This window comes from Cohnella sp. OV330, from assembly GCF_900112065.1.
Lineage (GTDB): Bacteria > Bacillota > Bacilli > Paenibacillales > Paenibacillaceae > Cohnella.
Window position 1 is genome coordinate 1 of sequence record NZ_FOKE01000018.1, and the last position, 54,953, is coordinate 54,953.

At 57.8% G+C, this 54,953-nt stretch carries 70 protein-coding genes and 1 other annotated feature (1 of these 71 running past the window's edge); of the genes, 2 read left to right on the forward strand and 68 right to left on the reverse strand.

Annotation, left to right across the window (positions count from 1 at the left end; all coding sequences use genetic code 11):
* Positions 1-288: 288 nt before the first annotated feature.
* Positions 289-513 carry a hypothetical protein gene (locus BM235_RS29640; RefSeq protein WP_090117878.1) on the reverse strand — a complete coding sequence of 75 codons (225 nt, stop codon included), beginning with the start codon at positions 511-513 and terminating at the stop codon, positions 289-291.
* Between the two features lie 113 nt (positions 514-626).
* A complete protein-coding gene (locus BM235_RS29645; protein ID WP_158544146.1) occupies positions 627-1,235 on the reverse strand; it encodes a stage II sporulation protein M in 609 nt (202 codons plus the stop codon).
* 120 nt (positions 1,236-1,355) lie between these two features.
* Here BM235_RS29645 and pdaB point away from each other — a divergent pair, with 120 nt between their 5' ends.
* Positions 1,356-2,141, forward strand: coding sequence for a polysaccharide deacetylase family sporulation protein PdaB (pdaB, locus tag BM235_RS29650; RefSeq protein ID WP_090117880.1), 786 nt, complete (start codon positions 1,356-1,358; stop codon positions 2,139-2,141).
* A 14-nt stretch (positions 2,142-2,155) separates the two neighbouring features.
* Here the strand turns inward: pdaB and BM235_RS29655 are convergent, their stop codons facing one another.
* On the reverse strand, positions 2,156-2,779 hold the full coding sequence (locus tag BM235_RS29655; protein WP_158544145.1) for a KinB-signaling pathway activation protein: 624 nt from the start codon (positions 2,777-2,779) through the stop codon (positions 2,156-2,158).
* 132 nt (positions 2,780-2,911) lie between these two features.
* On the opposite strand from BM235_RS29655, the gene gerD reads away from it, so the two are divergent.
* Positions 2,912-3,598, forward strand: coding sequence for a spore germination lipoprotein GerD (gene gerD / locus BM235_RS29660; RefSeq protein ID WP_090117882.1), 687 nt, complete (start codon positions 2,912-2,914; stop codon positions 3,596-3,598).
* Positions 3,599-3,674: 76 nt separating this feature from the next.
* On the opposite strand, the gene BM235_RS29665 is transcribed toward gerD, so the two are convergent.
* The 65 genes from BM235_RS29665 to cysS all read right to left on the reverse strand — a co-directional run.
* On the reverse strand, positions 3,675-4,802 hold the full coding sequence (locus BM235_RS29665; protein WP_090117883.1) for a P-loop NTPase: 1,128 nt from the start codon (positions 4,800-4,802) through the stop codon (positions 3,675-3,677).
* 106 nt (positions 4,803-4,908) lie between these two features.
* Complete coding sequence (cwlD, locus tag BM235_RS29670) at positions 4,909-5,715, reverse strand: N-acetylmuramoyl-L-alanine amidase CwlD (RefSeq protein ID WP_255374660.1); 807 nt, start codon at positions 5,713-5,715, stop codon at positions 4,909-4,911.
* 70 nt (positions 5,716-5,785) lie between these two features.
* Positions 5,786-6,964, reverse strand: coding sequence for a sulfate adenylyltransferase (gene sat / locus BM235_RS29675; protein WP_090117884.1), 1,179 nt, complete (start codon positions 6,962-6,964; stop codon positions 5,786-5,788).
* A gap of 30 nt (positions 6,965-6,994) precedes the next feature.
* On the reverse strand, positions 6,995-7,687 hold the full coding sequence (locus BM235_RS29680) for a phosphoadenylyl-sulfate reductase (protein WP_090117885.1): 693 nt from the start codon (positions 7,685-7,687) through the stop codon (positions 6,995-6,997).
* Between the two features lie 153 nt (positions 7,688-7,840).
* Entirely contained in the window at positions 7,841-8,233 is a 393-nt protein-coding gene (rpsI, locus tag BM235_RS29685; RefSeq protein ID WP_090117886.1) for a 30S ribosomal protein S9, read from the reverse strand.
* A gap of 20 nt (positions 8,234-8,253) precedes the next feature.
* Positions 8,254-8,691 (reverse strand): 50S ribosomal protein L13, encoded by a 438-nt coding sequence (gene rplM / locus BM235_RS29690; protein WP_090117887.1) that lies wholly within the window; start codon positions 8,689-8,691, stop codon positions 8,254-8,256.
* A gap of 253 nt (positions 8,692-8,944) precedes the next feature.
* Positions 8,945-9,748 carry a tRNA pseudouridine(38-40) synthase TruA gene (gene truA / locus BM235_RS29695; protein WP_090117888.1) on the reverse strand — a complete coding sequence of 268 codons (804 nt, stop codon included), beginning with the start codon at positions 9,746-9,748 and terminating at the stop codon, positions 8,945-8,947.
* A 226-nt stretch (positions 9,749-9,974) separates the two neighbouring features.
* Positions 9,975-10,340: a 50S ribosomal protein L17 gene (rplQ, locus tag BM235_RS29700; protein ID WP_090117889.1), complete on the reverse strand. Its 366-nt coding sequence runs from the start codon at positions 10,338-10,340 to the stop codon at positions 9,975-9,977.
* Positions 10,341-10,384: 44 nt separating this feature from the next.
* Complete coding sequence (locus BM235_RS29705; RefSeq protein WP_090117890.1) at positions 10,385-11,329, reverse strand: DNA-directed RNA polymerase subunit alpha; 945 nt, start codon at positions 11,327-11,329, stop codon at positions 10,385-10,387.
* A gap of 187 nt (positions 11,330-11,516) precedes the next feature.
* Positions 11,517-11,915 (reverse strand): 30S ribosomal protein S11, encoded by a 399-nt coding sequence (gene rpsK, locus BM235_RS29710; RefSeq protein WP_090117891.1) that lies wholly within the window; start codon positions 11,913-11,915, stop codon positions 11,517-11,519.
* Between the two features lie 19 nt (positions 11,916-11,934).
* Positions 11,935-12,303 carry a 30S ribosomal protein S13 gene (gene rpsM, locus BM235_RS29715; RefSeq protein ID WP_090117892.1) on the reverse strand — a complete coding sequence of 123 codons (369 nt, stop codon included), beginning with the start codon at positions 12,301-12,303 and terminating at the stop codon, positions 11,935-11,937.
* A 19-nt stretch (positions 12,304-12,322) separates the two neighbouring features.
* Entirely contained in the window at positions 12,323-12,436 is a 114-nt protein-coding gene (gene rpmJ / locus BM235_RS29720) for a 50S ribosomal protein L36 (protein WP_003333770.1), read from the reverse strand.
* A gap of 84 nt (positions 12,437-12,520) precedes the next feature.
* Positions 12,521-12,736: a translation initiation factor IF-1 gene (gene infA, locus BM235_RS29725; RefSeq protein WP_090117962.1), complete on the reverse strand. Its 216-nt coding sequence runs from the start codon at positions 12,734-12,736 to the stop codon at positions 12,521-12,523.
* A 2-nt stretch (positions 12,737-12,738) separates the two neighbouring features.
* Positions 12,739-13,047, reverse strand: coding sequence for a KOW domain-containing RNA-binding protein (locus BM235_RS29730; RefSeq protein WP_090117893.1), 309 nt, complete (start codon positions 13,045-13,047; stop codon positions 12,739-12,741).
* A gap of 9 nt (positions 13,048-13,056) precedes the next feature.
* Positions 13,057-13,809: a type I methionyl aminopeptidase gene (gene map, locus BM235_RS29735; RefSeq protein ID WP_090117894.1), complete on the reverse strand. Its 753-nt coding sequence runs from the start codon at positions 13,807-13,809 to the stop codon at positions 13,057-13,059.
* Between the two features lie 6 nt (positions 13,810-13,815).
* Positions 13,816-14,460, reverse strand: a complete 645-nt coding sequence (locus BM235_RS29740) for an adenylate kinase (RefSeq protein ID WP_090117895.1) — start codon at positions 14,458-14,460, stop codon at positions 13,816-13,818.
* A 37-nt stretch (positions 14,461-14,497) separates the two neighbouring features.
* The gene (gene secY / locus BM235_RS29745) at positions 14,498-15,796 is read right to left on the reverse strand and encodes a preprotein translocase subunit SecY (RefSeq protein ID WP_090117896.1); all 1,299 of its coding nucleotides are present in this window, start codon (positions 15,794-15,796) and stop codon (positions 14,498-14,500) included.
* Positions 15,796-16,239 (reverse strand): 50S ribosomal protein L15, encoded by a 444-nt coding sequence (gene rplO, locus BM235_RS29750; RefSeq protein ID WP_090117897.1) that lies wholly within the window; start codon positions 16,237-16,239, stop codon positions 15,796-15,798. The genes secY and rplO overlap by 1 nt, the downstream gene beginning before the upstream one ends.
* A 50-nt stretch (positions 16,240-16,289) precedes the next feature.
* Positions 16,290-16,469 carry a 50S ribosomal protein L30 gene (gene rpmD, locus BM235_RS29755; RefSeq protein ID WP_090117898.1) on the reverse strand — a complete coding sequence of 60 codons (180 nt, stop codon included), beginning with the start codon at positions 16,467-16,469 and terminating at the stop codon, positions 16,290-16,292.
* 12 nt (positions 16,470-16,481) lie between these two features.
* Entirely contained in the window at positions 16,482-16,979 is a 498-nt protein-coding gene (gene rpsE, locus BM235_RS29760) for a 30S ribosomal protein S5 (protein ID WP_090117899.1), read from the reverse strand.
* A 27-nt stretch (positions 16,980-17,006) separates the two neighbouring features.
* Entirely contained in the window at positions 17,007-17,372 is a 366-nt protein-coding gene (gene rplR / locus BM235_RS29765; RefSeq protein WP_090117900.1) for a 50S ribosomal protein L18, read from the reverse strand.
* Between the two features lie 106 nt (positions 17,373-17,478).
* On the reverse strand, positions 17,479-18,021 hold the full coding sequence (rplF, locus tag BM235_RS29770) for a 50S ribosomal protein L6 (protein WP_090117901.1): 543 nt from the start codon (positions 18,019-18,021) through the stop codon (positions 17,479-17,481).
* A 29-nt stretch (positions 18,022-18,050) separates the two neighbouring features.
* Positions 18,051-18,449, reverse strand: a complete 399-nt coding sequence (gene rpsH / locus BM235_RS29775) for a 30S ribosomal protein S8 (protein WP_090117902.1) — start codon at positions 18,447-18,449, stop codon at positions 18,051-18,053.
* 30 nt (positions 18,450-18,479) lie between these two features.
* Positions 18,480-18,665 (reverse strand): type Z 30S ribosomal protein S14, encoded by a 186-nt coding sequence (locus BM235_RS29780; RefSeq protein ID WP_090117903.1) that lies wholly within the window; start codon positions 18,663-18,665, stop codon positions 18,480-18,482.
* A gap of 55 nt (positions 18,666-18,720) precedes the next feature.
* A complete protein-coding gene (gene rplE, locus BM235_RS29785; protein WP_090117904.1) occupies positions 18,721-19,263 on the reverse strand; it encodes a 50S ribosomal protein L5 in 543 nt (180 codons plus the stop codon).
* Positions 19,264-19,298: 35 nt separating this feature from the next.
* A complete protein-coding gene (rplX, locus tag BM235_RS29790; protein ID WP_090117905.1) occupies positions 19,299-19,652 on the reverse strand; it encodes a 50S ribosomal protein L24 in 354 nt (117 codons plus the stop codon).
* Positions 19,653-19,694: 42 nt separating this feature from the next.
* Complete coding sequence (gene rplN / locus BM235_RS29795; protein WP_090117906.1) at positions 19,695-20,063, reverse strand: 50S ribosomal protein L14; 369 nt, start codon at positions 20,061-20,063, stop codon at positions 19,695-19,697.
* A gap of 36 nt (positions 20,064-20,099) precedes the next feature.
* A complete protein-coding gene (rpsQ, locus tag BM235_RS29800; protein ID WP_090117907.1) occupies positions 20,100-20,363 on the reverse strand; it encodes a 30S ribosomal protein S17 in 264 nt (87 codons plus the stop codon).
* A gap of 43 nt (positions 20,364-20,406) precedes the next feature.
* Positions 20,407-20,607: a 50S ribosomal protein L29 gene (gene rpmC / locus BM235_RS29805; protein WP_090117908.1), complete on the reverse strand. Its 201-nt coding sequence runs from the start codon at positions 20,605-20,607 to the stop codon at positions 20,407-20,409.
* Complete coding sequence (rplP, locus tag BM235_RS29810) at positions 20,594-21,031, reverse strand: 50S ribosomal protein L16 (RefSeq protein ID WP_090117909.1); 438 nt, start codon at positions 21,029-21,031, stop codon at positions 20,594-20,596. Before rplP ends, rpmC begins: the two co-directional genes overlap by 14 nt.
* A gap of 2 nt (positions 21,032-21,033) precedes the next feature.
* Positions 21,034-21,702 (reverse strand): 30S ribosomal protein S3, encoded by a 669-nt coding sequence (rpsC, locus tag BM235_RS29815; RefSeq protein WP_090117910.1) that lies wholly within the window; start codon positions 21,700-21,702, stop codon positions 21,034-21,036.
* A 13-nt stretch (positions 21,703-21,715) separates the two neighbouring features.
* Positions 21,716-22,054, reverse strand: a complete 339-nt coding sequence (gene rplV, locus BM235_RS29820; protein WP_090117911.1) for a 50S ribosomal protein L22 — start codon at positions 22,052-22,054, stop codon at positions 21,716-21,718.
* Positions 22,055-22,106: 52 nt separating this feature from the next.
* On the reverse strand, positions 22,107-22,388 hold the full coding sequence (rpsS, locus tag BM235_RS29825; RefSeq protein ID WP_090117912.1) for a 30S ribosomal protein S19: 282 nt from the start codon (positions 22,386-22,388) through the stop codon (positions 22,107-22,109).
* 37 nt (positions 22,389-22,425) lie between these two features.
* The gene (gene rplB, locus BM235_RS29830; RefSeq protein WP_090117913.1) at positions 22,426-23,253 is read right to left on the reverse strand and encodes a 50S ribosomal protein L2; all 828 of its coding nucleotides are present in this window, start codon (positions 23,251-23,253) and stop codon (positions 22,426-22,428) included.
* Positions 23,254-23,282: 29 nt separating this feature from the next.
* Complete coding sequence (rplW, locus tag BM235_RS29835) at positions 23,283-23,576, reverse strand: 50S ribosomal protein L23 (protein WP_090117914.1); 294 nt, start codon at positions 23,574-23,576, stop codon at positions 23,283-23,285.
* Positions 23,576-24,199, reverse strand: a complete 624-nt coding sequence (rplD, locus tag BM235_RS29840) for a 50S ribosomal protein L4 (protein ID WP_090117915.1) — start codon at positions 24,197-24,199, stop codon at positions 23,576-23,578. The genes rplW and rplD overlap by 1 nt, the downstream gene beginning before the upstream one ends.
* A 30-nt stretch (positions 24,200-24,229) precedes the next feature.
* On the reverse strand, positions 24,230-24,850 hold the full coding sequence (gene rplC, locus BM235_RS29845; protein WP_090117916.1) for a 50S ribosomal protein L3: 621 nt from the start codon (positions 24,848-24,850) through the stop codon (positions 24,230-24,232).
* A 56-nt stretch (positions 24,851-24,906) separates the two neighbouring features.
* Entirely contained in the window at positions 24,907-25,215 is a 309-nt protein-coding gene (gene rpsJ, locus BM235_RS29850; RefSeq protein ID WP_027087350.1) for a 30S ribosomal protein S10, read from the reverse strand.
* Positions 25,216-25,572: 357 nt separating this feature from the next.
* On the reverse strand, positions 25,573-27,186 hold the full coding sequence (locus tag BM235_RS29855; RefSeq protein ID WP_158544143.1) for a methyl-accepting chemotaxis protein: 1,614 nt from the start codon (positions 27,184-27,186) through the stop codon (positions 25,573-25,575).
* Between the two features lie 317 nt (positions 27,187-27,503).
* Positions 27,504-28,694, reverse strand: a complete 1,191-nt coding sequence (tuf, locus tag BM235_RS29860; RefSeq protein WP_090117918.1) for an elongation factor Tu — start codon at positions 28,692-28,694, stop codon at positions 27,504-27,506.
* Between the two features lie 93 nt (positions 28,695-28,787).
* Positions 28,788-30,863: an elongation factor G gene (gene fusA / locus BM235_RS29865; protein ID WP_090117919.1), complete on the reverse strand. Its 2,076-nt coding sequence runs from the start codon at positions 30,861-30,863 to the stop codon at positions 28,788-28,790.
* Between the two features lie 36 nt (positions 30,864-30,899).
* Complete coding sequence (rpsG, locus tag BM235_RS29870) at positions 30,900-31,370, reverse strand: 30S ribosomal protein S7 (protein WP_090117920.1); 471 nt, start codon at positions 31,368-31,370, stop codon at positions 30,900-30,902.
* 57 nt (positions 31,371-31,427) lie between these two features.
* Complete coding sequence (gene rpsL, locus BM235_RS29875; RefSeq protein ID WP_090117921.1) at positions 31,428-31,847, reverse strand: 30S ribosomal protein S12; 420 nt, start codon at positions 31,845-31,847, stop codon at positions 31,428-31,430.
* 153 nt (positions 31,848-32,000) lie between these two features.
* On the reverse strand, positions 32,001-32,255 hold the full coding sequence (locus BM235_RS29880; RefSeq protein WP_090117922.1) for a L7Ae/L30e/S12e/Gadd45 family ribosomal protein: 255 nt from the start codon (positions 32,253-32,255) through the stop codon (positions 32,001-32,003).
* Positions 32,256-32,440: 185 nt separating this feature from the next.
* Positions 32,441-33,451 carry a FecCD family ABC transporter permease gene (locus BM235_RS29885; RefSeq protein ID WP_090117923.1) on the reverse strand — a complete coding sequence of 337 codons (1,011 nt, stop codon included), beginning with the start codon at positions 33,449-33,451 and terminating at the stop codon, positions 32,441-32,443.
* The gene (locus tag BM235_RS29890; protein ID WP_090117924.1) at positions 33,448-34,452 is read right to left on the reverse strand and encodes a FecCD family ABC transporter permease; all 1,005 of its coding nucleotides are present in this window, start codon (positions 34,450-34,452) and stop codon (positions 33,448-33,450) included. The genes BM235_RS29885 and BM235_RS29890 overlap by 4 nt, the downstream gene beginning before the upstream one ends.
* 78 nt (positions 34,453-34,530) lie before the next feature.
* Positions 34,531-35,511, reverse strand: coding sequence for an iron-hydroxamate ABC transporter substrate-binding protein (locus BM235_RS29895; RefSeq protein WP_255374661.1), 981 nt, complete (start codon positions 35,509-35,511; stop codon positions 34,531-34,533).
* 170 nt (positions 35,512-35,681) lie between these two features.
* Positions 35,682-36,386, reverse strand: coding sequence for a hypothetical protein (locus BM235_RS29900; RefSeq protein ID WP_090117925.1), 705 nt, complete (start codon positions 36,384-36,386; stop codon positions 35,682-35,684).
* A 3-nt stretch (positions 36,387-36,389) separates the two neighbouring features.
* Positions 36,390-37,268, reverse strand: a complete 879-nt coding sequence (locus BM235_RS29905) for an ATP-binding cassette domain-containing protein (protein ID WP_090117926.1) — start codon at positions 37,266-37,268, stop codon at positions 36,390-36,392.
* 341 nt (positions 37,269-37,609) lie between these two features.
* Positions 37,610-37,921: a hypothetical protein gene (locus BM235_RS29910; protein WP_090117927.1), complete on the reverse strand. Its 312-nt coding sequence runs from the start codon at positions 37,919-37,921 to the stop codon at positions 37,610-37,612.
* A 245-nt stretch (positions 37,922-38,166) separates the two neighbouring features.
* Positions 38,167-41,784: a DNA-directed RNA polymerase subunit beta' gene (gene rpoC / locus BM235_RS29915; RefSeq protein WP_090117928.1), complete on the reverse strand. Its 3,618-nt coding sequence runs from the start codon at positions 41,782-41,784 to the stop codon at positions 38,167-38,169.
* 140 nt (positions 41,785-41,924) lie between these two features.
* On the reverse strand, positions 41,925-45,467 hold the full coding sequence (rpoB, locus tag BM235_RS29920) for a DNA-directed RNA polymerase subunit beta (protein ID WP_090117929.1): 3,543 nt from the start codon (positions 45,465-45,467) through the stop codon (positions 41,925-41,927).
* 472 nt (positions 45,468-45,939) lie between these two features.
* Positions 45,940-46,545, reverse strand: a complete 606-nt coding sequence (locus BM235_RS29925) for a class I SAM-dependent methyltransferase (RefSeq protein ID WP_090117930.1) — start codon at positions 46,543-46,545, stop codon at positions 45,940-45,942.
* An 85-nt stretch (positions 46,546-46,630) separates the two neighbouring features.
* Complete coding sequence (gene rplL, locus BM235_RS29930; RefSeq protein ID WP_090117931.1) at positions 46,631-46,990, reverse strand: 50S ribosomal protein L7/L12; 360 nt, start codon at positions 46,988-46,990, stop codon at positions 46,631-46,633.
* A gap of 76 nt (positions 46,991-47,066) precedes the next feature.
* Positions 47,067-47,570 (reverse strand): 50S ribosomal protein L10, encoded by a 504-nt coding sequence (gene rplJ, locus BM235_RS29935; protein WP_090117932.1) that lies wholly within the window; start codon positions 47,568-47,570, stop codon positions 47,067-47,069.
* Positions 47,571-47,634: 64 nt separating this feature from the next.
* Positions 47,635-47,795 (reverse strand) — a sequence feature (ribosomal protein L10 leader region).
* A gap of 49 nt (positions 47,796-47,844) precedes the next feature.
* Positions 47,845-48,540, reverse strand: a complete 696-nt coding sequence (gene rplA, locus BM235_RS29940; protein WP_090117933.1) for a 50S ribosomal protein L1 — start codon at positions 48,538-48,540, stop codon at positions 47,845-47,847.
* A 108-nt stretch (positions 48,541-48,648) separates the two neighbouring features.
* Positions 48,649-49,074: a 50S ribosomal protein L11 gene (gene rplK / locus BM235_RS29945; RefSeq protein ID WP_090117934.1), complete on the reverse strand. Its 426-nt coding sequence runs from the start codon at positions 49,072-49,074 to the stop codon at positions 48,649-48,651.
* A 109-nt stretch (positions 49,075-49,183) separates the two neighbouring features.
* A complete protein-coding gene (gene nusG / locus BM235_RS29950; protein ID WP_090117935.1) occupies positions 49,184-49,717 on the reverse strand; it encodes a transcription termination/antitermination protein NusG in 534 nt (177 codons plus the stop codon).
* 26 nt (positions 49,718-49,743) lie between these two features.
* The gene (gene secE, locus BM235_RS29955; RefSeq protein WP_090117936.1) at positions 49,744-49,953 is read right to left on the reverse strand and encodes a preprotein translocase subunit SecE; all 210 of its coding nucleotides are present in this window, start codon (positions 49,951-49,953) and stop codon (positions 49,744-49,746) included.
* A gap of 20 nt (positions 49,954-49,973) precedes the next feature.
* Complete coding sequence (gene rpmG / locus BM235_RS29960; protein ID WP_090117937.1) at positions 49,974-50,123, reverse strand: 50S ribosomal protein L33; 150 nt, start codon at positions 50,121-50,123, stop codon at positions 49,974-49,976.
* A gap of 382 nt (positions 50,124-50,505) precedes the next feature.
* On the reverse strand, positions 50,506-51,156 hold the full coding sequence (gene sigH, locus BM235_RS29965; RefSeq protein WP_090117938.1) for an RNA polymerase sporulation sigma factor SigH: 651 nt from the start codon (positions 51,154-51,156) through the stop codon (positions 50,506-50,508).
* 233 nt (positions 51,157-51,389) lie between these two features.
* Positions 51,390-51,941 carry an NYN domain-containing protein gene (locus tag BM235_RS29970; protein ID WP_090117939.1) on the reverse strand — a complete coding sequence of 184 codons (552 nt, stop codon included), beginning with the start codon at positions 51,939-51,941 and terminating at the stop codon, positions 51,390-51,392.
* Entirely contained in the window at positions 51,928-52,731 is an 804-nt protein-coding gene (gene rlmB, locus BM235_RS29975) for a 23S rRNA (guanosine(2251)-2'-O)-methyltransferase RlmB (protein ID WP_090117964.1), read from the reverse strand. Before rlmB ends, BM235_RS29970 begins: the two co-directional genes overlap by 14 nt.
* 383 nt (positions 52,732-53,114) lie before the next feature.
* Positions 53,115-53,573, reverse strand: coding sequence for a Mini-ribonuclease 3 (locus tag BM235_RS29980; RefSeq protein ID WP_090117940.1), 459 nt, complete (start codon positions 53,571-53,573; stop codon positions 53,115-53,117).
* Positions 53,570-54,953: the 3' portion of a cysteine--tRNA ligase gene (cysS, locus tag BM235_RS29985; protein ID WP_090117941.1), read on the reverse strand. The gene runs 20 nt beyond the window's last position; only the last 1,384 of its 1,404 coding nucleotides appear in the window; the start codon falls outside the window, past its right edge; it ends in the stop codon at positions 53,570-53,572. Before cysS ends, BM235_RS29980 begins: the two co-directional genes overlap by 4 nt.

A 54,953-nucleotide genomic window follows, 5' to 3' on the forward strand; every position in this document is an offset into this window, starting at 1 on the left:
CGAAAGGCTTCAGCGTCCGTTTGTTTTAACGCTCGATGTTCAGTTTTCAAGGAGCAATCTCGTTCGTCGCTCGCGACATTGCCTCGCAACGGCGACTTTTATAATATATCACAGCGGGCCCAGACCTTGCAACTTGTAAGATATGTAAATCATCTTATTCTTTGCCGCAAGCGCTTGTCCGCTCTCCCCTTCAGGAGGGGCGTTAGATAATTTATCACATTCCGTCGTAAATCGTCAACCCTTAATTTCGCTATCTTTTAATCTTTATTTCGCCGCGTTGATGGCCCTTCAAGAGCGTTGATTGCGAAGCCCCGACGCATACCTGGACAGCTCCCTCGGCGCCGCGATCCTCGCATACATTCTAAAGATCGTCTTGTACCTCTTAAAGATCGCTTCCTTCACGGGACCTTCCATTCTCCGGTCTCCCAGATCAAGCAGCATCTCGTCGAGTTCCTTGCGAAGCATATAGTCAAGCTCTCTGCATTCCTTGTCGTTGAACATCATTCCCAGCATACTACCGTAGGCCTCCTGTGCAATCCCAGCATCGCGTGCGGCGGTCCGCCTTTAAGCGTTTTACTGTTATGCACCAATTCAGCCTGATTTATGACAGAGAACTACGCAAAAAATCAGGACTTCACCAGATAAAGCGTCAGCGTGCTCTCGATCGCCGCCGCCGCAAGCAGCAAAAGCGCCACCACGACATAGATCGCTACCGAGCCTTTCATCGCTTCGGCGAATCTTGCCCAAGGCGTTGGCTTGCCCGTCAAGGAACGTCCGATGCCCTGCAGCAGCCGAACGCCAAGCAAAATGCCGTATGCACCCGCGAGAAATACGGCCGGCAGCTCCAGTATGCCGTGCGGCAATATTCCTTTCACGATCAACGACCAAAGGTCGGCACCTTCATTCGCCAACTGTCCGAACAGATAGCCCATGACCAATCCGTTTAACGCCAGCGTAAACAACGGCATGATGCATACCGCAATCCCGAGGTACATCGCGAATGCCGTAGCAACGAGATTGTTGACAAGAATCAGCCAGAACATCGAAAGGCTCACATTGTCGGATTCATTAGCCTGCTTGGCGATTTTGCTTATGCCTTCGAGCTGTCTATCCAGCCAGCCGATGTCTCCGTTCGACATGGCGCCGACGAACAGGCCGGCCAAAAAGATGACGGCTGCCGCCCAGAAGTAAGGCTTGACGTCGGTCCACGCTTGCAGAAGCGTTTTTTTGATCAAATTGAATCTCCCCTTCGCGACCGTATCATAACTTGCCATGGGTCAAGCATACATTGCAATTAGAACAAGCTGTAGCGTCCAAGCCTTATTCTAACTTCTAATCGAGAGGGGATCGGAATCATGAACTACTTTTTCGTATGGAGCGGCCGCCGCATCAAGCGGTACTTTTTCCTCACGCTCGCCGTATTGCTGTCCGCGGGGGTGATCTGGACCGAAAGGGACAATATCAGCGTATTCGCCCCGCATCCGCCGGCTGCCGTATACAGCGTGCCGACGGACCGCAAAATCGTCGCGCTGACGTTCGATATTAGCTGGGGCGATAAAAGAGCGCAGCCGATTTTGGACATCCTTAAAGAGAAGAACGTGAAAAACGTGACGTTTTTCCTCTCTTCGCCTTGGAGCAAGACGCATCCGGACATCGTCCAGAACATCGTGGACGGCGGCTATGAGATCGGCAGTCACGGCCATAAGCACGTGAATTACAGCCAACTGAGCGACGATGAGATCCGCAAGCAGATCCAAACCGCGCACGGCATGCTTTCCGACCAAACCGGCAAAAGCCCGAATCTGATCCGGATGCCGAACGGCGACTTCGACAAGCGGGTATTAAGAATCGCGGAGGACATGAATTACAAAGTCATTCAATGGGATACGGATTCGCTGGACTGGAAAAACCCCGGCGTCAACACGATCGTGCAGCGCGTCGTGACCAAAGCCCACCCCGGGGACATCATTCTGCTGCATGCCAGCGATTCCTGCCTCCAAACGCATGAAGCGCTGCCGCAAATCATCGATCAATTGCGAGCCAAAGGGTATGAATTCGTCACGGTCTCCCAGTTGATGAGCCAGACGGACACCAAAGGACACACGGTTCAAGACAAGCAGACGTGGAACCAAGTCGCCTAATTGCCGATGAGCCGCTAGTGGCTTCCCGCTTCGGTCTTGACCTTCTGCGCCGTGCCCGGCACGGTCAATATATGGTGCAGACGCAGAATCTGATACGCGTTGCAGACGAAGATCGGTACCAACGTAAACGTCAGCTGCGTCCACAGTCCCCCTGACCTGAAGCCGGGCAAGCCCTCGATCGTCGTGACGGCGATCATGAAAAACAGGGTCGGGATCCAAGCGCCCGCCGTCGTCTCCTTCGCCTTGCGCCAGGCGACCGCGAGCGCCCCGGCCGACAGCAGAAGCGGCACGATCCAAAACGCATGGGGCGGAAACTCGCTGTCATGCGTCCAGTATACGATCTCCGCCAGCACGAATAACGCCACGAAGCCTTGAAGCGCCACCCACAGATACGGACGCTTGATAATACTTCGGGCAATGTAGTTAAGCATTAGGTACGCAAAAAAGCCCATATGCGCGAAAGCGCCGAACGAAAGGCCCGCCAGCGCCATCATAATCAAATTAAACGCCCAGCCTCGCGCGCCGCCGATTTGAAAATCCGGGTCGCATACCATCATCACGACGCCGGTAATCAAAGCGGCTCCGCCGCCGATGAGGATCGTCGTGCCGAACAAGGTCATCCATTTACGCAAATTCAATTGTATTCCTCCCCCGTCAGTACACAAACATTTTACCATGTCCGCCCCAAAAAGCCATGAAGTCTTCCTTATAATCGGCCTCCGGAAGTCGCATACTACGATCAAATTACCGGAAAGGGTGATGATCGCATTATGCGGCTTCGCTTGTGGTGGACCGGCCTCGCCCTCACGGCCGTCATCCTGCTCTCTTCCTGCGGTCCGGAATCCAGCGCCAGCAGCGAGCAGATGAGCTATAAAGACGTCAAATCGATGGTGATCGACATCCTGGGCTCCCAGGAAGCGCAAGAAGCACTGGATAAAGCATCGACGGAAAAGTACGGAACCAGCTCCCTGCACGCGCAATCCTTGACGCCTTCCGACCAGGAACAGATCCGGACGGCCGTGAAGGACGTGCTGACCTCTTCCAATTATTCGAAGGTGCTACGCGAGATCATGACCGACACGAAGTTCGCGGGCGAATTCGCCAAGGCCGTCAGTAAGGACAACAAGCAGATCCACAAAGAACTGCTCAAGGATCCGACATATCAACAGGAGCTCGTGAGCGTATTTAAAACGGGCGACATGAAAACCGTGCTGTTCGAGACGACCAAGACGGCCGAATACCGCAAGCAAATGATGAGCGCGGTCGGCGAAGCGATTCAAAATCCGGTGTTCAAGCTTGAGCTCATGAAGATCCTGCAGGACGTCGTCAAGGAAGAACTGACGCCGAAGCCTGAAGATTCTAAAGGCGGATCGTCATCAGGCGGCGGGGAAAGCGGCGGCCAAAGCGGCGGCGGCGAAGGCGGCGACCAACAGTCCGAAAGCGGCGGCGGCCAATAACTTGTACGCATGAAGAACGAGGAACGCTGCAAAAAAACAACCGTCGGCGCAAGATGCGCCGGCGGTTGTTCTTGTTTTATTTGCCGCAGCGGGCAATGACTTCGTCCGCGAGGGCTAAATATTCACGGCCAGTCGGATGGTCGGCTTTGTATACGGACGGCGAGTAATCCGGCTCAGAAGGATGATTGTCCGGCGCGCCCAGCGGAAATTGCGCAAGCAGCGACGTATGCAGCGTATCGGCCAGCATGCCGCCGCCGCCTCTTCCGAACACATAATCGCGCTCGCCGTTTTTCTCGTACCAAGCCATGTTTTCGACGACGCCGATGATTTCGTGCTCGGTCTTGATCGCCATCGCGCCGGCTCGCGCAGCGACGAAGGCCGCGGTCGCATGTGGCGTCGTCACGATGATCTCCTTGCTCTTCGGCAGCATCTGATGCACATCCAGCGCGATATCGCCCGTCCCCGGCGGCAGATCGAGCAGCAGGTAATCGAGCTCGCCCCAGTCGATATCGGCAAAGAAGTTGCGAAGCATCTTCCCGAGCATCGGTCCGCGCCAGACGATCGGGCTGTTGTCCTCGACAAAAAAGCCCATCGACATAATCTTGACGCCGAACCGTTCGATCGGCTTGATCTTGTCGCCGACCTGCTCCGGCCGCTCTTCGATGCCCATCATGTCCGGCACGCTGAAGCCGTAAATATCGCCGTCGATCAATCCGACGCGCTTGCCGCGGCGTGATAGCGCGACGGCCAGGTTCACCGTCACCGTAGACTTGCCTACGCCGCCCTTGCCGCTCGCAATGGCGATGGAGACGACATCGCTGTCCGGTCTCAGCAGCGGATTGTGCTCCAGTCCCGCGCTGTGTCCCTTGACCGGCGCCGCCGCCTCTTTCTTCGCCCCGGCCGCTGCCGCAGCCTCTGCTTGTCCGCCCTCGCGGCGCGAATGCGCCTCGCTCTGCTCATGCTCCGTCATCGTCCGAATCCGCACATGAGGCTTGCCCGCATGGATGGCGGCTAATGCCGCCGCGATCTCGGACTCGAGACGCGCCGCCTCCGCGATGCTGTCCGGATGGAGCACGGCCGTCAGCGAGATGCCGGTGTCGCGGACGACGATATCCCTGAGCAAGCCCAACCGGGCAAGAGGCTGCTTCAAGGATGGATCTTCTAGCCCCTTTAGCGCCTCGATTACTTCTTCTCTCGTTGCCATTCGCGTTTCCAACCTCCAACCGTTGCGCGTTATCTTGAGTGTCCATTATAGCACAATCGCGCGCGGCGAATGTGTGTCCGAGCGCTGCGTCTTCGTATCGAAATTTCTAATCGACGGCCTTAGACGGTGCCGACTTGCCCTCTCCCTCGGCGTATCTGAGAATGCCTCTATAGAGGGCTGCCGCTACCTTCGTCTGATACGCTTTACCGGCAAGCAGGCGCGATTCCTCGGGATTGGACAAAAAGCCGACTTCGACGAGTGCCGCCGGCATCTTCAACGCCTTCAAGAGATATACGTTGTCCTTGGTCAGCGCCACGCGATTCGTGTTGCCCACGGACTCCCGGATCTCGGCTTGCACTAATGTCGCGAGTCGAGCGCCTTCCGCGTTGGACGGATAATAAAACGTCTGCGCGCCGGACCACTTGGCCGAAGGTACGCTATTCATATGGATCGTGAGGGCAAGATACGGATTTTTCCCGTTAATCGTCGCGGTCCGATTAATCAGATCCTGGGTTTTCCGCTTCGAATAGCCCTTAACTTCGGACCCCGCCAGATCATGATCGCCCTCGCGCGTTAAATAGACGACCGCTCCCGCTTGTTGAAGGTAATCGCGCAGCTGCAGCACGAGCGCCATGTTGATATCTTTCTCGATCAAGCCGTCGCGGCTCACCGCGCCTCCGTCCACGCCGCCGTGTCCGGCGTCCAGCACGACCGTCTTGCCCGTGAGCGGCGTCTTCAAATAGCTCTGACCTCCGGTCTCCAGCGCAGGAATCTCCGCCCATAGCAGAGCGCTAAGAAGCGCGACAAGCCCTGCCACGGCCCCGAGACGTACGGCTCCTTTGCGGGTGATCCATACGATGATTCTCATGGGATGTTTGTTGCGCGAATAACGGTGCCGCTCGATTTGCCGCATTATAAAAACCACCCTGTCCATTTGATGTACGATACATCTTATGGGACAGGGTGGTTATTTATGATCGGACTTAACGGGCAGCCGTCTCGGCGGACGCCGACATGCCTTCGATCAGGATCTGAGCGACTTCGGGTCTCGAGAACTCAGGCGGCGGGCAAATGCCGTCGCGCAGCAAAGCGCGAACCTTCGTGCCGGACAGCGTCAGATGCTCTTCTTTGTCGTGCGGGCACGTTTTGCTCGAAGCCATGTTGCCGCATTTCTTGCAGAAGAAGCTGTGCTCGAAAAACAGCGGCGTAATGCCGAGCTCGTCTGCCGCAAAGGATTTGAGCAGATCTTGCGCTTCATACGTACCGTAGTAATCGCCAACGCCGGCGTGGTCGCGACCGACGATGAAGTGCGTGCAGCCGTAGTTTTTGCGGACCATGGCATGGAAAATGGCCTCGCGGGGACCCGCATAGCGCATCGCCGCCGGGAAGACGCCCAGGAAGACGCGATCTTTCGGATAGTAGTTCTCGAGCAAGGCCACGTAAGAGCGCATGCGAACGTTAGCCGGTACGTCGTCGGACTTGGTCTCGCCCACGAGCGGGTTCAGGAAGAGCGCGTCGACGATCTCCATCGCGCACTTCTGGATGTACTCGTGCGCGCGGTGAACCGGATTGCGCGTCTGGAAGCCGACGACCGTGCGCCAGCCCTTCTCCGCGAAGATCCGACGCGTCTCGGCCGGGTCGAAGTAGTATTCGCCGAACTTCTCCGGCTGCGGACGGTTCAGCACCTGAATCGGGCCGCCGACGTAGACGTTCGGACGCTCCATCAGCTTGACGACGCCCGGATGAGCCAGATCGTCGGTCTTGAACACTTGTAGCGCTTCGTGCTTCTTGTCCGGCGTAAAGATGCTCTCGATATCGATGATGCCGTACACGATGCCATCTTGATCTCCGACGAGCGCAACGCGATCGCCGACCGCGAGGTCGCCTGCCTGCTCCTCGTTCACCGTCAGCGTGATTGGAATGCTCCATACCGTGCCGTCAGCGAGACGCATACGGTCGACGACGCTCTTGTAATCCTGCTCGTTCAAAAAGCCTGTCAGCGGACTGAATGCGCCGACGCCGATGAGATCGAGGTCAGAGATCGTCCAAGCATTGACGGGGATCGACTTGAGACTGCCGGCTTGCGCGAGCAGTTGCTCTCTCGTAGCACCTTCAAGCACGCGGTTGACCAATACGCCGCCGTGCGGCTGAATCGTACTCATTAGAATGTTGCTGCTCCTTTCGAAAGCCTTTTATTTGTGCAGACCGCATTCGGTCTTCTCTTGACCGGCCCAGCGTCCGGCGCGCGGATCTTCGCCGGGCATGACCTGGCGCGTGCAATATTCGCATCCGATGCTCGGATAGTGGTTGTCGTGAAGTGCATTATAGATAATATTGTTGGAACGGATGTAGTTCCATACGTCGTCGCTCGTCCACGAGGCGATCGGATTGAACTTCACCAGGCCGAACTTGGTGTCGTATTCGACCTTCTTAGCGTTGGCGCGCGTAGGCGCCTGATCGCGGCGAATACCCGTGATCCAAGCTTCGTATTGGCCCAGAATGCGGGTCAGCGGCTCGACCTTCCGGATATTGCAGCAGGCATTGGCGTCAGCCTTCCAGAGTTCGGGACCATGCTGCTCGGCCTGCTCTTCAGGCGTGATGAGCGGACTGACGCGGACGAACTCCAGGTTATAATAAGCCGCGAGCTTGTCGCGAGTCTCGTACGTTTCTTTGAAGTGAAAATCGGTGTCCAGGTAAAAAATATCGGTCTTCGGACTGATCTTCTGCAGCATATCGACCAGTACGACGTCCTCCGCGCCGAAGCTGCAGGCGAACGTGATGTTCGGGAACGTCTCGACCGCCCAACGGATAACCGTCTCCGGAGAAGCATGCTCGAATTCTTCCGCTTTTTCGCGGATGAGCGCTTCTTTTTCAAGCAAATTCATTTTCACTACCCCCTGTTGACAAGTAGGTGATGCAATTCGATGCTTTAGTCTAAAAAATTATACGCTTCCTGATCGGAATATACAAGAATAAAATCGGCATAAAAAAGCCTCGACGAGCGTCCGAAGACGCCGCAGAGGCTTGAAGAGCAAGGATTAACGCTTGGAGAACTGAGGCGCACGGCGTGCAGCCTTGAGTCCGTACTTCTTACGTTCCTTCATGCGCGGATCGCGCGTCAGGAAGCCGGCCTTCTTCAGCGAGCCGCGAAGCTCTGGATCGGCCTTCAGAAGAGCGCGGGAAATGCCGTGACGGATCGCGCCGGCTTGACCGGCGATGCCGCCGCCGTTGGCCAATACGATGATGTCGTATTTGCCGGTGGTCTCGGTCAGGTTCAGCGGTTGCTTAACGATCAGCTTCAGCGTCTCCAGACCGAAGTACTCGTTGATGTCGCGCTTGTTGATCACGATGCGGCCTTCGCCGGGCACGAGACGTACGCGCGCTACCGAATGCTTGCGTCGGCCAGTTCCGATGTATTGCACTTGAGCCATTGGTAGGTCCTCCCTCTCGATTAACCGCGAAGTTCGTAAACTTCAGGTTGTTGTGCTTGGTGCGGGTGCTCAGGGCCAGCGTATACCTTCAGCTTCGTCTGAAGCTGGTGACCGAGCTTGTTCTTCGGCAGCATGCCGTAAACGGCAAGCTCGATGATGCGAGCCGGCTTCTTGGCGATCATGTCGCCGGCCGTCGTCGTCTTGAGGCCACCCGGGTAGTGCGAGTGCGTGTAGTACTTCTTTTGTTGAAGCTTCTTGCCCGTGAGGACAATCTTCTCGGCGTTGACGACGATGACGAAATCGCCCGTATCGACATGCGGCGTGAACTCCGGCTTGTGCTTGCCGCGGATCAGCGATGCCGCTTCGGTAGCCAGACGACCCAGCGTCTTGCCTTCAGCGTCGATGACATGCCACTTGCGTTCAACTTCGTTCGTCTTCGCCATGTACGTTGTGCGCATGTTACTTCCTCCTTCAATCCTGCTCTTATCCGTGATCGGCCTTCAGGCCTCATCGATTGCGTATCTTCGGGAAATGCTAATGTTCACGATGTCCGCTTCTGCGTCTCCATCTTCGGGAAGGAGCGCGCGCGGCGCGAGACCGGCCGCTTCGCGTATTCTTCATCGGGGCCGTGGGAAGCCATGAAGAACACACAATGACTATTGTACATGATATCCCTGGGCGCCGCAATACTAAATCATGCAATTTAACGCATTAATTATAAGGCGGCTTCCAGTTCAATCCCCACTCGGGTCCGTACTCGACGCTGCACATCGTTAGACCGTACGGTACGGCCGTGGGACCGCTCCTTGCTCGGTTCTTGGCGGAGAGAATGTCGGCGATCTCTTCCGGCCTTCGCTTGCCTTCCCCGACCTGCAGGATCGTCCCCGCGATGATTCGCACCATATTATACAGAAATCCGTTTCCCGAAACCGTAATATGCGCGACCCCTCTACCGGCCTCCTCGCTGCCCGCCGAATCCGTTTCGACGCTTAACGAAGCCTCGTAAAGCGTACGGACATGGTGCGGCTTCGTGGAGAGCGGCGAGGTGAAGGACGTAAAATCGTGTTCGCCCAGCAAATGCTTCAGCCCCTCCCGCATCGCCTGAAAATTCAGCGGCGCAGGATGGTGGAAGACGCGATGCCTGGCGAATACGTCCGGGAAGCGGAATGAATTGATGGAGTAGCGGTAGGTTTTGCGAACGGCGCAGCGTCGGGCGTGAAAATCGGCCGCCACTTCGACGGCGGCATGAACGACGATATCGTTCGGCAGCCGCGAATTTAGCGCGACGGCCCATCGCTCGGCCGGGATGCTGGACGTCGTATAGAAATTGGCGACTTGCCCTAGCGCATGAACGCCTGCATCGGTACGCCCGGAGCCCGTCAACTTGACGCGCTCGCCGGAGAGCATACGAATCGCCTCTTCCAACTTGTCCTGCACCGTATTCCCGCCGGGCTGGCTCTGGAAGCCATAATAACCGGCCCCGTCGTAGCTGATTAGCAGCGCGATGTTGCGCATGCGCCATTCCTCCTCGTGACACAAAAAAAGGATGTGCCGAAAGGGTAGCATTCGGTCCATCCTTTTTTGAATTCTAAGCCTATTCATGCCGAAGCATCGTCAGCCTGGAATTCTCGGCGTGAACGGACAATCGCCTCCCGAAGGAGGGCGAAGCCGTTTACGTTCGCGCAACGGCTTCTCGTCTGAACGAGAGAGGTCGAAACCGAAGCGCTTGCCGCCGCAGAATTTACGCGCGGTCGACGAGCTCGAGGTACACCATCGGAGCGGAGTCGCCCCGGCGAGGTCCCAGCTTCAGGATGCGCGTATAGCCGCCTGCGCGCTCCGCGTAACGCGGCGCGAGATCGGAGAACAGCTTTTGAATCGCGTCCTGCTCGCCGTTCAGCGTCTCGCGACGCACAAATGCAGCCACTTGGCGACGGGCATGCAGGTCGCCGCGCTTAGCCAGCGTGATCAGCTTCTCGGCGATGGAGCGAACTTCCTTCGCCTTCGCTTCCGTCGTTTGGATACGTTCATAGAGGAACAGGTCGGTGACCAGGTCACGGAAGAGCGCCTTCCGCGAGCTCGAATCACGACTCAGTTTCTGGTATGCCATCTGTTATTCCCTCCTTGTCGCTTGATGCGGTCTTGTCAGGTCTTCTATTCTTCGAAGCGAAGACCCAGACCGAGTTCTTCGAGCTTCTCTTGCACTTCCTCCAAAGACTTGCGGCCCAGGTTGCGGACCTTCATCATGTCTTCTTCGGTCTTGGTGATCAGCTCTTGAACCGTGTTGATACCGGCGCGCTTCAGGCAGTTGTAGGAGCGAACGGAGAGATCGAGCTCTTCGATGGTCATCTCGAGCACTTTCTCCTTCTTATCCTCTTCCTTTTCCTTCATCGTCTCGGTGTCCTTGGCTTCGTCCGTAAGGCCGACGAACAGCGACAAGTGATCCGTCAGGATCTTGGCGCCCAGACTGACCGCTTCTTCGGGCCGGATGCTGCCGTCGGTCCATACTTCAAGCGTGAGCTTGTCGTAGTTGGTAACTTGACCGACGCGGGTATTCTCGACCTTATAGTTAACGCGGGTAATCGGCGTGTAGATCGAATCGATCGGAATGACCCCGATCGGCTGATCTTCCTTCTTGTTGCGATCCGCCGGGACGTAGCCGCGTCCCTGTCTGGCGAAGATGCGCATGTGAAGGCGCGCACCGGAAGCCAGCGTGGCGATATGCAGATCCGGATTAAGGATCTCCACGTCGCTGTCTGCCCGAATATCTCCGGCCGTGATGATGCCCTCGCCTTCAGCGTCGATCTCCAGCACCTTCTCCTCGTCGGAGTGAATCTTCAGGGAGAGGCGCTTGAGATTGAGGATGATCTCGGTGACGTCCTCAATCACGCCAGGAATGGTGGAGAATTCATGAAGCACGCCATCGATTTGAACCGAAGTGACGGCGGCGCCTGGCAGAGACGACAGCAGAATCCGGCGAAGGGAGTTGCCGAGCGTCATGCCATAGCCGCGTTCGAGCGGTTCCACGACGAAGCGTCCGTACCTCTTGTCTTCTTGAATCTCCACCGATTCGATCTTTGGCTTCTCGATCACAATCACAACCAAACCCTCCTTCAAAACGTCGCTGCGTTGCTGACGTTGCCGTTTGTTCGCCCCGTCCGGTCATCCGGGATGACGCACAGTCCCTCAACCAGTATAACCGAATTGGGCAAACCATGTAGTATGCCTAACCATTACAACCATTATTCACAAGTTGTTTTTGTTTGATACCACATAGTGGCGCATATTATACGCGGCGACGCTTCGGAGGACGGCAGCCGTTGTGAGGGATCGGCGTTACGTCTTTGATCATGCTGACTTCAAGACCAGCGGCTTGCAGGGAACGGATCGCGGCTTCGCGGCCGGCGCCAGGGCCCTTGACCATGACTTCGACGGCGCGCATGCCGTGTTCCATCGCTGCGCGGGCAGCAGTCTCGGCTGCCATTTGCGCGGCGAACGGCGTGCTCTTGCGCGAGCCTTTGAAGCCCATGTTGCCGGAGCTGGCCCAGGAGATCGCGTTGCCGTGCGGATCCGTGATCGTAACGATCGTGTTGTTGAACGTCGAGCGGACGTGCGCGACGCCGGACTCGATATTTTTCCGATCGCGGCGTTTCGTGCGGACAACCTTCTTGCCTTTTTGTGCCATGCTGATTTATCCTCCCTTCTTACTTCTTCTTGTTCGCTACCGTACGACGCGGACCTTTGCGCGTGCGGGCGTTCGTTTTCGTACGTTGGCCGCGGACAGGCAGGCCGCGACGGTGACGGACACCGCGGTAGCAGCCGATTTCGATCAGGCGCTTGATGTTCAGCGCGATCTCGCGGCGCAGGTCGCCCTCGACCTTTTGCGTCTTGTCGATCGCATCGCGCAGACGAGCGAGCTCGTCTTCGGTCAGGTCGCGAACGCGAGTGTCGGGGTTGATTTCTGCCGTAGCAAGAAGCTTCTGGGACGTCGTCTTGCCGATCCCGAAGATGTACGTCAGGGCGATTTCCACGCGCTTGTCGCGCGGGAGGTCAACACCACTAATACGTGCCATATGTTAGGAGCACCTCCTCTTAGCCTTGTTTTTGTTTGTGCTTCGGATTTTCGCAGATAACCATTACGTTACCCTTGCGGCGAATAACTTTGCATTTTTCGCAAATGGGTTTGACCGATGGTCTCACCTTCATGGTAATAGCCTCCTAAAGTGTGCGGCGGCGCTGACGCTTGATGCATCATGCTGCCGTCACGTGTGGTTCGGTAGACCGGAAGAACTATTTGCGGTAAGTGATGCGGCCTCGCGTCAGATCATACGGCGAGAGCTGGATCACGACCTTGTCGCCCGTCAGGATCCGGATGAAGTGCATCCGGAGCTTGCCGGAGACATGAGCCAGAATCTCATGGCCGTTCTCTAGCTTCACCCTGAACATCGCGTTCGGCAGCGGTTCGACGACCACGCCTTCCACTTCGATTACGTCCTCTTTGGCCACCGTCATTCTCCTTTCTCTTCAGCATGCGCTTCGAGCCGCCTCATGGCAGTGACGACGGCGTGCTTGAGCTTGCCGTTGGTCACGCGTCCGGTGTCCCGAATGCTGCTTGCGACTTCGTCGCTCACGATGCCGACCGATTCGAGATGCAGCACGTTTTTGCGCTTCGGCCGGTCGAACCGGCGCTTGTCGCCGTCCGCGACGATGGCGAACCGTTCGTCGGCTAGGGCGATGACCACCGCCAGCTGACCTTCGTCTTTGCCGCGGCGGCTCCTCACGACTTCCCCTGGCGACAGCGATGGCGTCTCCGTCATGGCTGTCGCCTAGTCTTCCGCACGGGTCAGAATCTCGAACCCGTCCTCGGTTACGGCGATGGTGTGCTCAAAGTGCGCGCACAGCGAGCCGTCCACCGTCACGACCGTCCAGTTGTCCGAGAGGGTCCGCACGTAGCGCGAGCCCAGGTTCACCATCGGTTCGATGGCGAGCACCATGCCCGGCTTGAGGCGCGGCCCTCGGTCGGGCACGCCGTAGTTGGGAATCTGCGGTTCTTCGTGAAGTTCGCGTCCGACGCCGTGTCCGACGTATTCCCGCACGACCGACATGCCCGCCTCTTCGATCACCTTCTGGATGCCGTGTGACACCGTGAACAGCCTGACATCCGGCTTCACTAGCGCAAGGCCTGCGTACAGCGAAGCTTCGGTCACCTCGAGCAGACGCTGCGCGTCCGCTGAGATGGTACCGACGCCGTAGGTCCAGGCGGAGTCGCCATGGTAGCCCTTGTACTGCGCGCCGATGTCGATGCTGATGATATCGCCCTCTTGAAGCACCCGGGGACCGGGGAAGCCGTGCACCAGCTCTTCGTTGACCGATGCGCAAATGCTGGATGGAAAACCGTTATAGCCTTTGAAAGACGGAACCGCGTCCTGGCTGCGGATGTACGCGTCGGCGATCCGGTCAAGCTCGGCGGTCGTCACGCCCGGGCGCACAGCTTCTTTCATGAGCTGATGCGTCTTCGCGACGATCTCTCCGGCCCGTCTCATCAAGTTCAGTTCCGATTCGGACTTGCACACGATCATGGCCGGTTACCCTCTGAGGAGGGAGGAAATATCGGCCGTAACCGCGTCGATGTCCTTCTCCCCGTCCACTTCTCGGAGCAGCCCTTTGCCTTCGTAGTAGGCAAGCAGCGGAGCCGTCTTGCTCGTGTATTCATCCAGCCGGGTGCCGACCTTCTCCTCCGTATCGTCGGAGCGCTGATACAGCTCTCCGCCGTCCTTGTCGCACACGCCTTCGACTTTGGGCGGATTGAACAGGACGTGATACGTAGCGCCGCAGGTCCGGCAGATCCGCCTGCCCGTCAGGCGCGCGAGCAGACGATCGCGGTCCACCTTCAGGTTCACGACATGATCGATCTTCTTGCCGAGTCCGGCGAGAATCTCGTCAAGCGCTTCGGCCTGCGCCAGCGTGCGGGGGAAGCCGTCGAGCAGGAATCCCTTGTCGCAGTCGGCCAGGGACAAACGGTCCTTGACGATGCCGTTGGTGACTTCGTCCGGCACGAGGAGGCCTTGATCCACGTACTTCTTGGCTTCGACGCCAAGCGCGGTGCCTTCCTTCATCGCCAGACGGAATGCGTCGCCGGTCGAGATGTGCGGCACGCTAAACGAATCGACGATGCGCTCCGCCTGCGTGCCTTTGCCGGCCCCAGGAGGACCCATAAACAGGATGTTCATTGCCGTACCTCCTGAATGTCCCTCATTTTGAAGCAGCTTACTTATTGATGAACCCCTTGTAGTGACGCTTGATCAGGTTGCTCTCGACCTGCTTCATCGTCTCGAGCGCGACGCCGATGACGATCAGCAGCGACGTGCCGCCCAGCTGAACCGACTTCGGAAGACCGAAGGCAGAGCCGAAGATGACGGGAAGGATCGAGATGACAGCCAGGAACAGCGCCCCGGCGAGGGTGATGCGGGTGATGACTCTCATCAGGTAGCCTGCCGTCGGCTTGCCCGGGCGAATGCCTGGGATATAACCGCCGTTCTTCTTCATGTTGTCCGCGAGCTGTTGCGGGTTGAACTGCACGAACGTGTAGAAGAAGGTGAACCCGACAATCAGCAAGATATAGAATACCATACCGAGCGGCTTGTCGTAGTACAGGTGGCTAATGATCCAGTTGGCCCAAGTGTGACCGGCCCAGAATTGGGCGATCGTGATCGGGAACATCAGGAGCGACGAAGCGAAGATGACGGGAATGACGCCCGCGCCGTTAACCTTAAGCGGGATATGCGTCGACTGGCCGCCGTACATCTTCTGTCCGACTACGCGCTTGGCGTATTGGACCGGAATCTTGCGTACGCCCTGCTGGACGAAGATAACGCCGACGATGATCAGCAGGATCACGATCAGGATGATGACCATCTTCAGGACGGCCCAGAAGATCTGGTCGCCGTTCACGAATTGGTCCTGATAGATCTCTTGGATATACGTCGGAATTCGGGAGACGATCGCCGCGAACATCAGAATCGAGATGCCGTTGCCGATGCCCTTCTCGTTGATCTGCTCGCCGAGCCACATCAGGAAGGCCGTACCGGCCGTAAGCACGATGGCGATCAGGATATAGGTCGCCGGCGACGGATCGATGACCATCTTCGCGCTGTAGATACGGTTAAAGCCGATCGAGGTCGCGAAAGCTTGGATCAAACCGAGGACAATCGTAAGGTAACGGGTCAACTGCGCCGACTTGCGCTTGCCGATCTCGCCTTCCTTCGCCCACTCCGCGAGCTTCGGAATAACGTCCATGGAGAGGAGCTGCACGATGATCGATGCCGTAATGTACGGCATGATCCCGAGCGCGAAGATCGAGAAATGGAACAGCGCGCCGCCCGAGAACGTATTGAGCAGGCCGAACAGCTCATTGCTTTGCTGATTGGCCTGTTCGAGCACGCTCTTGTCGATGTTCGGCACCGGGATAAAGGAGCCGACGCGATAGACGAGCAGTATGAAAAGCGTGAATAGGATCCTCTTGCGAAGGTCCTCGACCTTCCAGATGTTGCTCACGGTAGCGAACATTAGATCACCTCGGAGTTACCGCCGGCGGCCTGGATTTTTTCAGCAGCGGATTTGGAGAACTTGTGGGCTTTAACGGAGATAGCTGCAGTCAGCTCGCCGTTGCCCAGAATCTTGATGCCGTCCTTAGGGTTCTTTACGATCCCTTCGGAGAGCAGCAGTTCCGGCGTTACTTCCGTGCCGGCTGCGAATCCGCTCAGTTGATCCAGGTTAACAATCGCGTATTCCGTAGCAAAACGGTCGTTGTTGAAGCCGCGCTTCGGGAGTCTGCGGTACAACGGGTTTTGACCGCCTTCGAAGCCGGGGCGTACGCCGCCGCCGGAACGAGCGTTCTGGCCTTTGTGGCCGCGCGTGGACGTCTTGCCCATGCCGCTGCCGATGCCGCGACCGACGCGTTTGCGGCTGAACTTGGATCCAGTTGCAGGAGAAAGTTCATGCAATTTCATCGTTCGTCGCACCTCCTTGATTGATTTTTATTGCGATTGGCTATATAGCCTTATACTTCTTCGACGGTGATCAGGTGGCTAACAGTGTTAACCATGCCGCGGATCGCCGCGTTGTCTTCTTTTACGACCGTCGAGTTCACTTTGCCGAGGCCCAGCGACTTGACGGTTTGGCGTTGGTTCTCAGGACGGCCGATCAAGCTGCGCTTGAGGGTGATCTGCAATTTCGCCATTTTAACCCCTCCTTAACCCAACAGCTCTTCCACGGTTTTGCCGCGGAGCTTGGCTACGTCTTCGGCGCGCTTCAGGCGGGACAGACCTTCCAACGTCGCGTTGATCATGTTCATCGAGTTGGAGGAACCCAGCGATTTCGTCAAAATATCGCCGACGCCGGCCAGTTCGAGTACAGCGCGGACAGGACCGCCCGCGATGACGCCCGTACCTTCGGATGCCGGCTTCAGCAGCACTTTGCCGGCGCCGAAGTGACCCGTAACGGCGTGCGGAATCGTCTTGCCGACAAGCGGAATGAAAATCAAGTTCTTCTTAGCGTCATCGACGCCTTTGCGGATTGCGTCCGGCACTTCGCTGGCTTTGCCGATGCCTGCGCCAACCCAACCTTTGCCGTCGCCTACGACGACAAGTGCGCTGAAGCTGAAGCGACGGCCGCCCTTGACGACTTTGGAAACGCGGTTGATCTGGACCATTTTTTCGGTAAGTTCCAGGGTATTAGGATCTACACGCAAGTCGTTAACCTCCTTGTTTGCGTAATATTAGAACTGAAGACCGGCTTCGCGAGCCGCGTCCGCCAGTGCTTGAATGCGTCCGTGGTACAGGTAACCGCCGCGGTCGAATACGATGTTCTCGTATCCTTTCGCCTTAGCGCGTTCTGCTACCAGTTGACCGACCTTAGCAGCCGCTTCGACGCTGCCGCCGTTGCCGATCTCGCCGATTTCCTTATCCAGCGTGGATGCCGATGCCAGGGTCACGCCCTTGACGTCGTCGATCAGCTGCGCATAGATATGCTTGGAAGAACGGAACACGGAGAGGCGCGGACGTTCGTTCGTGCCGCTGATCTTCTTGCGCACGCGCAGGTGACGCTTCAGACGGGCCTTGTTCTTGTCGCCTTTGGTAATCATTCCGGGGTTCACTCCCTTCTCGCTTCGCTATCCGACCGGGGTCAGGCAACGGATCGCCGTGTGCCGGCCGAGTGCCATATCCTAAGCGGCCTGATGCCGCCTCTCTTTACTTCTTCTTGCCGGCTTTGCCTTCCTTGCGGATAATGCGTTCGCCTTCGTACTTGATGCCTTTGCCCTTGTATGGCTCCGGCGGACGGACTTCGCGGATCTTCGCTGCGATCGCGCCGACCGCTTCCTTGTCGATGCCGCGAACCGTGATACGGTTCTGAGCCGGCACGTCGAACTCGATGCCGCCTGCTGCCAGGAATTCGACCGGGTGCGAGTAGCCGACGTTCAGGACGAGCTTCTCGCCTTGCTTGCTGGCACGGTAACCGACGCCGACAAGCTCAAGGTTTTTAGCGAAGCCTTCGGTAACGCCGCTTACCATGTTGGCGACGACGGAGCGCGTCGTGCCGTGCAGGGCGCGGTGTTCTTTGTTGTCGGAAGGTCGTTCGACGTTGATGACGCCTTCTTCGACGACCAGCTTCATGTCTTTATGCAGTTCGCGGCTCAGCGTGCCCTTGGGGCCCTTTACCGTGATGACGTTGTTGTCCAGGTTCACGTTCACGCCGTTTGGCACCTGGATGGGTTTGCGTCCGATACGGGACATTGGTACACCTCCTAACTTGTCGCTTTAAATTACCAGACGTAGCAAAGGACTTCGCCGCCGGCTTTCCCTTGACGGGCTTCCTTGTCGGTGATGATGCCTTTGGACGTCGAGATGATCGCGATGCCGAGGCCGCCGAGTACGCGCGGTACTTCGTTCGACTTCGTGTAGACGCGCAGGCCGGGCTTGCTGATACGCTTCAGGCCCGTGATGACGCGCTCGTTGTTCGGTCCGTACTTCAAGAAGATGCGGATCAAACCTTGCTTGTTGTCTTCGACGTATTCGGCGTCGCGGATAAAGCCTTCGCGCTTCAGGATCTCAGCAATTTGCTTTTTGACCGTAGACGCAGGCAGCTCCACCGATTCGTGGCGGACGAGATTCGCGTTGCGAATGCGCGTCAGCATATCTGCAATGGGATCAGACATAACCATGGGGTAAACCTCCTTCCCGAACTAGGCTGATTACCAGCTCGCTTTTTTAACGCCAGGAATCTGGCCTTTGTATGCCAACTCGCGGAAACAAATCCGGCAAATTTTAAACTTTTGCAGCACGGAGTGCGGACGTCCGCAGCGCTCGCACCGCGTGTAAGCCCGAACTTGGAACTTCGGCGGACGTTGCTGCTTGATTTTCATCGACGTTTTTGCCACTTTGCTTTCACACCTCCCGTAGGGTACCTTGGCTTGATAGCCAGGCTCGGCGGAGTTACTTCACGAACGGTGCGCCCAGTTGGGTCAGCAGTTCGCGCGCTTCTTCGTCCGTATTCGCCGTCGTGACGATGACGATATCCATCCCGCGGACCTTATCGATCTTGTCGTATTCGATCTCGGGGAAGATCAGTTGCTCCTTCAAGCCGAGCGTGTAGTTGCCGCGACCGTCGAACGATTTGCTCGAGATGCCGCGGAAGTCACGTACGCGAGGAAGCGAGATGTTGAACAGCTTGTCGAGGAAGTAGTACATGCGGTCGCCGCGCAGCGTGACCTTTACGCCGATCGGCGCGTTTTCACGAAGGCGGAAGCCTGCGATAGACTTCTTCGCACGGGTAATGACCGGCTTTTGACCGGCGATCTTTTGCAGATCTTCGACCGCTGCGTCCAGAACCTTGGAGTTCGAGACCGCTTCGCCGACGCCCATGTTGATGACGACCTTCTCGATCTTCGGCACTTGCATGACCGATTTGTAGCTGAACTTCTGCACCAGTGCAGGCGCGATTTCAGCGTTGTAACGTTCTTTCATTCTTGCTGCCATGTGTCACAGTGACCTCCTTTCTTTCGGGGATCGTATTAGTCGATTTCTTGGCCGGACTTTTTCGCGACGCGGACTTTCGTGCCGTTGTCCAGCACCTTGTAGCCGATACGCGTAGGCTTGCCGCTCTTCGGATCCACGTGCATGACGTTGGATACGTGAATCGGCGCTTCCTGCTCGATGATGCCGCCTTGCGGGTTGGTCTGGGAAGGACGCGTGTGCTTCTTCACCAGGTTGACGCCTTCGATCAGAACGCGGTTTTGACGCGGGTAAGCGGCGATTACGCGCCCCTTCTTGCCCTTGTCCTTGCCGGTGATGACGATGACGTTGTCGTCTTTTTTGACGTGAAGCTTATTGTTGTGCGATTCCAGCACTTTTTTCAAACGGGGCATGGGTACACCTCCTTGAGTGTTTCTCCATGGACATCGGCCGGATTACAGCACTTCCGGTGCCAGAGAAATGATTTTCATGAAATCACGTTCGCGAAGCTCGCGGGCGACTGGTCCGAAGATACGGGTACCGCGCGGGCTCTTGTCTTCCTTGACGATGACGGCTGCGTTCTCGTCGAACGCGATGTAGGAACCGTCCTTGCGGCGTACCGAACGCTTCGTGCGTACGATTACGCATTTAACGACATCGCCCTTCTTGACAACGCCGCCTGGTGTTGCTTGTTTGACGGATGCGACGATCAGATCGCCGATGTGACCGACGCGACGTCCCGTGCCTCCAAGCACGCGGATGCACATCAGTTCCTTCGCGCCCGAGTTGTCGGCAACGCGCAATCTCGTAAACGGTTGAATCATCGTGAGGTCCTCCTTTCGGTGCTAAGGTGGCGTTTCTTACAGAATAACGGCTTTCTCGGTGATCTCGACCAGGCGCCAGTTCTTGTCCTTGGACAGCTTGCGGGTCTCCATGATCTTCACGGTGTCGCCGATTTGCGCTTCGTTGTTCTCGTCGTGCGCCTTGAATTTCTTCGTGTACTTGATCCGCTTATGGTACAGGCTGTGCTTCTTGTGCGTTTCGACAGCCACTACGATCGTTTTGTCCATCTTGTCGCTGACGACTTTGCCGATCTGAACCTTACGGTTGTTGCGTTCGCTCATGGTAATACTCCTTCCCGGAGGCGTCTAGGAATCGAATCAGCAATTAGCTGATGATGCCCAGTTCACGCTCGCGCAAAATGGTTTTGGCCCGGGCAATTTCTTTCCGCAGCTCGCTGATGCGGTGCGGGTTGTCCAGTTGGCCGGTAGCCAGTTGGAAACGAAGGTTGAACAGCTCTTCCTTGAAGCCGGAAACCTTCTGTTCGATTTCAACCGAAGTGAGGTTACGGAATTCACTGGCCTTCATTTGCTTCACCACCCAGTTCTTCGCGTTTCACGAACTTCGTCTTGATCGGCAGCTTGTGCGCGGCCAGACGCATCGCTTCGCGTGCGATTTCCTCAGGGACGCCGGCGAGCTCGAACAAGATCTTGCCCGGCTTAACAACGGCAACCCACTTCTCGACGTTACCTTTACCGCTACCCATCCGCACCTCGAGAGGCTTTTGGGTGATCGGCTTGGACGGGAAGATCTTGATCCATACCTTACCGCCACGCTTGATATAACGGGTCATCGCGATACGCGCAGATTCGATCTGGCGGTTCGTTACCCACGAAGGCTCCAGTGCTTGCAAGCCGAATTCGCCGAAGCTCACTTCCGTGCCGCCCTTGGCACGGCCCTTCATCTTCCCGCGGTGCTGCTTGCGGTGTTTGACGCGTTTAGGGACCAACATGCTTAGTTGCCTCCTTCCTCAGCTACTACTCTCTTCTTCTTGGCTGGAAGGACTTCGCCGCGGTAGATCCAGACTTTAACGCCGATGCGACCGTAGGTCGTGTGCGCTTCAGCCGTACCGTAGTCGATGTCGGCGCGCAGCGTGTGAAGCGGAACCGTTCCTTCGCTGTAGCCTTCCGTACGTGCGATTTCGGCGCCGCCCAGACGTCCGCTAACGAGGGTCTTGATACCCTTCGCGCCCATACGCAGCGTGCGCTGCATCGATTGCTTCATGGCGCGGCGGAACGAGATACGGCGTTCGAGTTGTTGCGCGATGCTCTCGGCGACGAGGATGGCATCCATTTCCGGCGTCTTGATCTCGGAGATGTTGATGTGCACCTTCTTGCCGTTCGTCAGCTTCGTCAGCTGACCGCGGATCACTTCTACTTCGGAACCGCCCTTGCCGATGACCATGCCAGGCTTGGCAGTATGAATCGTTACGTTGACGCGGTTCGCAGCGCGTTCGATCTCGAAGCGCGATACCGATGCGTCCTTAAGCTTGGCCTTGAGGAATTCGCGGATTTTGACATCTTCCATAAGAAGCGTGCCGAAGTCCTTGTCGGCGTACCACTTGGATTCCCAATCGCGGATGACGCCGATGCGAAGACCGACCGGATTTACTTTCTGACCCACACGTTATCCCTCCTTATTTCTCGGATACGACCAGCGTGATGTGGCTGGAGCGCTTGAAGATGCTGAACGCGCGGCCCTGCGAACGGGGTTGGAACCGTTTGAGGGTCGGACCTTCGTTGACGAATGCTTCGCTGATAACCAGCTTGTTGACGTCGAGCTGATAGTTGTGCTCTGCGTTAGCCACTGCGGAGTTCAGGAGCTTCTCCAGGATTGGGGAAGCCGAACGCGGCGTGTGGCGCAGAATGGCGATTGCGTCGCCTACCTTCTTGCCGCGGATCAGATCTGCGACCAGACGGACTTTGCGGGCCGGGATACGAATGTATCGCGCTACGGCCTTGGCTTCTTGTGCCATCGATGTACCTCCTCCCGTGTTGCGTTCGCCGGACGAAGCCGGCGCTTAGGATTTATCGTTTGCCGGTCTTCTTGTCGTCGGCGGTATGGCCTTTGTACGTGCGCGTAGGCGCGAATTCACCAAGCTTGTGACCGACCATGTCTTCCGATACGTATACCGGCACATGCTTGCGGCCATCGTAGACGGCGAACGTGTGACCTACGAATTGCGGGAAAATCGTCGAACGACGCGACCACGTCTTGATGACGACTTTCTTGCTGGACTCGTTCATCACTTCGACTTTCTTCAACAGATAGCCGTCGATGAACGGGCCTTTCTTTAAGCTGCGACCCATGGGTAAATCCTCCCTTCAGCCCGGAATGGACTCGCCTTTACTTGCGGCGGCGTACGATATATTGGCTCGAGGCCTTCTTCTTCTTGCGCGTCTTGTAACCGAGCGTCGGCTTGCCCCATGGGGACAGAGGAGACTTGCGGCCGATTGGAGCGCGACCTTCGCCACCGCCGTGCGGGTGATCGACCGGGTTCATGACGACACCACGGACAACCGGGCGCTTGCCGAGGTTGCGGGAACGACCAGCTTTACCGATGTTGATCAGCTCGTGGTCTTGGTTGCCGACGGAACCGATCGTAGCGCGGCATTGCTTGAGGATGCGGCGAATCTCGCCGGAAGCCAGGCGGATCGTGACATAAGTCTCTTCCTTACCCAGCAGTTGAGCTTCGGTACCTGCAGCGCGAACCAGTTGTCCGCCCTTGCCAGGCTTCAGCTCGATGTTGTGGATAACCGTACCGACCGGGATGTTCTCCAGCGGAAGGGCGTTGCCCACCTTGATGTCGGCGTCAGGCCCGGAGACGATTTGGTCGCCGACCTTCAAGCCTTTAGGAGCGACGATGTAGCTCTTTGCGCCGTCCAGATAGTGGATCAGGGCGATATAAGAGGTACGGTTCGGATCATACTCGATCTGAGCGACCTTTCCTGGTACGCCGTCCTTGTTGCGCTTGAAGTCGATGATACGGTACTTGCGCTTGTGTCCGCCGCCTTGGTGACGAACCGTAATCTTACCTTGATGGTTACGGCCGCCGCGCTTCGACAGCGGTGCAAGCAAGGATTTCTCCGGTACGTTCGTGGTGACTTCCTCGAACGTCGACATCGTCATTTCGCGACGGCTAGGCGATGTCGGATTAAACTTTTTGACTGGCACTTGGTTTCCCTCCTTGCTTTACGAAGATGTTAGACCGATGCTTCGAAAAATTCGAGCGGCTTGCTGTCCGCGGACAGCTGCACGATGGCCTTCTTCCATTCGGAAGTGTAGCCGGAGTGGCGGCCGTAGCGGCGCGGCTTCGGCGGTACGCGCATCGTGTTGACGCTGACGACCTTCACCTTGAAGATCGCTTCGATCGCTTGCTTGATTTCCGTCTTGTTCGTACGAAGATCGACTTCGAAGACGTACTTCAGCTGATCGATGAATTCGCTTGTGCGTTCCGTGATGACGGGGCGCTTGATAATATCGCGAGGGTCTTTCATTACGCGAATACCTCCTCGACTTTAGCGACCGCGTCCTTCGTGATGATGAGCTTGTCATGAACAAGTACATCGAGCACGTTGATTCCGTTGGCGGAGACGAACTTGACGCCAGGAATGTTGCGTGCGGACAGGGCCACATTGTTCTCATAATCGGCAGTGACGACGAGCGCCTTGCGGCCGACCTTGAGGTTGTTCAGAATGCCTTGGAATTCCTTCGTCTTAGGCGTTGCCAGGCTCAGTTGATCCAGGACGATGATGTCGCTGGCGATAACTTTGCTGGACAGCGCGGACTTGATCGCCAGACGGCGAACCTTGCGAGGAAGCTTGAAGCCGTAGCTGCGGGGAGTCGGTCCGAAAACGATACCGCCGCCCTTCCATTGCGGGGAACGGATCGAGCCCTGACGAGCGCGGCCTGTACCCTTTTGCTTCCATGGCTTGCGGCCGCCCCCGCGTACTTCGGAGCGTCCTTTGGTTTTGTGAGTGCCTTGGCGCACGGCTGCTTGCTGCAGCACGACCGCGCTGTGCATGACCGCTGCGTGCGGGTTAACGCCGAAGATCAGGTCAGACAGCTCGATCTCGCCGACCGCGCTGCCGCTCACGTTGTATACAGATACTTTAGGCATGTGGTAGTCCTCCTTTCTTGTTAAATCGGATTATTTCTTCACCGACGAGCGGAGTTTGAGGTAGCTGTTGCGAGCGCCCGGCACGGAACCCTTGATCAGGATAACGTTGCGTTCAACGTCGATCTTGACGACTTCGAGGTTTTGAACCGTGATCGTCTCGGAGCCGAGACGGCCGTGCATCTTCTTGCCCTTCGGTACGCGGTTCGCGTCGCGAATCGTAGCAAGCGAGCCGTTACCGCGGTGGTACTTCGAACCGTGCGTCATCTTGCCGCGTTGGAAGCCCCAACGTTTGATGGCGCCTGCCGTTCCCTTACCCTTCGAAATACCCGTCACGTCAACAAATTGCCCTTCGGCAAATACGTCAACTTTAACTTCAGCGCCGACTTCGAGTTCCGAAGATCCGCTAACTTCGCGGATGAAGCGCTTGGGCGCCGTACCGGCCTTCTTTGCATGGCCCGTTTCCGGCTTGTTTGCGAGCTTTTCGCGCTTATCGGCAAAGCCGAGTTGCACAGCTTCATATCCGTCGTTGTCGGAAGTTTTCTTCTGCAGCACGACGTTTGGCGTTGCTTCGATGACAGTGACCGGCACGACGCTTCCGTCAGCCGCGAACACTTGCGTCATACCGAGCTTACGTCCCAAGATTCCTGGCATGTTGACACCTCTCTTCTACATCTTATTCACATCTGGATAAGTCTTCGTTTTGCTTATTACAGCTTGATCTCGATGTCAACGCCGGACGGCAGGTCCAGACGCATCAACGCGTCGACCGTTTGCGGCGTCGGATTGACGATGTCGATCAGGCGCTTGTGCGTACGCATTTCGAACTGCTCACGCGAATCCTTGTATTTGTGGACCGCGCGCAGGATCGTGATGATCTGCTTTTCGGTCGGCAGCGGGATCGGACCGGATACGCCGGCACCCGTGCGCTTTGCCGTTTCTACGATCTTCTCCGCGGATTGATCAAGAATGCGGTGGTCGTAGGCTTTCAAACGGATACGGATTTTTTGCTTTGCCATAGAAAATTCCCTCCTTCATTCGTCCAATTTTGGAATCGGACATACTCCGTGAGAATACCCCGACATCATCCCTATCGCCACCCTATGGCAAAGGGGCCGGGTGTGTCGGCAACCTCTCACATCATCGCACGGTCGCAGACCAACATTTATTATTATAGCGATTCGCCTAGACCAATGCAACAAATTTTTAGACAAAAATGAAAAGTAATCAGGAGCCGCATCACGGCAATCTGTTCTTGGCATCAGATCAAGCGGTCGTTTACCGTGTTTCTTCTATATATATAGGAACGACATAGAGCAATAAGAAAAAGCCGATCGCACATGCGTCGGCTTTTCCTAAGTTTAGCTATCGCTTGGTTAAACGCGGAAACGGCTGACCGCTTCGTTCAATTCCGCCGCCAGCGACCTAAGTTGCTCGGCAGAGCCTGCGATCTCCTGAACGGAGGCAAGCTGCTCTTCGGATGCCGCCGCGACCTGCTGCGACTCTTCCGAGGAAAGCTTGGCTACGCGCTCCAGTTCTTCAATCGACGCAGCTACCTGCTGACTGCCCGCCGACATCTGCTGCGAAGCGGCGGATACATCTTGCACTTGGTCGGATACTTGCCTGACCGATTGAAGAATCGTGCGGAACGACTCTCCCGTACGCGCCGCGAGTTCCGTGCCCGCGCGCGCCTCTTCCGCCGATCGCGATAAGGTCGCCGCCGCTGCGGACGTCTTGTCGCCTACTGCATGGAGAATCGTCGCGATCGCTTCGGAAGACTCCTTAGAGCGTTCGGCCAGCTTGCGAATTTCCTGCGCGACAACGGCAAACCCCTTACCTTGCTCGCCGGCGCGCGCCGCTTCGATCGAAGCATTGAGCGCAAGCAGGTTCGTCTGGTTCGCGACTTCTGCAATCATGGCGACGATCTCCTGTATCTTCGCGCTTGAAGCTTGCAGCTCGCTCATCGTATCGCTGGCACCGAACACGTTTTGCTCGATTTGACGCATCTGACGCGTCGTATCCTCAAGCGTATGCTCGCCTGCCGTCGCCAGCTCGGCCGTTCCCCCTGCGAGCTCGGACAATGTAGCCGACGATTCTGCGATACGTCCGATACCGATCGCGATCTCGGACATCGCCCGTTGGCATTCCTGCGAGCTCGTCAACTGCGTCTCGGCACCGGAGGCAACGGTTTGAATCGACTCCGTAATCTCTCCGGTGGCCACAGCCGCTTGCGCGGAAGTATCCTTCAGCGTGCGCGATGCGGCGGACACTTCATCCGCCGTTCGCTTGATGCTGCCCGTCAATTCCCTTAAGCTTCGAACCATATCGTTAAACGACGCTGCCGCCTGACCGATTTCATTTCCCGAATTCACCGGCACTTGAACGGTCAAATCTCCCTTTGCCGCCTCTTGCGCGATTGCAGCCAGCCTTTTTAACGGACGAAGCGCATACCTTACAAAAAGGACGAGCAGCAGAATCGCGACCGCCGCGGCTGCGATGCCGATCCATATCGTGCTGACAAGCATGCCGTCGATCCGGGCCTGCACTTTATCGTAGTCGTAATCCAGGCCGAGAATCGCGACGACTTCGCCTTCGCCGTCCGTAACCGGTCCCTGATAGGATATCCAACTTCCGACGTTATCTGTATAGGGTTTGCTGAGCGACGACTTTCCGACCAACGCATCAGTATAGGCACGCTTAAAATCTCCGGAAAGCCCATAGTCGTCGCCCGCATGATTGCCTGCCCCGTCAAGCGCCTGATTCACTTGAAGCAACACGACGTTAGTGGCGCCTTCAGCCTCTTTCGAGAACGTGGAGAAGTAGTATGAATTCACCATCATGTCGCCATCCGTCATGGCATCCAACAGTTTGCGCAGAATCGCCTGGCTTTCCGGATCCGGCGCTTCTCCGTTTTTAAAGGCGTCAGCTACGGGCCGAAGCAAATTCGTATTGGCCGAAGCCTGGGCGGCAAGCCGATCGCCGATGGACATGAACTCCCTATATGCCGCATCCCGCTGTGCGCTATATTGAAGCCAGGACATAATCCCGATAAGCAGAATAAATAAAACGGACAAAACAAGACTAATCGTAAAAACCAGGCTTTTGCGAACTTGAAGTTTAGACAGATAGATGCACCTCGCCCTTGGATTTGCTTCTATTATAAGGGAGAAATGCTAGAAATACATGTCATTTCTTGTCGAATATAAACTAAATTTGTCGTTTCCGATGCAGATCCTATTCACTAAGACAAAAATAAGACCTTACCGAGCGATTAAGCCCGATAAGGTCTTCTTTAAGTAAATCGAAATTACTTTTGGATGGAAGCAACAGCGCCGGCGCCAACCGTACGGCCGCCTTCGCGGATGGAGAAGCGAGTGCCTTCTTCAACGGCGATCGGAGCGATCAGTTGAACGGTAACGGTGATGTTGTCGCCAGGCATAACCATCTCAGTGCCTTCCGGCAGGTTGATGATACCCGTAACGTCAGTTGTACGGAAGTAGAACTGAGGACGGTAGCCCGTGAAGAAAGGCTTGTGACGGCCGCCTTCTTCTTTGGTCAGGACGTAGATTTGAGCCGTGAATTCCGTGTGCGGCTTAACCGAACCCGGCTTAGCGATAACTTGGCCGCGCTCGATGTCCTTACGGTCAACACCGCGAAGCAGTGCGCCGACGTTGTCGCCCGCTTGAGCGGAATCGAGCAACTTACGGAACATTTCAACGCCGGTAACGACGGATTTGCGGGAATCTTCAACCAGACCGATGATTTCAACTTCATCGCCGATTTTGATCGTACCACGCTCAACACGGCCCGTAGCAACGGTACCGCGACCCGTGATCGTGAACACGTCCTCGACAGGCATCAGGAAAGGCTTAGCCGTGTCGCGCTCTGGTTGCGGGATGTAGGTGTCGACTTGTTCGAACAGCTCAACGATCTTGTCAGCCCAAGGGCCGTCAGGATTTTGCAGAGCTTCACGAGCAGCGCCGCGGATGATCGGCGTGTCGTCGCCCGGGAACTCGTACTCGTTCAGCAGGTCGCGAACTTCCATTTCAACCAGCTCGAGGAGCTCTTCGTCTTCCACCATGTCGCACTTGTTCAGGAATACGACGATGTAAGGAACGCCTACTTGCTTGGAGAGCAGGATGTGTTCGCGCGTTTGCGGCATAGGGCCGTCAGCAGCGGATACAACCAGGATCGCGCCGTCCATTTGAGCAGCGCCGGTGATCATGTTCTTGACATAGTCGGCGTGTCCAGGGCAGTCAACGTGTGCATAGTGACGGTTAGGCGTTTCGTATTCAACGTGAGCCGTGGAGATCGTGATACCGCGCTCGCGCTCTTCAGGAGCTTTGTCGATTTGGTCGAACGCAACAGCTGCGCCGCCGTACTTCTTGGACAGAACCGTCGTGATGGCAGCCGTCAGCGTCGTTTTGCCGTGGTCGACGTGGCCGATCGTACCGATGTTAACGTGCGGTTTGTTACGTTCAAATTTAGCCTTTGCCATGGATCTTTTCTCCTCCTTGTTAGTAAAGCCATTTTATAGGGAGGACGAAGCCGGAGACCTCAGGTCCCACAGCTCGTCCGAATGCCCGTTTAATTAAGCGCCTTTGCTCTTGGAGACGATCTCTTCGGAGATCGACTTCGGCACTTCTTCGTAGTGCGACAGTTCCATGGAGAATACGCCACGGCCCTGCGTACCGGAACGAAGAACGGTCGAGTAGCCGAACATCTCAGCCAGCGGCACCTTGGCGCGCACGATGAGCGCACCGTGACGGGTGTCGCTGCCTTCGATGCGTCCGCGGCGGGAGCTGAGCATGCCCATGACATCGCCCATATACTCTTCCGGAACGGTTACTTCGACCTTCATGATCGGCTCGAGCAGGATCGGGTTACACTTATCCTTGGCAGCTTTAAGCGCCATCGAGCCGGCGATCTTGAACGCCATTTCGTTCGAGTCGACGTCGTGGTACGATCCGTCGAAGATCGTCGCTTTGATATCGACGAGCGGGAAGCCGGCGAGTACGCCGTTCTTCATCGACTCTTCGATACCGGCTTGTACCGGCGCGATGTATTCGCGAGGTACTACGCCGCCGACAACCTTGTTCTCGAACACGAACCCGGAGCCTGCTTCAAGCGGTTCGAACTCGACCCAGCAATGGCCGTATTGGCCGCGTCCGCCGGATTGGCGAACGAACTTGCCTTCGACCTTCGCTGCAGTCTTGAACGTCTCGCGGTAAGCAACTTGCGGCTTGCCCACGTTCGTCTCGACCTTGAATTCGCGAAGCATGCGGTCAACGAGAATTTCCAGGTGAAGTTCGCCCATGCCGGCGATGATCGTCTGGCCAGTCTCTTCGTCCGTATGCGCACGGAATGTCGGATCCTCTTCGGAGAGCTTCTGAAGCGCGATACCCATCTTGTCTTGGTCAGCCTTGGTCTTAGGCTCAACCGCAAGCTGGATAACCGGCTCAGGGAAGTTCATCGATTCGAGGATAACCGGATTCTTCTCGTCGCACAGCGTATCGCCAGTCGTCGTGTCCTTCAGGCCGACTGCCGCGGCGATGTCGCCGGAGTAGACGATGCTGATTTCTTGACGGCTGTTCGCGTGCATCTGCAGAATACGGCCGATACGTTCGCGCTTGTTCTTCGTCGCATTGATGACGTACGAACCGGAGTTCAGAACGCCGGAGTATACGCGGAAGAACGTCAGCTTGCCGACAAACGGGTCGGTCATGATCTTAAACGCCAGCGCCGAGAACGGCTCCGAGTCGGAAGAATGACGAACCGTCTCTTCGCCGTCTTCGGTCGTGCCCTTGATAGCAGGGACATCGATCGGAGCCGGGAGGAAGTCGACGACAGCATCCAGCATCGGCTGAACGCCCTTATTGCGGTAGGAAGAACCGCAGACGACCGGGAAGATGCGAACTTCCACGACGCCCTTGCGAAGAGCTGCCTTGATCTCAGCGACCGACAGTTCTTCCCCTTCAAGATACTTCGCCATGAGATCGTCGTCAAGCTCGGCAACCTTCTCGACGAGCTCAAGACGGAGCTCTTCGGCTTGGTCGGCCAAGTCGGCCGGAATCTCAACGGTCTTCGGATCTTTACCGAGATCGTCCTCGTATACATAAGCGACTCGTTCGATCAAGTCGATCATGCCTACGAATCCGTTCTCCGCACCGATCGGAAGCTGGATGGCAACAGCATTGGCTTGCAGACGCAAGCGCATGTCGCGGACAACGTTCAAGAAGTCTGCGCCGATGATGTCCATCTTGTTGACGTAAGCAATACGCGGAACGCCGTAACGGTCGGCTTGACGCCATACCGTTTCGGATTGAGGTTCTACGCCTTCTTTGGCGCTAAATACGCCGACAGCCCCGTCCAATACGCGCAGCGAGCGCTCGACCTCGACCGTAAAGTCAACGTGTCCCGGTGTGTCGATAATATTGATGCGGTGACCTTTCCATTGAGCGGTCGTCGCGGCAGACGTGATCGTGATGCCGCGCTCTTGCTCTTGCTCCATCCAGTCCATCGTAGCGGCGCCTTCGTGCACTTCGCCGATCTTGTGGACACGGCCGGTATAGAACAGGATTCGCTCGGTCGTAGTCGTCTTGCCTGCATCAATATGCGCCATGATGCCGATGTTGCGCGTATTTTGCAAGGAGAACTCTCTAGCCATGCAATTGTCTCCTTTCGTTCCCTAGTGTCCGCGGGATTACCAGCGGTAGTGGGCGTACGCTTTGTTGGCTTCAGCCATTTTGTGCGTGTCTTCGCGCTTCTTGACGGCAGCGCCGGTGTTGTTCGAAGCGTCGAGAATCTCGGCCGCCAGACGCTCTTCCATCGTCTTCTCGCCGCGGTTGCGGGAGTAGTTAACGAGCCAGCGCAGTCCAAGGGACGTGCGACGCTCCGGCTTAACTTCGATCGGAACTTGGTAGTTGGCGCCGCCTACGCGGCGAGCCTTGACTTCGAGCACGGGCATGATGTTCTTGATGGCAGCTTCGAAAACTTCCATCGGATCCTTGCCGGAACGCTCTTGAATCAGCGTGAACGCATTGTAAAGCAGCTGCTGGGCTACGCCCTTCTTGCCGTCGATCATGATGCGGTTGACGAGGCGAGTGACGAGCTTGCTGTTGTAGACCGGATCCGGGAGCACGTCCCGCTTCGGTACTGGTCCTTTACGTGGCATTTGAGTTCCTCCTTTCCCTTATCAATGATAAAGCCGAAATGTTCCGGCAGAATTATCTTACTTCTTCACCTTAGCGCGCTTCGTACCGTACTTGGAACGAGCTTGCTTGCGGTTGTTGACGCCTGCGGTATCGAGCGCGCCGCGAACGATGTGATAACGTACGCCCGGAAGGTCCTTGACCCGGCCGCCGCGAATCAGAACGACGCTGTGCTCTTGCAGGTTGTGACCGATACCCGGAATGTAAGCCGTGACTTCTACGCGGTTCGTCAGACGTACACGCGCGTACTTTCGAAGTGCGGAGTTCGGTTTTTTCGGCGTCATCGTGCCTACGCGCGTGCATACGCCGCGCTTTTGAGGAGCGCTCAGGTCGGTCTCGATGCGCTTCAGGGCGTTGAATCCCTTTTGCAGTGCAGGAGACTTGGACTTGACCACCTTAGGCTCGCGACCTTTGCGAACGAGCTGGTTAATTGTTGGCATGTTGCCACCCCCTTCCCATGATTGCCTTGCATAAAACTAACGGCTACCGGTTCCCGCGGCGCGAAGCCCACAGATCCAGGCGGTTCATTTTGAGATAAACGAAAGGGTCCGTCCGCTGTACTCCCCATACGAGAAGTGCGGTAAGGTCCCGGTTCATGCTCTCTCTACTACCACGGCCATCGCCGTGCCGACATCGATCCCGCACTGTCTGCCGAGCTCGCGCATGGTGCTCACCTCGGTTAAGGGAACGCCACGCTGCTGGCATAACTGCGCGATGCGGCCGATCAGGCGCGAATCTGCATCTTGCGCGACATAGACGCCGATGGCCTTGCCTTGTTCTACCATCTTGGTCGTCTGCTTGGTGCCGACTTTGACGTTGTTCGCAAGATGATGAGCCATCAAGTCCATCATAACAACTCCTACGGAACGATCAAAATCCACCACGTCGGGCACACACATAGGCTATCTTAACACCTCGAATAGGCAGTGTCAAGAAACCATTGTCTTCCGCTTTTATTCAAGCTGCTCCCGTTCGCCAGGTTCTTTTCCTCTACTATAGAAACATCCCGTCTATATCGACGGGATGCGCATTTTCAAGCTTTCTTTAAAAGAAGATAGACGAAATACGGCGCGCCGATAAATGAAACGACGATGCCCGCAGCGATCCCTTCAGGATCCGCTACGTTCCGTCCGATCGTGTCGGCCAACAGAAGCAGAAAGCCGCCGATGAGCACCGATACCGGCACGAAGCGTTGGAACCTGGGGCCGACCAGCGACTTCGCGATATGCGGCGCCATCAAGCCGACGAACGCGATGCCGCCCGTGACGGCGACGGCGGACGCCGCGAGCGCCACCGCCGCGAGAAGCAGAAGGCCGCGATCGCGAGAAATCCGGACGCCGCTGCCGACGGCGGTCGCGTCATTCAACGAGAGCAGGTTCAACGCGTCTGATTTGTACAGCGCATACGGCAGAATCACGAGAAGCCATGGCAGCTGCGCCCACAGGAAGGACCAATCCGTCCCCCATACATTGCCGGCCAGCCAACGCGAGATAAAGTCGACCTTGTAAATATCGACTGCGGACGTTATGAATACCATCAGCCCTGCGAAGGCGAGCGAAAAGCCGATGCCCGTTAAGACGAGCCGCATGGGATGAAGCCCGGATTCACGGCTGTAGGAAAAAGCATACAGGAGTACGGCCGTAAAAAGCGCCCCGATAAAAGCGGATACCGGGATAACGTAGACGAAAGCGCCCGGCTCGGCAGGAATGAGCAAGAAGCTAATCGCTACGCCGAGTCCCGCCCCCGAGTTGATGCCCAGGATTCCGGGGTCGGCCAGATCGTTGTTCGTGACTCCCTGCAGGATGGCGCCCGACAGGGCCAGCGACATGCCTGCCGCCAGTACGATGCATATGCGGGGCAGACGGAGATCGAACAGGACGAACTTTTCCTTGAACTCCCCGTGTCCGAGCAAGGTGGGCAGGATTCGTCCGTAAGAAACGGAAGACGAGCCCAAACCCAAGCTTATGATGACGGTCAATAGGATGAGCGCGGCCAGCGCCACGAGCAGGAGTCGCTGCTTGCGAATCGAACGGGCGTCGGTCATGGGGTGGTTTTCACTCCTTTGCGCACGATAAACAGGAAGAACGGCAGCCCTATGATCGCGATGACCGATGCCATAGGCAGCTCATGATCACCGATCGCCGTACGCGAAATCGTATCTGCGGCCAGTATAAAAATGGAGCCGATGATCGCCGACATCGGAACGACCTTGCGGTAATCCGTTCCGACAACCATCCTAACGATATGCGGAATCATCAGGCCGACGAACGCCATGTTGCCGATAAGCGCGACGGAGGCGCCCGTCAACACAATGACCGCTGCGTACAGAACGAACTTGATCTGCGCGGTGCGCAGCCCTAAACCGATGGCAGCCTCTTCGTTGGCGCTGAGCAAGGTCAGCGCCTTGCCGAGCACGATCGCCGCGATAATGCCAATCGCGATAAAAGGCGAAATCGTCTGCACTTGCCCCCAGGTCGTGCCGATGAGACCGCCTGCCGTCCACATCGATACGCTTTTGGAAATTTTAAAAGCAAGGCCGATGCCTTCCGCTACGGCATACAAAAACAAGGACACGGCCGAACCCGCGAGCACCATCCGGATCGGAGACATCCCTCCCCTGCGGGAGGCGCCGATGCCTAGCACCAGGCAAGCGCCGACCGCCGCTCCGATGAAGCATGCGACCATCGTGCCGAAGTAGCCGACGGCAGGCATCATCGCCATCGTGAACGCCAGCGCCGCATTAGCGCCCGAGGACAAGCCGATCAATCCGGGATCGGCAAGCGGGTTGCGCGTGAGCCCTTGCATGACGGCGCCGGCGACGCCGAGCGCGGCGCCGACGATCATGCCGGCCGTCTCGCGAGGAAGGCGAAGCTCGCGCAGCACGGTGAGCTGGTCGCCTACGGCATGGGTCGTCAGCGCGAGCCATACGTCGCGAAGCGTCGTATCTTTGGCCCCGAATACCATCGAGATCGTGAACATGCACGCGAGCGCGATCAGCCCCACGACGATGGCCAGGGTGAAATTCATTTTCTTATTCGAATTCATCAGCCGCTCCGCTTTCTATATAAAAATAGGAAAGGGAACTTCGCGGGTTCGCGAAATTCCCGTTGTAAACGGGGATCGTTAGTTAGCGAGGAACTTATCCTTAAAGAATTCCAGCTGCCATTCCAGCGTCATGGCGTCGTTAAAGTAGAACGTCCGCGAATCGACTTCGTACACGCGATTGTTTTTTACCGCCGGAATATTTTTGTATGTAGCGGTCTGTTGGAAGGAAGTGTCGGCTCCCGGGTCCTTGCTGAGAATGACGTAATCGCCGGCGTAATCGGGCAGCACCTCCGCCGAGAGGGTGAAGTAGCCGTCTTTTGCAGTCGCTTCCTTGACCTTTGGCTGCATGTTGAGGCCCATCAGCTGGAACAAAATTTCGGTTCCCCGTCCCCATGCGTCGCCGAACGTGTATACTTCCTTGTCGTACGCTTCGATGACCGAGACGGTAGCGTCGGCTCCGATCTTCGCCTTGATTTGCTCGCCTGCTTCTGCCGCCCGTTTCTTGAAATCGTCGATCCAGGCTTGCGCTTCCTTCTCCTTGTTCAGCGCCTTGCCGATCTCCAGATGCTGCGTCAGGTAGTCGACCTTGTTGTACGTATAGGTGACGAGCGGCGCGATCTGCTTCAGCTTATCCTGATTTTTGCTGTCGGAGGATCCAATGATAAGATCAGGAGACAGCTCGATGATTTTTTCCACGTCTTCGTCGGACACTTCGGTCACGCCTTGCAGCTTCTCTGCGAAACGCGGATTGTTCATCGACCACGAATCGACGCCCACCAGCGGCACGCCCAGCTGGAGCACATCGCCCGTATAGCCGGACAGGACGACGACGCGCTGCGGATTGGCGGGCACTTCGATCGGGCCGGCCTCGGACTGGTACGTAACCGTACCGGTCTGAGCCACTGCAGAAGAGTTTGCGGAAGAGCTCGCGGATGCGCTCTCCGACGCGCTAGCCGTCGCTGCTGCGGAGCTGCTCGCGGCAGGGGAAGCGTTGCCTCCCTTATTGTTGTTGCCGCATGCGGCCAGCGCGAACGCGGCGACCATGAACAACGCGAACATGAGTAGACCTCTGCCAAGCTTAGTACCGTTTAAACGAGCGTTTGCCTGTCTTTTCATTTTTCTACCCCTAACTATTAATGATAATCATTATCATTGATAACGTTTATCATTACTTTAGGGGTTTACGCTTATTTTGTCAATGAAAATAGGCTCGAATTCTGTCCCTATGGCTAAAATCTTTTACGCGCCGCCCGAGCGACAAAGCTTCCGCACAACAGCACCGCATAAGCAAGCGCATACATAAATGCGCGTATCGTCAACCACGCCTTGTCGTGCCCTAACCGGGTCAGCACCTCCGACAATATGCCGGCTGGCGGCAGCAGCCAGCGTATGAACGCTATGCGGTCGGGGAGCGGTGCGACTGCCTTGGCTGAAGCAAGCGACAACACGAGGACGCCGATCAAAGCCGGGAGCGAAGCCGCGGTCCTGCCGAATCCGCGGTCAGTGAACCAGAGCGCGATTCCCATGCCTAACAGAAACATAGCGATATGGAAGCAGGCAGCCGCTAGCCATTCTTCCGGGGCAGGCCATCGCTCCAGCTTCCCCGCGAGCGCCGGGTACAAGACGGCAAACGAGGCGAGCAGCATGCCCACGGCAGCCATCAGCAGCAGCTTGGATAGATGATAGGCGACGGCGCTGCCCGCCTGAAGGGCGGTCACTGATTGCTGCGTTTCCGGTTCCAGGTCGGCAAAGCCCCAGACGATCCATGTCGATACGACGTACAACCAGACGGATGAGAACGCATAGCTCTCCATGACCGGATTCGGCGATATCGTGTAGACGAACAACAGGAAGCCGACGTATGCGATCAACGGGGCTAAGTATCGGTAAGATCTCGTATAGTAGGATAAATGATATCGAGTCAACGGCAGCACGCTTTACACCATCCTCCCCGAACCTATCGTGACCGAATCGACGGAGGCTCCGGCCTCCAACAGTTCCCTCAGCAGCGCATCGCTGCTCGCAGGCTCGATCCAGTAAACGGCATGCCGTCGTTCCTTCCGGTATTGCATTATCCCCGGCCAACTTGCGAACGCCTTCGCGACCTCGCCTCGTCCCTCCGGCCATTGGCAGACGATTCGGCGCCAGCGCTTCCCAACCATCGCGTCAGCCGTCGCCGCGATCGATTGGATCCGTCCTTCCGAGATCGTCACGACGCGCTCCGCCCATGGGCCGATCATCGCTTTCTCGTGGCTCGCCGCGACGATGGCCGTCCCTTTCTGCTTCAAGCTCAGCAGCATCGAAGCAAGCGCGCCTTGCGCTTCTTCGTCCAGACCGCCGATCGGCTCGTCCAACAAGAGCAGCTCGGGATCGCCCAGCAGCGCTTGCACGAGATTCACTTTTTGCAGCATGCCCTTCGAGAAAAACCTCATCTGCTGCCCCGTCCTGTCCCGCAGGTCGACCAGTTGGAGCAGCTCCTCGATTCTCCTCGTCCGCGTCGCAGCCTCCAGCCCTCGAAGGGCGCCCATATGGTTCAAATATTCGCGAGCCGTGAATTTGAGCTTTGGTAGATGGTCGGGCGCATAACCGATGACGAGGCTGCCGCCTTCGCCCGATCCGATCGTTTCTCGCTTGCCGGACGAGAGCGCGGAGAGCCCCGCCATCATTTTAAGCAACGTGCTTTTGCCAGAGCCGTTCGGCCCGGTAACCGCCACCGTCTCTCCCCTGCTCATCTCCAAGGAAATGCGGTTCAGCACCGTTTTACCTTTATACTGCTTGCTCGCCTGCACGAGACGGAGGATGACGTCCGGATTCATGGCCCTTCACTCCCGTTCTTTAACGGACATTTATATTAATACTATTAAAATTAAAGTCCGTTTCACAATGCGATTATTCACAATCGAGGCGAGTTTATCCCGAGCTTGTGGGCAGTTTGGGGAAATAATGGCGTTATTTCATGCTATTCTCACTTATTCACAGGCGAATAGCGCGGCAACTCGCTATCCCCCCGTGGACAATTCGCACGAACTAGCGCTATCCACATGTGGACAAGCGGTTTGCACGCCAAAAAGCCCGTCCTCTCGCTTCATAAACAAGGAGCGGACAGGTCTTAAAGGACGATAAAGCGAAACGAGCGACGCACAATCTCTTGCGGCGTTTAGAAAGCGTCGAGAAAAAAGGTGACGTAGACGGCGACCAGCACCCAAATCACCGGGACGAAGCCCCACCACAGCGCTCCTTTGAACTTGCGTTTGTGATAGAGCACCCAACTTACGGCAATGCTGACGATCAAAGCGATCGGATAAGCCCAGACGAAGACGATGATCGCGATCGGCCAAGCGGCCATAACGGAGTCCGGGGAATCGAAGATCATAAAGGACGTTAAAGCGACGATCAGCCAGGGAATGACAAGCAGAACAAAAATGAGCTGGCTAACGAGCAGCACCGCGGCTGCCTTCGGATTTTTCATGGCACCATCGGCCCCCTTAGTCCCCGCCTGCAAAACGCCGGCTTAGTCGGCTTCACTTCTTCCAACGCAGGGCTTTTCTAGAGTTTACCCGTTTTATTCGGTTTTCGTAAACACCGGGGCATTGGATCGGCCTGCTGCGAGGGAAAATACCGAATGCCTGCTCAAAATAGAAAAACTGCCGGGCAGCGTGCCCGGCAGTTGGCAATCCATGGCTTAAATGAAGCGTTCGGCCGATCGGAGGTACATTACTCCGCCGATACCGGCTCCAGCTCGGCTTCGTCCTCGTAACCTTCTTCGGTCGGATCGACGACGCGGATGTTGCGGTAGCGCGACATCCCCGTACCCGCCGGAATGAGCTTGCCGATAATGACATTCTCCTTCAGGCCGAGCAGGCGGTCGACCTTGCCCTTGATGGCTGCGTCGGTAAGGACGCGGGTCGTCTCTTGGAAGGACGCGGCCGAGAGGAACGAGTCGGTCTCGAGCGACGCCTTCGTGATGCCGAGCAGGACCGGACGCGCGACCGCAGGCTCGTTGCCTGCGAAGATCGCTTCGCGGTTCGCGGCTTCGTATTCGTGCACGTCGACGAAGGAGCCAGGCAGCAGCGTCGTGTCGCCCGGATCGACGATCCGGATTTTGCGAAGCATTTGCTTGATCATGACTTCGACGTGCTTGTCGTTGATTTCAACGCCTTGGTTCCGGTATACGCGTTGTACTTCTTGCAGAATGTAGTTCTGCACGCCGCGTACGCCCTTGATCCGGAGCATTTCCTTCGGATCGATCGAACCGTCGGTGAGCTCGTCGCCGGCTTCGATGTGAAGACCTTCGTAGACGCGGATACGGGAGCCGTAGGTGACGGGATATACCTTGGTCTCGGCATCCCCTTGCACTTCGATCTCGCGGCGATCCTTGGTCTCGCGAATTTCCTTGACGACGCCGTCGATCTCGGAGATGACCGCCTGGCCCTTCGGGTTCCGGGCTTCGAAAAGCTCCTGGATACGCGGAAGACCCTGGGTGATATCGTCTCCGGCAACGCCGCCGGTGTGGAATGTACGCATCGTCAGCTGGGTGCCCGGCTCGCCGATCGATTGGGCGGCGATGATGCCGACCGCTTCGCCGATCTCGACCTTCTTGCCCGTAGCCAGGTTGCGGCCATAGCACATCTTGCACACGCCGTGGCGCGCTCGGCAGCTCAGCACGGAGCGGATCTGCAGCTTCTGCACGCCGGCGCGGATCAGTTCTTCCGCCTTCGGCGTATCGATCAGATCGTTGCGGCCGACGATGATCTCGCCGGTCTCCGGATGACGGATCGTCTCGAACGCATAGCGTCCTTCGATCCGGTCGAACAGTTCCTCGATGACTTCCTTGCCGTCCTCGATGCGGCTGACGATGATGCCCTTGTCCGTGCCGCAATCTTCTTCGCGGACGATGACGTCCTGCGCGACGTCGACGAGACGGCGGGTCAGGTAGCCCGAGTCGGCGGTACGAAGCGCCGTATCGGCCAGACCTTTACGCGCGCCGTGCGTCGAGATGAAGTACTCGAGGACCGTCAGGCCTTCGCGGAAGTTCGACTTGATCGGGAGCTCGAAGATCCGGCCCGACGGCGTCGCCATCAGACCCCGCATACCGCCCAGCTGGGTGATCTGCGATTTGTTGCCCCGCGCCTTGGAGTCGACCATGAGCATGATGGAGTTGTAGCGATCCATCGACTTCATGAGCACTTCCGTGATCTCGTCCTTCGTCTTCGACCAGATGTCGATGACGCGGTCGTAGCGTTCGCTGTCCGTGATCAGGCCGCGGCGATACTGCGTCGTGATCGTCTTGACGGCTTCGTCGGACTTCTTCAGGATCTCGACCTTCTCGACAGGTACCGTAACGTCGGATACGGCAACCGTGATGCCGGCGCGAGTCGAGTAGGTAAAGCCGAGCTGCTTGATGTCGTCGAGAATGATCGACGTCTTCATCGTATGGTAGATGCGGAAGCACTCGCCGATGATATGGCCAAGATATTCTTTGCCTACTGCGCCAGGCGTCGGGATATCCTGCATGATCTGATCGAGATCCGCGCCCTTGTCATAAATGAAGTACTTCTCCGGCGTGCCCTTCAACAGATTGTCCTTGGTCGCCTCGTTGATGTACGGGAACGTATCCGGGAAAATCTCGTTGAAAATGATCTTGCCGATCGTCGTCACGAGCAGAGCGCCTTGCTGCTTCTCGTTAAACGTCTTCTTGTTCAATGCCTTGACCGGAATAACGACGCGCGCATGAAGGTCCGCTGCGCCGCGTTGGTACGCGGACACGGCTTCGTTCACTTCGGAGATGCGCATGCCTGCGCCGTGCGCGTCCTTGTTGTCCATCGTCAGGTAGTAGCAGCCGAGAACCATATCCTGCGAAGGCGTGACGACAGGCTTGCCGTCCTTCGGGTTCAGGATGTTGCCGGACGCCAGCATCAGCAAGCGAGCTTCGGCTTGAGCTTCGGCAGACAGCGGTACGTGCACGGCCATCTGGTCGCCGTCGAAGTCGGCGTTGTAAGCCGTACAGACGAGCGGGTGCAGCTTGATCGCGCGGCCTTCGACCAGGATCGGTTCGAATGCCTGGATGCCGAGTCGGTGAAGCGTAGGCGCACGGTTCAGCAGAACCGGGTGCTCCTTGATGACTTCTTCGAGCACGTCCCAGACTTCCGGGCTGACGCGTTCGACTTTGCGCTTCGCGCTCTTGATGTTGTGCGCCTGGCCCTTGAGCACGAGCTCCTTCATGACGAACGGCTTGAACAGCTCGAGCGCCATTTCCTTCGGCAGACCGCATTGGAACATCTTAAGGCTCGGACCTACGACGATAACCGAACGGCCCGAGTAGTCGACGCGCTTGCCGAGCAAGTTCTGACGGAAGCGGCCTTGCTTGCCCTTCAGCATATGGCTGAGGGACTTGAGCGGACGGTTGCCGGGACCCGTAACCGGACGGCCGCGGCGGCCGTTGTCGATCAGGGCGTCGACGGCTTCCTGGAGCATCCGCTTTTCGTTCTGGACGATGATGTCCGGCGCGCCCAGGTCGAGCAGACGCTTCAGACGGTTGTTCCGGTTGATGACGCGGCGGTACAGGTCGTTGAGGTCGGAGGTCGCGAAGCGGCCGCCGTCGAGCTGTACCATCGGACGAAGCTCCGGCGGGATGACCGGCAGCACGTCGAGGATCATCCAATCCGGCAGGTTGCCGGAATTGCGGAACGACTCGATGACTTCAAGGCGCTTGATCGCGCGGTTGCGGCGCTGGCCTTGAGCCGTGCGAAGCTCTTCCTTCAGCATGTCGAGTTCGCGGTCGAGATCGATGTCTTGCAGCAGCTTCTTCACCGCTTCGGCGCCCATGCCGGCGCTGAACGCGTAGCCGTACTTCTCGCGGTAGCTGCGGTATTCCTTCTCGGACAGGAGCTGCTTCTTTTCAAGCGGCGTGTCTCCCGGATCCGTCACGACGTACGACGCGAAGTAGATGATCTCTTCGAGCGAACGCGGCGACATGTCGAGGGCGAGACCCATGCGGCTCGGGATGCCTTTGAAGTACCAGATATGCGAAACCGGAGCGGCGAGCTCGATATGGCCCATGCGCTCGCGGCGGACCTTGGCGCGGGTGACTTCGACGCCGCAGCGGTCGCACACGACGCCCTTGTAACGGACGCGCTTGTACTTGCCGCAGTGGCATTCCCAGTCCTTGGTCGGCCCGAAAATCTTTTCGCAGAACAGGCCTTCCTTCTCCGGCTTCAAGGTACGGTAGTTAATCGTCTCGGGCTTCTTGACTTCGCCTCTGGACCAAGAACGGATCTTGTCCGGGGAAGCCAGCCCGATCTTCATAAACTCAAAATTGTTAACGTCTAACAAGGAGCAAGCCCTCCTTCATCGTGGCTCGGATTACGTTGCGATTGACGAACGGTCGTGATGATATTCAAGTATCCACGTCGGCGATGCGCCGGCCGGAAGCCGCGCGCCCAGCGCGCGTTCCGGTCGGGTGCACGACGATCTTACTCGGCGCTGACTTCGGAGCCTTCCAGGTTCAAGTTCAGCTTGTCGCCGGTCGTATCGTCCTCGTCGTCGATCTCTTTCATCTCGATCTCCTGCTCGTCGCCCGACAGAATCTTCACGTCCATGCCAAGGCTCTGAAGCTCCTTGATCAAGACCTTGAACGATTCCGGCACGCCCGGCTCAGGGACATTCTCGCCCTTGACGATCGATTCGTACGTCTTCACGCGGCCGACGACGTCGTCGGACTTCACGGTCAGAATTTCTTGGAGCGTATAAGCGGCGCCGTAAGCTTCGAGCGCCCAAACTTCCATTTCCCCGAAGCGCTGGCCGCCGAATTGGGCTTTACCGCCCAACGGCTGCTGCGTGACGAGCGAGTACGGGCCCGTGGAGCGCGCATGGATCTTGTCGTCGACCATGTGCGCGAGCTTGATCATGTACAGAACGCCGACGGTGACTTCGCGCTCGAACGGTTCGCCCGTGCGGCCGTCGTACAGCTTCGTCTTGCCGTTGCGCTGCATGCCGGCTTCTTCCATCGTGTCGAACACGTCGTGCTCGCGCGCGCCGTCGAATACCGGCGTCGCGGCGCGAATGCCAAGGTAACGGCAAGCCATGCCGAGGTGAACCTCGAGCACTTGGCCGATGTTCATCCGCGATGGTACGCCCAGCGGGTTCAGAACGACCTGAACCGGCGTGCCGTCCGGCAGGAACGGCATGTCTTCCTCAGGCAGGATGCGCGCGATAACGCCCTTGTTGCCATGGCGTCCGGCCATTTTGTCGCCTTCGGAGATCTTCCGCTTTTGCGCGATATAAGCGCGCACCAGCTGGTTGACGCCCGGCGGCAACTCGTCGCCGTTTTCCCGCGTGAACACTTTGACGTCGACGACGATGCCGTCGGTACCATGCGGTACGCGGAGCGAAGTGTCGCGCACTTCGCGCGCCTTCTCGCCGAAGATTGCGTGCAGGAGTCGCTCTTCCGCGGTCAGCTCGGTGACGCCCTTCGGCGTGACCTTGCCGACGAGGATGTCGCCCGCGCTGATCTCGGCGCCGACGCGGATGATGCCGCGCTCGTCGAGATTGCGTAGCGCGTCTTCGCCGACGTTCGGGATGTCGCGCGTGATCTCTTCCGGCCCGAGCTTCGTATCGCGCGCTTCGGACTCGTATTCCTCAATATGAATCGAGGTGTAGACGTCTTCTCTCACGAGCTTCTCGGAGAGCAGGATCGCATCCTCGTAGTTGTAGCCTTCCCACGTCATGAACGCGACGACGACGTTGCGTCCGAGCGCCAATTCGCCGGTATCCGTGGACGGACCGTCGGCAAGGATGTCGCCCTTCTTGACGATGTCGCCCTTGCGGCAGATCGGGCGCTGGTTGATGCAAGTGCCTTGGTTCGAACGCATGAACTTCTGCAGCTTGAACTTGATGACGTCGCCCTTGACTTCCTTGCCGTCGAGCAGCTCGATGCGGCGCAGCCAGATCTCGTTGGCCGTGACGCGCTCGATGACGCCGTCGTGCTTGGAGACGATGCATACGCCCGAGTCCTTGGCAGCCTTGTGCTCCATGCCCGTGCCGACGTACGGCGAATCCGGCACGAGCAGCGGCACCGCTTGACGCTGCATGTTCGAACCCATCAGCGCGCGGTTGGAGTCATCGTTCTCGAGGAACGGAATCATCGCGGTCGCGACGGATACGACTTGCTTCGGCGAAACGTCCATGTAGTCGACCCGATCGCTCGGCATCGTCAGGATGTTGTCCGCCTGCTTGTTGTAACGAACGATGACCATATCGTCGGCGAACTTGCCCTCTTCGGTGAGCTGGGCGTTCGCTTGGGCGATGATGTAGTTGTCCTCTTCGTCGGCCGTCATATAGACGATCTCTTCGGTAACGATGCCCGTGCTGTGATCGACCTTGCGGTACGGAGCCTCGATGAAGCCGTACTCGTTGATCCGCGCGAACGTGGACAGCGAGTTGATCAGACCGATGTTCGGACCTTCGGGCGTCTCGATCGGACACATGCGGCCGTAGTGGGACGGATGAACGTCGCGCACTTCGAAGCCCGCGCGTTCCCGCGTCAGACCGCCCGGGCCGAGCGCGGACAGACGGCGCTTGTGCGTCAGCTCTGCAAGCGGGTTCGTCTGGTCCATAAACTGCGACAGCTGGGACGAGCCGAAGAACTCTTTGATCGCCGCGATGACCGGACGAATGTTGATCAGCGCCTGCGGCGTGATCGCGTTCTGGTCCTGGATCGACATCCGCTCGCGCACGACGCGCTCCATCCGGGACAAGCCGATGCGGAACTGGTTCTGCAGCAGTTCGCCGACCGAACGCAGACGACGGTTGCCCAAGTGGTCGATATCGTCGGTGCTGCCGATGCCGTGCAGCAGATCGATGAAGTAGTTAATGGACGAAATGATGTCCGCCGGCGTGATGTGCTTCACCGACTTGTCGATGATGCCGTTGGAAATGATCTTGACGACCTTGCCTTCCTCGACCGGCGAGTGTACGAGAATGCTCTGCAGCGGGATGTCTTCAGCTTCGTTGACGCCCGTTACGCGGTAGTTCTTGAAGCCGACGTTCTTCTCTAGCATCGGGAGGATCTGGTCGAGCAGACGGCGATCGATGACCTGTCCCGATTCGGCGATAATCTCGCCGGTCGACGGATCGACGAGCGTCTCCGCGAGACGCTGGTTGAACAGACGGTTTTTAATATGAAGCTTCTTGTTGATCTTGTAGCGGCCGACGTTAGCCAGATCGTAGCGCTTCGGATCGAAGAAGCGGGCGATAAGCAGGCTGCGCGCATTTTCCAGCGTCGGGGGTTCGCCCGGACGCAGGCGCTCGTAGATCTCGATCAACGCCTTCTCGGTGGAGTCGGTGTTGTCCTTCTCGAGCGTATTGCGGATGAACTCGTCCTGACCGAGCAAGTCCAGAATCTCGGCGTCCATGCCGAATCCGAGTGCGCGAAGCAGCACGGTTACCGGAATCTTGCGCGTGCGGTCGATACGTACGTAGATGATGTCCTTGGCGTCCGTCTCGAGCTCGAGCCAAGCGCCGCGGTTCGGAATGACCGTCGCGGTATACGTCTTCTTGCCGTTCTTGTCGATCTTGGTGCTGTAGTAGACGCTAGGCGAACGCACCAATTGGCTGACGATGACGCGCTCTGCGCCGTTGATGATGAAGGTACCGGTCTCCGTCATAAGCGGGAAGTCGCCCATGAACACTTCCTGTTCCTTGACTTCGCCCGTCTCCTTGTTGAGAAGGCGAACCTTGACGCGCAGCGGAGCCGCGTAAGTCACGTCGCGCTCCTTGGAATCGTCAACCGAATACTTCGGCTCTCCAAGGCTGTAATCGACGAACTCGAGCACGAGGTTGCCCGTGAAGTCCGAGATCGGAGAAATGTCCTGGAAGATCTCGCGCAGCCCGTCGTCCAGAAACTTCTGGTACGATTGCTGCTGGATCTCGATCAGGTTCGGAATGTCCAGCACCTCATGAATGCGGGCATAACTGCGCCTGGTGCGGCGACCATACTGAACAAGATGTCCTGCCAACTTATCCTCACCCCTTCAGTCTACTGTGAAGCATATGGTAGCGGAGCGAGATCCTCTCTCCAGCACTAGCAGAGGCAGCCGTCCCGCGGGGAACCCTACGGTATGATAAAACGCGGAAAGTGGGTAAAATAGCAGCGGGAGGACGCAATAAGCGCAATGTGCATGCAAAATCACAGCGGCAAACAAATAAAAGCCCCTATGCCCCAAACGGAGGCACAATGGCACTCGTATCCAGCCCATTCACCCAATATACGCCAATCGGCGTATTTTTATTCCTCTGAATGGCGCTAATCGAATAACTTCTCCACATACAGACAACTAGCCCATCTTAAATCTGACATCTTCTTATAGTAACACAAGCGCCTATGTAGGTCAAACGCCATTTTCAGAAGATGAAAAGATACTTGCGACGCGCGCTTAGGCACTTACTACGGCAGCGGCCATGCTTCGTCGCGAAGGCCGCTTTACCGTCTTACGCCTTGATCGCCCGGTACACGCGATAGCCTTTATCCTTACCGGCTTCGGTCACCTGATCTTCGCCGAAGCAGGCTTCGAGCTTGGCTCTCGCGCTCGGCGCGCCTTGCTTGGTCTGAATGACGATCCAGAGCGATCCGCCGGGATTCAAGTGCGAGACCGCTTCTTCGAGAATGCGGTGCACGACCGCCTTGCCTGCCCGAATCGGCGGATTGGACAAGATGACATCGAACGTCCGGCCGCCTACCGCCTCGTATAGATCGCTGACTTGAATGTCCACGTTGCCGATGCCGTTGAGCGCGGCATTTTCGCGGCTCAGCGCAACGGCCCGTTCGTTCACGTCCAGCATCGTTACATGTCCTCGCGGCACCAGGCGGGCCGCCGTCAGTCCGATCGGGCCGTAGCCGCAGCCGACGTCAAGCACGCGGTCTTGCTGCCCCAGCTCGATATGCTCGACGAGCACTCGGCTGCCGTAGTCCACCCCGTCCCGCGAGAACACGCCGGAGTCGGAGACGAACTGAAGCTTCTGCCCCCGCAGCTCGGCCTCGATTTTTTTGCGGTCGCTGCGCGCGCTGGGCTGCTGCGAATAGTAATGATCAGCCATCTCCTCGTCCCCTCTCATGCACAAACATGCACAAACCCCTCGAAGGCAAGCTTCAAGGGGTTCGCGATTCGATTGTTAAGCCAAATTACTTAACTTCGACCTTAGCGCCGGCTTCTTCGAGCTTAGCCTTAACAGCGTCAGCTTCGTCCTTAGCCACTTTTTCTTTAACAGCTTTAGGAGCGTTGTCAACAACGTCCTTCGCTTCCTTCAGGCCGAGACCCGTGATTTCGCGAACAACCTTGATGACGTTGATCTTGGAAGCGCCAGCTTCGAGCAGGATAACGTCGAATTCAGTTTGCTCTTCAACTTCAGCTACTGCAACTGCGCCAGCTGCAACAGGTGCAGCGGCAGTTACGCCGAATTCTTCTTCGATTGCCTTGACCAGGTCGTTCAGTTCCAGGACGCTCATGCCTTTGATGGCTTCCAAGATGGACTCTTTGCTCATGGTAGTACCTCCGTTAAATTAGATGATTTGTTGGTGAAAATTCAATTCGCGCGCCCCGAGGAACGAGGCGTTCGACTTATGCGCTTGCTTCGTTCTTTTCCGCGACTGCCTTGACGGCGAGCGCGAAGTTGCGGATCGGCGCTTGCAGGACGCTGAGGAGCATGGAGAGCAAACCTTCGCGGGAAGGCAGGTCAGCCAGCGCCTTGACTTGAACGGCGTCGATAAAGCGACCTTCGATAACGCCGCCTTTCAGCTTAAGCGCATCGTTCTTCTTCGCGAAGTCGTTCAGGATCTTCGCGGCGGCAACGACGTCCGTAGAGCTGAACGCTACAGCGGTAGGACCCGTCAGAACGGCATCCAGCTCGCTAAGCTCGACGCTAGCCGCAGCGCGGCTGACAAGCGAGTTCTTCAATACTTGGAACTCGATGCCGGCTTCGCGCAGACGCTTGCGCAGTTCGGTGACTTGAGCGACGTTCAGGCCGCGGTAATCGGCAACAACCGTGCTCGCGCTGGACTTCAGCTTGGCAGCGATCGCTTCGACTTCCTGCTGCTTGGCTTCGATAATCTTTGCATTTGCCATTTGGTACACCTCCTGGTCGTAGGACTTCACCGTATCGATCGTCTATAAGGCTTATCGCCTTCACGAAGGCATTAAAAATGCCCCCACAGACATCGCGGAGGCATGACGTTACATTAATCTTACGCATCCCTGCCAGGCAAGGACGGTAACGAATGTATGCACACACCTCGGTAGGAAATTAAGCCTCGCGGCACCTACGGTCTACGGTATCAATATTCAACTTGATTAAAGTAACACGTCCATACTCAGTCTGTCAACCGCCAGAAGCTGGCGATTAGAGACGGTACGCCGAAACGTTCAGACGCGCGCCTGGGCCCATCGTCGAGGAGATCGAGATGTTCTTCAGGTATACGCCTTTCGCAGCGGATGGCTTGGCGCGGTTCAGCGCGTCGACCAGGGCCTTCAGGTTGTCGGCGAGCTTCGCCGAATCGAAGGATACCTTGCCGATCGGAGCGTGAATCTGACCTGCCTTGTCCAGACGGTACTCGATCTTACCGGCCTTGATCTCTTGGACGGCTTTGGTCACGTCGTTCGTAACCGTGCCGGCCTTCGGGTTAGGCATGAGGCCCTTACCGCCGAGGATACGGCCGAGCTTGCCGACTTCGCTCATCATATCCGGCGTCGCTACGCAGACGTCGAATTCGAACCAGCCCTGCTGGATCTTGTTGATGAGGTCCGTGTCGCCGACATAGTCAGCGCCAGCGGCTTCGGCTTCTTTGAGCTTGTCGCCCTTGGCGAATACAAGCACGCGCTGGGTCTTGCCCGTGCCGTGAGGCAGGACGACGACGCCGCGTACGCTCTGGTCTTGCTTTCTCGGATCGACGCCGAGACGGACGGCTACTTCGACGGACTCGTCGAACTTAGCCTTGGCCGCTTGCTTCACAAGCTCGATCGCTTCGGCAGCTTCATAAGTTGCGTCGCGGTCGATCAGCTTAGCGGCTTCTTGGTACTTCTTGCCGTGCTTAGCCATGTAATTCTCCTCCTTGTGTGGTAGTAACGGAAGTCTCCTCCCACTTCGCCCTTCGTCCCAAGGACGGTCCGAAGCGCGATCGCGATCCCTATATCAGGTCCGCTGTAATTAGTCTTCGATGACGACGCCCATGCTGCGCGCCGTACCTTCGACCATACGCATAGCCGCTTCGACGGAAGCCGCGTTGAGATCCTGCATCTTCTGCTCGGCGATCTCGCGAACCTTCGCGCGCTTAACGGTAGCGACCTTCTTCTTGTTCGGCTCGCCGGATCCCTTCGGGATGCCAGCAGCGACGCGAAGCAATACTGCCGCAGGCGGCGTCTTCGTCTCGAACGTGAAGGAACGGTCTTCGAATACGGTGATGACGACCGGAATGATCAGGCCGGCTTGGTCAGCCGTACGCGCGTTGAATTCCTTACAGAAGGCCATGATATTAACGCCTGCTTGACCCAGTGCGGGACCGATAGGCGGCGCAGGGTTAGCCTTGCCGGCCGGCACCTGCAGCTTGACCATTTTAATGACCTTTTTTGCCATGTTTGTTGCACCTCCAGCTCAAAATGCGGTATAACGGGATGCTTGGTCCCTCCCGCTCAAATCCAGAAACCTGCGAGCGGCGGCGCGAACGCCCCCATTCGCCAGACTATTATATCTTCTCCACCTGAGTGTAATCCAGCTCAAGCGGGGTTTCTCTGCCGAACATGTTGACGTGCACCTTCAGCTTGCTCTTGTCGTGAAGGATCTCTTCGACCGACCCGACGAAGTTCGCGAAGGGGCCGACCTTGACGCGGACATTCTCCTTCAATTCGAAGTCGATGACCGGCTTCGGTTCCTCCATGCCCATGTGTTTCAGAATCTGATCCACTTCTTCGGGCAGCAGGGCCGTAGGCTTCGATCCCGATCCGGTCGATCCGACAAACCCGGTGACGCCGGGCGTATTGCGGACCACGTACCAGGAATCGTCCGTCTGAACCATCTCGACGAGGACGTAGCCCGGATACACCTTGCGCATCACGGTCTTTTTCTTGCCGTCCTTGTTGACGAGTTCTTCCTCCATGGGCACGAGCACGCGAAAAATCTTGTCCTGCATGCCCATCGATTCCACGCGCTTCTCCAGGTTCGTCTTAACCTTGTTCTCGTAACCGGAGTACGTGTGTACTACATACCATCTTTTTTCCATCGGAAAAGCCACCTTTGGGTTCCGCGTTAAATGACGAGGTCGATCAAGCGCGAAATGATGACGTCCAGCACCCAGAAGTAAATAGTTACGATCACGACTGTCACGATCACGACGAGCGTGTAGCTGATCAACTCTTTACGTTTGGGCCAGCGGACCTTCTTCAGTTCACTCCAACTATCGGCAAAGAACGAAGTAAAGGACCCAAAGCTCTGTTTCATTTTGGCCAGGAAAGTCACGTCCCAAAACCTCCTAGAGCTTAGCGCGTTTCGCGATGAGCCGTGTGCTCATTGCAGAACTTGCAGAACTTCTTCAGTTCGATGCGATCGGAGTGCGTGCGCTTGTTCTTGGTCGTCGCATAATTCCGCTGCTTGCAGTTCGTGCAAGCGAGAGTGATGATTACCCGCATCTGTTCCACCTCCCGGGCTGTGCCAGATCACAAAAAAAAAGACATTGAATCCGGGTTAATACGCCTAAGCCGTTACGTACGACAACGACACCTGGCGTATCACACCATATTCAGGGCTGCGCATAAAACTCCACCTTAAGGTTACTAAAGTAATTTATCATAGCCCATAGGCAATGTCAACGAGAAAGCTTGACAATCGTGTACGGGCGCCAGGCTCGGGACGTTATTAAGACTCTGCGGCCACAGAGCTCTCTACTATTCTAGCCAAGCGTGTACGTCCTCTAAACCCGGCGTGCGCATCGACCGTAAAAACGAAAAAAGCAGCCTGCCCTCCGGCGCTGCCTCTGTACGCTCCTATATGTAGCTGACGGCTTCGGTCAATCTACAGACCGATATCTCTGACCTCCAGGTATCGCTCCAGCTTGCGCTTCACGCGCTGAAGCGCATTGTCGATGGACTTGACGTGGCGGTCGAGATCGACGGCGATCTCCTGGTAGGAGCGCCCGTCCAAATAGAGCATCAGTACCTTGCGCTCCAGATCGCTCAGAATCTCGGACATCTTGTCCTCGAGACCGTAGAACTCCTCCTGGTTGATGATCATCTCCTCGGGATCGCAGACGCGCGAGCCGCAGATGACGTCCAGCAGCGTACGGTCGGAGTCCTCGTCGTAGATCGGCTTGTCCAGGGATACGTAGGAGTTGAGCGGGATATGCTTCTGCCGGGTCGCGGTCTTGATCGCGGTGATGATCTGGCGCGTGATGCACAGCTCCGCGAACGCCTTGAAGGAGGCCAGCTTGTCCCCCTTGAAGTCGCGGATCGACTTGTAAAGGCCGATCATGCCCTCTTGCACGATGTCCTCGCGCTCCGCGCCGATCAAAAAATAAGAACGGGCCTTCGCCCGGACGAAATTGCGATACTTATTGATCAGATACTCCAGTGCATCGGAATCGCCCGCGCGTACCGACTCTACGATATCCTCGTCGGTCTTGAAGTCGTAATCATATGTTGCAAGCTCGTTCACGTCGACGCTCACGGGTTCATCCCTCCGGCTTCAAGACATTCCAGGATACGCACTGGATCTACCTACCAAACTATTACCAATATACTTGATGTACCCCATAGCGTCAATGAAGAAAACCCTTATAATTCAAGGCTTCCGGGGAATGCGGACATTTGTTTGCCTTTTGGCGAACGGACTTGCAGCCTATATCGGGCGCAACGATCGCCCGGGCGGCGGCGGGAGACTGGTCCCGCTTGACTCCCGGCCTAGGACTTGCCGCCCGAATCGTCGGACGCACGCTCGCCCCGGCGCCACTGCTCCAAGACCCGCGCCACGTCGTCGCTCAGCACCCCACCCAGCGGATTGCGCTTGGGCGGCGGCGCCTTGCGGATCGTCTTGCCGATCTCGCGCCGGCTCTCTTCCACCGCGAGCAGCAGCTCGCGCGCGGACAGCCGCAGCGCGCCGCGCCCGAACGCCACGTGCTGCTCGGTCTGGTCGGAAGTGGCGACGTAGACGTCCCTCCGCACCGACGTCACCTCGCCGACGAGCCGCTCGATGCATTCGTCGGCCGTTTCTTTCTCTCGGGTGTACACGACGCCGAGCCGATGCTGCTTGAGCTTCGCGCCGGCGCCGGGCACGCGGAACGCGTCGAATACGACGACGACCTTCAGTCCCAGATAACCCTGGTAATCCGCCAGCATGTCGAGCAGCCTGTCCCGCGCGTCCTCGAGCCGGGTCGCCTTCAAGCGGTCCAACTCGGGCCACGCGCCGATCATGTTATAGCCGTCGACGATGAGGACGTCCTCACGGCGAAGCATGGCCGCCCTTGCCCGGACCGCCGCCGCGCTTCGCGAGCCGCTGACGCACGGCTTCGTAGAGGATGATGCCCGCGGCGACCGAAGCGTTGAGCGAGTTAAGCTTGCCGAACATCGGCAGGGAGATCAGAAAATCGCATTTCTCGCGGATCAGGCGGGACAAGCCCTTGCCCTCGCTGCCGATGACGATCGCGATCGGTCCGGTCAGGTCCGTCGCGTAGACGTCGGCCTTCGCCTCGCCCGCCGCGCCGGCGATCCAGACGCCGGCTTCCTTCAGCCGGTCGATCGTCTGCGCCAGGTTGGACACCCGCGCGACGGGCACGTACTCGACCGCGCCTGCGCTCGTCTTGGCGACGACGGCCGTAAGGCTCGCGCTGCGACGCTTAGGCACGATGACGCCATGGGCGCCCGTGCAGTCGACCGACCGCAGGATAGAGCCGAGATTGTGCGGATCTTCGACCTCGTCGAGCAGCACGATGAGCGGCGCCTCGCCGCGCTCGGCCGCCCGGGCGAGCAGCTCTTCCGGCTCGGCGTACGATACCGCCGCCGCCTGCGCCACCACCCCCTGGTGCTGAATGCCGGGCGCCAGGCTGTCCAGCTTGCGCTTGTCGGCATACTGCACGACGACGCCGCGGCCCTTGGCTTCCTCCAGAATCGGCTGAACGAGATTTTTCTGCGCCTGGTTCGAGAGCCAGATCTTGTTCAGCGCGCGGCCCGCCTTAAGCGCCTCGAGCACCGGATGCTTGCCGGCCAGGTACTGCTCGCCTTCGTCGTCCGCCTCGTCCGCAGACAAGGCATCGGCCGCTTCGTCCTCAAATGCCGAGACGCGCGCACGCGTCTCGCGCTCGGCTGCATCGGCTTCATGCCGGCGGGCTTGCACCGGCTGTCCGGCTCCGCCCCTGCGGTCCGCCGCGAAGCCGGGCTTGTAGCCGCCTCCGGCGGGCTTGCGCCCGCCCCCCGCAGACGGCCTGTCCGCTGCGCGCCGATCGGCCGGCCGCCCTTCGTCCCGCCCGATCGAGCGGCCTTCCGCCTGTCGGCGTCCGTCCCGTCCCACTGCGCCCGTCCCGCCGTAAGCGGTCGGCCCGCCGGCGCCCCGCCCCGGACGTTCCGCTTTCCCCGGTCCTCCCGGGCGATTGCCGCGATTGCTGCTCATGTCGTCTCTTCCTTTCGCCCGGGTCAAGCCGACCCCTCCGGCTTCGTTTCTTCAGGTTCGAAGGCCAGCCCGATTAACTTCTCGAGCCGTTCCCGCTCCCCTCGGTAATACAAATAGCCGACCAGCGACTCCAAACCGGTCGCGTGGCGGTAATCGCCCGGATCCGCATTGCGCGGAGGCGATCCCGACTTCGCGTTGCGGCCGCGCCTCGCGATGTCGGCCTCTTCCTCCGTCAGCAGCGGCGCCCAGCGAGCCAGCAGCCGCGCCTGCGCGGCGGCAGACACGTACCGGGTAGCGGCCTTATGCAGCTCGTGCGGCTTGCGCGACGCGGAAGCGATCAGCCGCTGGCGGATATACACCTCGAACACCGCGTCGCCGACGTAAGCGAGCACGATCGGATTAAGCAGGTTGACCGGCTGGTCCGGCGGCAGCTCCGGCGCGATGACCGGAGGCGGCGGCACGTTCGTGCGAAGCTCCGTCATTTCCGGCGCCACCGCATCCCTTGGGCCGTATCCTCGAGGACGATCCCCTTGTCCGCCAACAGGTCGCGAATCTCGTCCGCCCTCGCGAAGTCGCGACGCTTGCGCGCGTCGGCGCGCTCGGCGATCAGGCTGTCGATCTCCCCGTCCAGCAGCTCCGCGCCCGCCTCCGGCGGCAGCAGTCCGAGTACCCGGTCGAACTCCGCGATGAGTTCCAAATACGCGTGAATGTCCGCCGCGCAGGCCGCGTCGCGCTTCAGGTAAGTATTGGCGTCGGACACCGTCTGGAACCACACCGTGATCGCGTCGGCCGTATTGAAGTCGTCGTCCATCTTGGCGTCGAACGACGCCCGGAACTGCGCGAGCCGCGGCGCCACCGAAGGATCGGCCGGCACGAGCTCGGAGACGGAGGACAGGCGATGCTTCAGGTTGTCCCGAGCGTTGGCGAGGCGCTGCACGCTGTTTTCGCCTTGGGCGACCGATTCCTCGCTGAAATTGATCGGGCTCCGGTAGTGGCCGGTCAGCATGATATAACGGATCGCCTGGGCGCTCGTCTTCTGCAGCAGCTCGCGCGGGTTGACCACGTTGCCGATGGATTTTGACATCTTTTCGTTGTCGATGTTGACGAAGCCGTTGTGCATCCAATAGCGCGCCAGCGGCTTGCCCGTCAGCGCCTCCGACTGCGCGATCTCGCACTCGTGGTGCGGGAACTGCAGATCGTTGCCGCCGCCGTGGATGTCGAGCGTCTCGCCCGCGTACTTGAGCACCATCGCCGAGCACTCGATGTGCCAGCCCGGACGTCCTTCGCCCCACGGGCTGCTCCAGCTGATCTCGCCGGGCTTGGCCGCCTTCCAGAGGACGAAGTCCTGCGGCGCTTCCTTGCGCTCGTCGACCTCGATCCGGATGCCGTACTGCAGATCCGCGAGGTTTTTGTGCGACAGCTTGCCGTAGTCGGGGAATCGCGCGGTCCGGTAATAGACGTCTCCGCCGCTCTCGTAGGCGTAGCCTTTTTCCTCAAGCGTCCGGATAAAAGAAATAATCTCCGGAATCGTGTCCGTCACCCGCGGATTCTGCGTGGCCGGAACGACGCCAAGGGCGGTCGTATCCTCGATGAACGCCTGAATAAAGCGCTCGCCGAGCTCGGGTACCGTGATGCCCATCTCATCGGCGCGCCGGATCATTTTGTCGTCGACGTCGGTGAAGTTGGTCAGGTAATTGACCTTGTAGCCGATATGCTCCATGTAGCGGCGCACGACGTCGAAGAAGATGACGGGGCGCGCGTTCCCGATATGAATATACCCGTATACGGTCGGTCCGCATACGTACATCGTGACTTGGCCGGGCTGCTGGGGCACGAATTCTTCGGCCTCGCGGGTCAGCGTA

Coding starts and splice junctions, on each gene's coding strand:
- tuf (WP_090117918.1), bottom strand. CDS start 28,694: ATGGCAAAGGCTAAATTTGAACGTAACAAACCGCACGTTAACATCGGT.
- rplP (WP_090117909.1), bottom strand. CDS start 21,031: ATGTTGGTCCCTAAACGCGTCAAACACCGCAAGCAGCACCGCGGGAAG.
- BM235_RS29905 (WP_090117926.1), bottom strand. CDS start 37,268: ATGAATCCGGACGTCATCCTCCGTCTCGTGCAGGCGAGCAAGCAGTAT.
- rpmD (WP_090117898.1), bottom strand. CDS start 16,469: ATGGCGAAATTGCAGATCACCCTCAAGCGCAGCTTGATCGGCCGTCCT.
- rpsL (WP_090117921.1), bottom strand. CDS start 31,847: ATGCCAACAATTAACCAGCTCGTTCGCAAAGGTCGCGAGCCTAAGGTG.
- rpsS (WP_090117912.1), bottom strand. CDS start 22,388: ATGGGTCGCAGCTTAAAGAAAGGCCCGTTCATCGACGGCTATCTGTTG.
- rplJ (WP_090117932.1), bottom strand. CDS start 47,570: ATGGCAAATGCAAAGATTATCGAAGCCAAGCAGCAGGAAGTCGAAGCG.
- BM235_RS29740 (WP_090117895.1), bottom strand. CDS start 14,460: ATGAACATCCTGTTTATGGGTCCTCCTGGGGCCGGCAAAGGCACGCAG.
- rplM (WP_090117887.1), bottom strand. CDS start 8,691: ATGCGCACAACGTACATGGCGAAGACGAACGAAGTTGAACGCAAGTGG.
- cwlD (WP_255374660.1), bottom strand. CDS start 5,715: ATGCGGCAAATCGAGCGGCACCGTTATTCGCGCAACAAACATCCCATG.
- rpsH (WP_090117902.1), bottom strand. CDS start 18,449: ATGGTTATGTCTGATCCCATTGCAGATATGCTGACGCGCATTCGCAAC.
- BM235_RS29885 (WP_090117923.1), bottom strand. CDS start 33,451: ATGACCGACGCCCGTTCGATTCGCAAGCAGCGACTCCTGCTCGTGGCG.
- rplA (WP_090117933.1), bottom strand. CDS start 48,540: ATGGCTAAGCACGGCAAGAAGTACCAAGAAGCCGCTAAGCTGATCGAC.
- rpmC (WP_090117908.1), bottom strand. CDS start 20,607: ATGAAGGCCAGTGAATTCCGTAACCTCACTTCGGTTGAAATCGAACAG.
- rpsK (WP_090117891.1), bottom strand. CDS start 11,915: ATGGCACAAAAAGGCAAGAAGGTTGTCCGCACGAAACGCCGCGATCGG.
- rplW (WP_090117914.1), bottom strand. CDS start 23,576: ATGAAAGACCCTCGCGATATTATCAAGCGCCCCGTCATCACGGAACGC.
- BM235_RS29730 (WP_090117893.1), bottom strand. CDS start 13,047: ATGACGGAGACGCCATCGCTGTCGCCAGGGGAAGTCGTGAGGAGCCGC.
- map (WP_090117894.1), bottom strand. CDS start 13,809: ATGATCGTGTGCAAGTCCGAATCGGAACTGAACTTGATGAGACGGGCC.
- rplC (WP_090117916.1), bottom strand. CDS start 24,850: ATGCCAGGAATCTTGGGACGTAAGCTCGGTATGACGCAAGTGTTCGCG.
- rplN (WP_090117906.1), bottom strand. CDS start 20,063: ATGATTCAACCGTTTACGAGATTGCGCGTTGCCGACAACTCGGGCGCG.
- gerD (WP_090117882.1), top strand. CDS start 2,912: ATGCGGCTTCGCTTGTGGTGGACCGGCCTCGCCCTCACGGCCGTCATC.
- BM235_RS29680 (WP_090117885.1), bottom strand. CDS start 7,687: ATGAATTTGCTTGAAAAAGAAGCGCTCATCCGCGAAAAAGCGGAAGAA.
- rpsQ (WP_090117907.1), bottom strand. CDS start 20,363: ATGAGCGAACGCAACAACCGTAAGGTTCAGATCGGCAAAGTCGTCAGC.
- BM235_RS29970 (WP_090117939.1), bottom strand. CDS start 51,941: ATGCTTCGCCGTGAGGACGTCCTCATCGTCGACGGCTATAACATGATC.
- pdaB (WP_090117880.1), top strand. CDS start 1,356: ATGAACTACTTTTTCGTATGGAGCGGCCGCCGCATCAAGCGGTACTTT.
- rpsJ (WP_027087350.1), bottom strand. CDS start 25,215: ATGGCAAAGCAAAAAATCCGTATCCGTTTGAAAGCCTACGACCACCGC.
- secY (WP_090117896.1), bottom strand. CDS start 15,796: ATGTTCGCTACCGTGAGCAACATCTGGAAGGTCGAGGACCTTCGCAAG.
- BM235_RS29895 (WP_255374661.1), bottom strand. CDS start 35,511: ATGTTCGCGTTGTTCATGGTCGCCGCGTTCGCGCTGGCCGCATGCGGC.
- BM235_RS29855 (WP_158544143.1), bottom strand. CDS start 27,186: ATGTCCATCGGCGATCGGCTTGCCGCCCAGGCTTCGGCCAATACGAAT.
- rplX (WP_090117905.1), bottom strand. CDS start 19,652: ATGCCCCGTTTGAAAAAAGTGCTGGAATCGCACAACAATAAGCTTCAC.
- nusG (WP_090117935.1), bottom strand. CDS start 49,717: ATGGAAAAAAGATGGTATGTAGTACACACGTACTCCGGTTACGAGAAC.
- BM235_RS29910 (WP_090117927.1), bottom strand. CDS start 37,921: ATGAAAAATCCGAAGGCAGCCGCGGTGCTGCTCGTTAGCCAGCTCATT.
- BM235_RS29890 (WP_090117924.1), bottom strand. CDS start 34,452: ATGAATTCGAATAAGAAAATGAATTTCACCCTGGCCATCGTCGTGGGG.
- rplV (WP_090117911.1), bottom strand. CDS start 22,054: ATGGCACAAGAAGCCAAGGCCGTAGCGCGATACATTCGTATCCCGGCC.
- sat (WP_090117884.1), bottom strand. CDS start 6,964: ATGAGTACGATTCAGCCGCACGGCGGCGTATTGGTCAACCGCGTGCTT.
- BM235_RS29640 (WP_090117878.1), bottom strand. CDS start 513: ATGCTGGGAATGATGTTCAACGACAAGGAATGCAGAGAGCTTGACTAT.
- BM235_RS29665 (WP_090117883.1), bottom strand. CDS start 4,802: ATGGCAACGAGAGAAGAAGTAATCGAGGCGCTAAAGGGGCTAGAAGAT.
- rplL (WP_090117931.1), bottom strand. CDS start 46,990: ATGAGCAAAGAGTCCATCTTGGAAGCCATCAAAGGCATGAGCGTCCTG.
- BM235_RS29980 (WP_090117940.1), bottom strand. CDS start 53,573: ATGACGGAGCTTCGCACGAACGTGCCGCCGCCTCCGGTCATCGCGCCG.
- rplQ (WP_090117889.1), bottom strand. CDS start 10,340: ATGGCATACCAGAAACTGAGTCGTGATTCGAGCTCGCGGAAGGCGCTC.
- rpmJ (WP_003333770.1), bottom strand. CDS start 12,436: ATGAAGGTGAGACCATCGGTCAAACCCATTTGCGAAAAATGCAAAGTT.
- rpmG (WP_090117937.1), bottom strand. CDS start 50,123: ATGCGGGTAATCATCACTCTCGCTTGCACGAACTGCAAGCAGCGGAAT.
- rplO (WP_090117897.1), bottom strand. CDS start 16,239: ATGAAATTGCATGAACTTTCTCCTGCAACTGGATCCAAGTTCAGCCGC.
- rplE (WP_090117904.1), bottom strand. CDS start 19,263: ATGGCAGCAAGAATGAAAGAACGTTACAACGCTGAAATCGCGCCTGCA.
- BM235_RS29925 (WP_090117930.1), bottom strand. CDS start 46,545: ATGGCTGATCATTACTATTCGCAGCAGCCCAGCGCGCGCAGCGACCGC.
- BM235_RS29880 (WP_090117922.1), bottom strand. CDS start 32,255: ATGGACTTGATGGCTCATCATCTTGCGAACAACGTCAAAGTCGGCACC.
- rpsM (WP_090117892.1), bottom strand. CDS start 12,303: ATGGCACGTATTAGTGGTGTTGACCTCCCGCGCGACAAGCGCGTGGAA.
- rpsI (WP_090117886.1), bottom strand. CDS start 8,233: ATGGCTCAAGTGCAATACATCGGAACTGGCCGACGCAAGCATTCGGTA.
- rplK (WP_090117934.1), bottom strand. CDS start 49,074: ATGGCAAAAAAGGTCATTAAAATGGTCAAGCTGCAGGTGCCGGCCGGC.
- rpsG (WP_090117920.1), bottom strand. CDS start 31,370: ATGCCACGTAAAGGACCAGTACCGAAGCGGGACGTGCTCCCGGATCCG.
- rplR (WP_090117900.1), bottom strand. CDS start 17,372: ATGATTACCAAAGGCGACAAGAACAAGGCCCGTCTGAAGCGTCACCTG.
- rplF (WP_090117901.1), bottom strand. CDS start 18,021: ATGTCCCGTATCGGACGCAAACCCATCCAGGTGCCAAACGGCGTGAAC.
- truA (WP_090117888.1), bottom strand. CDS start 9,748: ATGCGCAACATCGCGCTGCTAATCAGCTACGACGGGGCCGGTTATTAT.
- rplD (WP_090117915.1), bottom strand. CDS start 24,199: ATGCCTAAAGTATCTGTATACAACGTGAGCGGCAGCGCGGTCGGCGAG.
- fusA (WP_090117919.1), bottom strand. CDS start 30,863: ATGGCTAGAGAGTTCTCCTTGCAAAATACGCGCAACATCGGCATCATG.